The sequence below is a fragment of the Loktanella sp. M215 genome (genome assembly GCF_021735925.1).
Classification (GTDB): domain Bacteria; phylum Pseudomonadota; class Alphaproteobacteria; order Rhodobacterales; family Rhodobacteraceae; genus Loktanella.
Genome location: NZ_WMEA01000001.1, coordinates 628,446 through 680,000, shown reverse-complemented (window position 1 = coordinate 680,000; position 51,555 = coordinate 628,446). Strand labels below are relative to the sequence as shown.

46 protein-coding genes, 1 tRNA gene, 2 rRNA genes, 3 pseudogenes and 1 riboswitch (2 of these 53 running past the window's edge) are annotated in these 51,555 nt (G+C 63.3%); of the genes and pseudogenes, 34 read left to right on the top strand and 18 right to left on the bottom strand.

From position 1 onward, the window contains the following. The 4 genes and pseudogenes from GLR48_RS03320 to GLR48_RS03305 form a co-directional block, all read left to right on the top strand. Window positions 1–1,135 (top strand): 23S ribosomal RNA (locus GLR48_RS03320); it begins 1,698 nt to the left of the window's first position. 222 nt (window positions 1,136–1,357) lie between these two features. After that, window positions 1,358–1,472, top strand: a 5S ribosomal RNA gene (gene rrf, locus GLR48_RS03315). Between the two features lie 71 nt (window positions 1,473–1,543). Next, window positions 1,544–1,620, top strand: a tRNA-Met gene (locus GLR48_RS03310). A 701-nt stretch (window positions 1,621–2,321) separates the two neighbouring features. Further along, a pseudogene (locus GLR48_RS03305) lies at window positions 2,322–3,476 on the top strand (IS3 family transposase). A gap of 37 nt (window positions 3,477–3,513) precedes the next feature. On the opposite strand, the pseudogene GLR48_RS03300 reads toward GLR48_RS03305, so the two are convergent. Continuing rightward, window positions 3,514–3,696, bottom strand: a pseudogene (locus GLR48_RS03300) (integrase core domain-containing protein); the annotation flags it as partial. A gap of 136 nt (window positions 3,697–3,832) precedes the next feature. Here GLR48_RS03300 and GLR48_RS03295 point away from each other — a divergent pair. Then, complete coding sequence (locus GLR48_RS03295; protein WP_237058632.1) at window positions 3,833–5,095, top strand: IS110 family transposase; 1,263 nt, start codon at window positions 3,833–3,835, stop codon at window positions 5,093–5,095. A gap of 234 nt (window positions 5,096–5,329) precedes the next feature. Here the strand turns inward: GLR48_RS03295 and GLR48_RS03290 are convergent. Beyond that, window positions 5,330–6,167, bottom strand: a pseudogene (locus GLR48_RS03290) (transposase); the annotation flags it as partial. 259 nt (window positions 6,168–6,426) lie between these two features. Next, a riboswitch (guanidine-I (ykkC/yxkD leader) is annotated at window positions 6,427–6,530 on the top strand. Between the two features lie 79 nt (window positions 6,531–6,609). On the opposite strand from GLR48_RS03290, the gene GLR48_RS03285 reads away from it, so the two are divergent. The 6 genes from GLR48_RS03285 to GLR48_RS03260 are packed head-to-tail and all read left to right on the top strand — an operon-like array spanning window position 6,610 to window position 11,079. After that, window positions 6,610–7,656 (top strand): putative urea ABC transporter substrate-binding protein, encoded by a 1,047-nt coding sequence (locus tag GLR48_RS03285; RefSeq protein WP_237058630.1) that lies wholly within the window; start codon window positions 6,610–6,612, stop codon window positions 7,654–7,656. A gap of 24 nt (window positions 7,657–7,680) precedes the next feature. Then, window positions 7,681–8,493, top strand: coding sequence for an ABC transporter permease (locus tag GLR48_RS03280; RefSeq protein WP_237058628.1), 813 nt, complete (start codon window positions 7,681–7,683; stop codon window positions 8,491–8,493). Further along, window positions 8,490–9,257, top strand: coding sequence for an ABC transporter ATP-binding protein (locus GLR48_RS03275; protein WP_237058626.1), 768 nt, complete (start codon window positions 8,490–8,492; stop codon window positions 9,255–9,257). Before GLR48_RS03280 ends, GLR48_RS03275 begins: the two co-directional genes overlap by 4 nt. After that, on the top strand, window positions 9,238–10,485 hold the full coding sequence (locus GLR48_RS03270) for an agmatinase family protein (protein WP_237058624.1): 1,248 nt from the start codon (window positions 9,238–9,240) through the stop codon (window positions 10,483–10,485). The genes GLR48_RS03275 and GLR48_RS03270 overlap by 20 nt, the downstream gene beginning before the upstream one ends. After that, entirely contained in the window at window positions 10,472–10,921 is a 450-nt protein-coding gene (locus GLR48_RS03265; RefSeq protein ID WP_237058622.1) for a hypothetical protein, read from the top strand. The genes GLR48_RS03270 and GLR48_RS03265 overlap by 14 nt, the downstream gene beginning before the upstream one ends. Further along, the gene (locus GLR48_RS03260) at window positions 10,918–11,079 is read left to right on the top strand and encodes a hypothetical protein (RefSeq protein ID WP_237058620.1); all 162 of its coding nucleotides are present in this window, start codon (window positions 10,918–10,920) and stop codon (window positions 11,077–11,079) included. The genes GLR48_RS03265 and GLR48_RS03260 overlap by 4 nt, the downstream gene beginning before the upstream one ends. Before the next feature lie 392 nt (window positions 11,080–11,471). On the opposite strand, the gene GLR48_RS03255 is transcribed toward GLR48_RS03260, so the two are convergent. Together GLR48_RS03255 and GLR48_RS03250 are read right to left on the bottom strand one after the other, a co-directional pair. Further along, window positions 11,472–11,930: a GNAT family N-acetyltransferase gene (locus tag GLR48_RS03255; RefSeq protein WP_237058618.1), complete on the bottom strand. Its 459-nt coding sequence runs from the start codon at window positions 11,928–11,930 to the stop codon at window positions 11,472–11,474. Between the two features lie 92 nt (window positions 11,931–12,022). Further along, a complete protein-coding gene (locus tag GLR48_RS03250; RefSeq protein WP_237058616.1) occupies window positions 12,023–12,526 on the bottom strand; it encodes a rhodanese-like domain-containing protein in 504 nt (167 codons plus the stop codon). Window positions 12,527–13,004: 478 nt separating this feature from the next. Here GLR48_RS03250 and GLR48_RS03245 point away from each other — a divergent pair, with 478 nt between their 5' ends. The 3 genes from GLR48_RS03245 (at window position 13,005) to GLR48_RS03235 (ending at window position 15,355) form a co-directional block, all read left to right on the top strand. Continuing rightward, complete coding sequence (locus GLR48_RS03245) at window positions 13,005–13,376, top strand: SHOCT domain-containing protein (RefSeq protein WP_237058614.1); 372 nt, start codon at window positions 13,005–13,007, stop codon at window positions 13,374–13,376. Window positions 13,377–13,526: 150 nt separating this feature from the next. Next, window positions 13,527–14,936, top strand: a complete 1,410-nt coding sequence (locus GLR48_RS03240) for a multicopper oxidase domain-containing protein (RefSeq protein ID WP_237058612.1) — start codon at window positions 13,527–13,529, stop codon at window positions 14,934–14,936. A gap of 242 nt (window positions 14,937–15,178) precedes the next feature. Beyond that, window positions 15,179–15,355 (top strand): hypothetical protein, encoded by a 177-nt coding sequence (locus GLR48_RS03235; protein ID WP_237058610.1) that lies wholly within the window; start codon window positions 15,179–15,181, stop codon window positions 15,353–15,355. On the opposite strand, the gene GLR48_RS03230 is transcribed toward GLR48_RS03235, so the two are convergent. The 4 genes from GLR48_RS03230 to GLR48_RS03215 are packed head-to-tail and all read right to left on the bottom strand — an operon-like array spanning window position 15,350 to window position 18,864. Continuing rightward, window positions 15,350–16,600 (bottom strand): cysteine desulfurase-like protein, encoded by a 1,251-nt coding sequence (locus GLR48_RS03230; RefSeq protein WP_237058608.1) that lies wholly within the window; start codon window positions 16,598–16,600, stop codon window positions 15,350–15,352. The genes GLR48_RS03235 and GLR48_RS03230 overlap by 6 nt on opposite strands. A gap of 14 nt (window positions 16,601–16,614) precedes the next feature. Next, window positions 16,615–17,349: an amino acid ABC transporter ATP-binding protein gene (locus GLR48_RS03225; protein ID WP_237058606.1), complete on the bottom strand. Its 735-nt coding sequence runs from the start codon at window positions 17,347–17,349 to the stop codon at window positions 16,615–16,617. Further along, the gene (locus GLR48_RS03220; protein ID WP_237058605.1) at window positions 17,346–18,020 is read right to left on the bottom strand and encodes an amino acid ABC transporter permease; all 675 of its coding nucleotides are present in this window, start codon (window positions 18,018–18,020) and stop codon (window positions 17,346–17,348) included. The genes GLR48_RS03225 and GLR48_RS03220 overlap by 4 nt, the downstream gene beginning before the upstream one ends. 55 nt (window positions 18,021–18,075) lie before the next feature. Then, the gene (locus GLR48_RS03215) at window positions 18,076–18,864 is read right to left on the bottom strand and encodes a transporter substrate-binding domain-containing protein (protein WP_237058604.1); all 789 of its coding nucleotides are present in this window, start codon (window positions 18,862–18,864) and stop codon (window positions 18,076–18,078) included. A gap of 148 nt (window positions 18,865–19,012) precedes the next feature. Between GLR48_RS03215 and GLR48_RS03210 the strand changes: the two genes are divergently transcribed. Further along, a complete protein-coding gene (locus tag GLR48_RS03210) occupies window positions 19,013–19,729 on the top strand; it encodes a FadR/GntR family transcriptional regulator (RefSeq protein WP_237058603.1) in 717 nt (238 codons plus the stop codon). Here the strand turns inward: GLR48_RS03210 and GLR48_RS03205 are convergent. Genes GLR48_RS03205 through GLR48_RS03175 form a run of 7 tightly spaced genes read right to left on the bottom strand, consistent with a single transcriptional unit; the run spans window position 19,726 to window position 25,684 of the window. Further along, the gene (locus GLR48_RS03205; RefSeq protein WP_237058602.1) at window positions 19,726–20,604 is read right to left on the bottom strand and encodes a polysaccharide deacetylase family protein; all 879 of its coding nucleotides are present in this window, start codon (window positions 20,602–20,604) and stop codon (window positions 19,726–19,728) included. The two genes, GLR48_RS03210 and GLR48_RS03205, sit on opposite strands and share 4 nt — an antisense overlap. Beyond that, complete coding sequence (locus tag GLR48_RS03200) at window positions 20,601–21,017, bottom strand: nuclear transport factor 2 family protein (protein WP_237058601.1); 417 nt, start codon at window positions 21,015–21,017, stop codon at window positions 20,601–20,603. The genes GLR48_RS03205 and GLR48_RS03200 overlap by 4 nt, the downstream gene beginning before the upstream one ends. Further along, window positions 21,014–21,643 carry an aspartate/glutamate racemase family protein gene (locus GLR48_RS03195; protein ID WP_237058600.1) on the bottom strand — a complete coding sequence of 210 codons (630 nt, stop codon included), beginning with the start codon at window positions 21,641–21,643 and terminating at the stop codon, window positions 21,014–21,016. Before GLR48_RS03195 ends, GLR48_RS03200 begins: the two co-directional genes overlap by 4 nt. Continuing rightward, window positions 21,640–22,479: an ABC transporter permease gene (locus GLR48_RS03190; RefSeq protein ID WP_237058599.1), complete on the bottom strand. Its 840-nt coding sequence runs from the start codon at window positions 22,477–22,479 to the stop codon at window positions 21,640–21,642. The genes GLR48_RS03195 and GLR48_RS03190 overlap by 4 nt, the downstream gene beginning before the upstream one ends. Before the next feature lies 1 nt (window position 22,480). Beyond that, window positions 22,481–23,335 carry an ABC transporter permease gene (locus GLR48_RS03185; RefSeq protein WP_237058598.1) on the bottom strand — a complete coding sequence of 285 codons (855 nt, stop codon included), beginning with the start codon at window positions 23,333–23,335 and terminating at the stop codon, window positions 22,481–22,483. A 57-nt stretch (window positions 23,336–23,392) separates the two neighbouring features. Next, complete coding sequence (locus GLR48_RS03180) at window positions 23,393–24,670, bottom strand: ABC transporter substrate-binding protein (protein ID WP_237058596.1); 1,278 nt, start codon at window positions 24,668–24,670, stop codon at window positions 23,393–23,395. Window positions 24,671–24,697: 27 nt separating this feature from the next. Next, the gene (locus tag GLR48_RS03175) at window positions 24,698–25,684 is read right to left on the bottom strand and encodes an ABC transporter ATP-binding protein (protein ID WP_237058594.1); all 987 of its coding nucleotides are present in this window, start codon (window positions 25,682–25,684) and stop codon (window positions 24,698–24,700) included. 238 nt (window positions 25,685–25,922) lie between these two features. Here GLR48_RS03175 and GLR48_RS03170 point away from each other — a divergent pair, with 238 nt between their 5' ends. After that, window positions 25,923–26,633 carry a GntR family transcriptional regulator gene (locus GLR48_RS03170; protein WP_442915743.1) on the top strand — a complete coding sequence of 237 codons (711 nt, stop codon included), beginning with the start codon at window positions 25,923–25,925 and terminating at the stop codon, window positions 26,631–26,633. Window positions 26,634–26,641: 8 nt separating this feature from the next. Here GLR48_RS03170 and GLR48_RS03165 read toward each other — a convergent pair whose 3' ends face one another. Next, on the bottom strand, window positions 26,642–27,307 hold the full coding sequence (locus GLR48_RS03165; RefSeq protein WP_237058590.1) for a GntR family transcriptional regulator: 666 nt from the start codon (window positions 27,305–27,307) through the stop codon (window positions 26,642–26,644). A 161-nt stretch (window positions 27,308–27,468) separates the two neighbouring features. Between GLR48_RS03165 and dctP the strand changes: the two genes are divergently transcribed. From dctP to GLR48_RS03140, 5 genes are all read left to right on the top strand, one after another. After that, complete coding sequence (gene dctP, locus GLR48_RS03160) at window positions 27,469–28,458, top strand: TRAP transporter substrate-binding protein DctP (protein ID WP_237058588.1); 990 nt, start codon at window positions 27,469–27,471, stop codon at window positions 28,456–28,458. Between the two features lie 119 nt (window positions 28,459–28,577). After that, window positions 28,578–29,090, top strand: coding sequence for a TRAP transporter small permease (locus tag GLR48_RS03155; protein ID WP_237064315.1), 513 nt, complete (start codon window positions 28,578–28,580; stop codon window positions 29,088–29,090). Beyond that, complete coding sequence (locus GLR48_RS03150) at window positions 29,090–30,409, top strand: TRAP transporter large permease (RefSeq protein WP_237058586.1); 1,320 nt, start codon at window positions 29,090–29,092, stop codon at window positions 30,407–30,409. Before GLR48_RS03155 ends, GLR48_RS03150 begins: the two co-directional genes overlap by 1 nt. Then, window positions 30,406–31,677 (top strand): malonyl-CoA decarboxylase domain-containing protein, encoded by a 1,272-nt coding sequence (locus tag GLR48_RS03145; RefSeq protein ID WP_237058584.1) that lies wholly within the window; start codon window positions 30,406–30,408, stop codon window positions 31,675–31,677. Before GLR48_RS03150 ends, GLR48_RS03145 begins: the two co-directional genes overlap by 4 nt. Before the next feature lie 11 nt (window positions 31,678–31,688). Beyond that, complete coding sequence (locus tag GLR48_RS03140; RefSeq protein WP_237058582.1) at window positions 31,689–33,212, top strand: malonate--CoA ligase; 1,524 nt, start codon at window positions 31,689–31,691, stop codon at window positions 33,210–33,212. Between the two features lie 18 nt (window positions 33,213–33,230). Here GLR48_RS03140 and GLR48_RS03135 read toward each other — a convergent pair whose 3' ends face one another. Then, a complete protein-coding gene (locus GLR48_RS03135; RefSeq protein ID WP_237058580.1) occupies window positions 33,231–35,084 on the bottom strand; it encodes a sigma-54 interaction domain-containing protein in 1,854 nt (617 codons plus the stop codon). 201 nt (window positions 35,085–35,285) lie between these two features. On the opposite strand from GLR48_RS03135, the gene GLR48_RS03130 reads away from it, so the two are divergent. The 6 genes from GLR48_RS03130 (at window position 35,286) to GLR48_RS03105 (ending at window position 44,267) form a co-directional block, all read left to right on the top strand. Continuing rightward, window positions 35,286–36,668 carry a CmpA/NrtA family ABC transporter substrate-binding protein gene (locus GLR48_RS03130; protein ID WP_237058572.1) on the top strand — a complete coding sequence of 461 codons (1,383 nt, stop codon included), beginning with the start codon at window positions 35,286–35,288 and terminating at the stop codon, window positions 36,666–36,668. A 3-nt stretch (window positions 36,669–36,671) separates the two neighbouring features. Further along, complete coding sequence (gene ntrB, locus GLR48_RS03125) at window positions 36,672–37,505, top strand: nitrate ABC transporter permease (RefSeq protein WP_237058570.1); 834 nt, start codon at window positions 36,672–36,674, stop codon at window positions 37,503–37,505. Between the two features lie 10 nt (window positions 37,506–37,515). Continuing rightward, window positions 37,516–38,418 (top strand): ABC transporter ATP-binding protein, encoded by a 903-nt coding sequence (locus GLR48_RS03120; RefSeq protein WP_237058568.1) that lies wholly within the window; start codon window positions 37,516–37,518, stop codon window positions 38,416–38,418. A 33-nt stretch (window positions 38,419–38,451) separates the two neighbouring features. After that, window positions 38,452–38,904 carry a cyanase gene (gene cynS / locus GLR48_RS03115; RefSeq protein ID WP_237058566.1) on the top strand — a complete coding sequence of 151 codons (453 nt, stop codon included), beginning with the start codon at window positions 38,452–38,454 and terminating at the stop codon, window positions 38,902–38,904. Window positions 38,905–38,939: 35 nt separating this feature from the next. Continuing rightward, complete coding sequence (locus GLR48_RS03110; protein ID WP_237058564.1) at window positions 38,940–39,404, top strand: nuclear transport factor 2 family protein; 465 nt, start codon at window positions 38,940–38,942, stop codon at window positions 39,402–39,404. Between the two features lie 210 nt (window positions 39,405–39,614). Next, complete coding sequence (locus GLR48_RS03105; protein ID WP_237058562.1) at window positions 39,615–44,267, top strand: DUF3320 domain-containing protein; 4,653 nt, start codon at window positions 39,615–39,617, stop codon at window positions 44,265–44,267. A gap of 50 nt (window positions 44,268–44,317) precedes the next feature. Here GLR48_RS03105 and GLR48_RS03100 read toward each other — a convergent pair whose 3' ends face one another. Next, window positions 44,318–45,679: an aminotransferase-like domain-containing protein gene (locus GLR48_RS03100; RefSeq protein ID WP_237058560.1), complete on the bottom strand. Its 1,362-nt coding sequence runs from the start codon at window positions 45,677–45,679 to the stop codon at window positions 44,318–44,320. A 252-nt stretch (window positions 45,680–45,931) separates the two neighbouring features. Here GLR48_RS03100 and GLR48_RS03095 point away from each other — a divergent pair, with 252 nt between their 5' ends. The 7 genes in view from GLR48_RS03095 to GLR48_RS03065 are tightly spaced (at most 54 nt apart) and all read left to right on the top strand, a layout consistent with a single transcriptional unit that may run on beyond the window. Further along, window positions 45,932–46,414, top strand: coding sequence for an MSMEG_0572/Sll0783 family nitrogen starvation response protein (locus GLR48_RS03095; protein ID WP_237058557.1), 483 nt, complete (start codon window positions 45,932–45,934; stop codon window positions 46,412–46,414). Between the two features lie 54 nt (window positions 46,415–46,468). Continuing rightward, complete coding sequence (locus GLR48_RS03090; RefSeq protein WP_237058555.1) at window positions 46,469–47,434, top strand: Nit6803 family nitrilase; 966 nt, start codon at window positions 46,469–46,471, stop codon at window positions 47,432–47,434. A gap of 1 nt (window position 47,435) precedes the next feature. Beyond that, a complete protein-coding gene (locus GLR48_RS03085) occupies window positions 47,436–48,554 on the top strand; it encodes an MSMEG_0568 family radical SAM protein (RefSeq protein WP_237058554.1) in 1,119 nt (372 codons plus the stop codon). Continuing rightward, window positions 48,551–49,093: an MSMEG_0567/Sll0786 family nitrogen starvation N-acetyltransferase gene (locus GLR48_RS03080; protein ID WP_237058552.1), complete on the top strand. Its 543-nt coding sequence runs from the start codon at window positions 48,551–48,553 to the stop codon at window positions 49,091–49,093. Before GLR48_RS03085 ends, GLR48_RS03080 begins: the two co-directional genes overlap by 4 nt. Next, on the top strand, window positions 49,090–50,064 hold the full coding sequence (locus tag GLR48_RS03075; protein ID WP_237058550.1) for a sll0787 family AIR synthase-like protein: 975 nt from the start codon (window positions 49,090–49,092) through the stop codon (window positions 50,062–50,064). The genes GLR48_RS03080 and GLR48_RS03075 overlap by 4 nt, the downstream gene beginning before the upstream one ends. Beyond that, window positions 50,057–50,335 (top strand): MSMEG_0570 family nitrogen starvation response protein, encoded by a 279-nt coding sequence (locus tag GLR48_RS03070; protein WP_237058548.1) that lies wholly within the window; start codon window positions 50,057–50,059, stop codon window positions 50,333–50,335. The genes GLR48_RS03075 and GLR48_RS03070 overlap by 8 nt, the downstream gene beginning before the upstream one ends. Next, a protein-coding gene (locus GLR48_RS03065) for an MSMEG_0569 family flavin-dependent oxidoreductase (protein ID WP_237058546.1) crosses the window boundary here: on the top strand, window positions 50,317–51,555 show its 5' portion. It continues 42 nt past the right edge of the window; 1,239 of the gene's 1,281 nt are visible here — the first part of the coding sequence; its start codon is at window positions 50,317–50,319; its stop codon lies beyond the right edge, outside the window. The genes GLR48_RS03070 and GLR48_RS03065 overlap by 19 nt, the downstream gene beginning before the upstream one ends.

Here is a 51,555-nt window from a genome sequence, read left to right as displayed (position 1 = left end):
TTGGGCGGGGGCACAAACCAGGGGGTGGCGACTGTTTACTAAAAACACAGGGCTCTGCGAAGTCGCAAGACGACGTATAGGGTCTGACGCCTGCCCGGTGCCTGAAGGTTAAAAGGAGGAGTGCAAGCTCCGAATTGAAGCCCAGGTAAACGGCGGCCGTAACTATAACGGTCCTAAGGTAGCGAAATTCCTTGTCGGGTAAGTTCCGACCTGCACGAATGGCGTAACGACTTCCCCGCTGTCTCAAATGTGGACTCAGCGAAATTGAATTGCCTGTCAAGATGCAGGCTACCCGCGGTTAGACGGAAAGACCCCATGCACCTTTACTATAGCTTCACACTGGCATCAGGTACAGCATGCGCAGGATAGGTGGTAGGCTTTGAAGCCGGGACTCTGGTCCTGGTGGAGCCTCCCTTGAGATACCACCCTTGCTCTGCTTGATGTCTAACCGCGGTCCGTTATCCGGATCCGGGACCCTGTGTGGTGGGTAGTTTGACTGGGGCGGTCGCCTCCCAAATTGTAACGGAGGCGCGCGAAGGTTGGCTCAGAGCGGTCGGAAATCGCTCGTTGAGTGCAATGGCAGAAGCCAGCCTGACTGCAAGACTGACAAGTCGAGCAGAGTCGAAAGACGGCCATAGTGATCCGGTGGTCCCGCGTGGAAGGGCCATCGCTCAACGGATAAAAGGTACGCTGGGGATAACAGGCTGATGGTGCCCAAGAGTCCATATCGACGGCACCGTTTGGCACCTCGATGTCGGCTCATCTCATCCCCGGGGCTGGGGCAGGTCCCAAGGGTACGGCTGTTCGCCGTTTAAAGAGGTACGTGAGCTGGGTTTAGAACGTCGTGAGACAGTTCGGTCCCTATCTTCCGTGGGTGTAGGATACTTGAGAGGAGTTGCCCCTAGTACGAGAGGACCGGGGTGAACGATCCACTGGTGGACCTGTTGTCGTGCCAACGGCAGTGCAGGGTAGCTATGATCGGACAGGATAACCGCTGAAGGCATCTAAGCGGGAAGCCCCCTCAAAACAAGGTATCCCTGAGGACCGAGGTAGACCACCTCGTCGATAGGCCAGAGATGTAAGCGCAGCAATGTGTTCAGTTGACTGGTACTAATGGTCCGATAGGCTTGATTTGATCCAGTAGAAGCGAGACTTCGACTGACCCAAATCATAATACATACACAACATTAGCCGTACTTGGCTTGAACGACGGTCCGCGTGAAAACGCAGGCCGCTGATGACAAACATAGGTAGATGCACCGAAGTGTTCTGCTGAGTGGCTGCACATTTGCTTTGCGAACGTGCTCTGCCACCCGGCGGACGCACACGGGTGCGTCCGCCGGTGTTTCTTTCTTGGTGTGGTGATCATAGCGTGAGCAAAACACCCGATCCCATCCCGAACTCGGCCGTTAAGTGCCACAGCGCTGATGGTACTGCGTCTTAAGACGTGGGAGAGTAAGTCATTGCCACACCTAGTAAGAAACACCCGTGGTTGAACCCAAACGTTCAACCTGTATCTCTCAAACGATTTAAAACACCCTGTCGCGGGATGGAGCAGCCCGGTAGCTCGTCAGGCTCATAACCTGAAGGTCGTAGGTTCAAATCCTACTCCCGCAACCAAATTATACCGCTAAATCAGAAGCTTAGAGCCCGACTTAATCAGTCTGGTTTTTGCGTTTTCAGTCTACATCAACGCCACATCAACACCGCAACAGAAAGACAGCACCTGCACGCATAAGCGGGCAGTGGCATGCAGGTGGTTGGCCGTTGCGCGGATTTGGTCAAACTGAAGCTTCATTGAGCTTGCCACACTCACTTTCCTCCCGCGTACCTATCCGGGACCTCTGGCTTTATCCTGCGGCGCAGTGAAAAGATTCTACGCCAAGCCAGTTCGGCAAGGTCAAGGAGGGCAGTGGTACCCGTTTCCTGACGTTCTCCAACTATGCATCTGTGTGCTTGTCAGCTTGCGATTAACCAAAGCTGGGCTTCAATCAGCGCGCATTGCCGAGCACATGGAAACCCGCAGAAACGGTCCGCCGATACGCTGGTATACATCCCCGACTACAGTATCACCCGAGTGGATGATCTCCTGCCATGGAGCTCGTCAAACCACGCGGCCCGATCGGACACTACGAGACAGATAATGGAAGGCAATCTGGGTCAGGCTATTTCGGTTTCAGCCCATCTGATGGACGGGCTGAAAGCTCTTTAAAGGTAGCGTTATTCGGCAGCCAGCTGAATTGAGGTGCCCCCCGAAAACTGGACACTGACGTAAGCTCCGATTTGCTGTCTGTTGATCTTCACCACGAAGGAGATCGAAGATGTCGAAACGAAAGCAGCACGCCCCTGAGTTCAAGGCGAAGGTGGCGCTTGAGGCGCTGAAAGGTGAGGCGACGGTGTCGGAGCTGGCGAGCCGGTTCGGCGTGCATCCGACGATGATCAACCAATGGAAACGTGCGCTGCTGGATGGCGCGTCCGGTGTCTTTGAACGCGGCGGCCGCAAGACGCCGGTCATCGATGAAGACCAGGTCAGGGATCTGCATGCCAAGATCGGGGAGCTGGCGGTGGCCAACTCTTTTTTGGAAAGAAAGCTCAAACCTTGGGGCGGGAAGTGAGGCGCAGCATGGTCGAGCGCGACCATCCGGACCTGTCGATTGGCCAGCAGTGCGCGCTGCTACAGGTTTCTCGGTCGTCGTTTTACTATACGCCGCAGGGTGAGACGGAGCAGAACCTCGCGCTGATGCGGCTGATCGACGTGCAATTCCTGGAGACGCCCTTCTTCGGCGTGCGCCAGATGACGTGGCACCTGCGCAACGAGGGACACGCGGTGAACGAAAAGCGCATCCGTCGGCTTATGCGCCTGATTGGTTTGATTCCAATCTACCAGAAACCCAACACCAGCAAGCCGGCGAAGGGGCACAAGACCTATCCCTACCTCTTGCGCGGGCTGCGCGTAGAGCGGCCCAATCAGGTTTGGTGCGTGGACATCACCTACCTGCCGATGCGCAGAGGGTTTCTCTATCTGGTGGCGATCATGGACTGGCACACCCGAATGGTTCTGGCCTCGGCGGATCTCGAACACGCTGGACGCCGACTTCTGCGTCGACGCGCTGAACGAGGCAATCTATCGGTTCGGGCCACCTGACATCATGAACAGCGATCAGGGATCGCAGTTCACATCGTTTGCTTGGACAGACCGCCTGCGGCGGTCGGGCGTCCGTATATCGATGGATGGCAAGGGCCGCTACTTGGACAACATCTTCATCGAGCGCCTGTGGCGCACGCTGAAATACGAGTGCGTCTATCTGCATGTCTGGGAGACCGGGTCTCAGGCCCGCGCGGGTGTCCGGACATGGATGGGGTTCTACAATCACCGCCGCCCGCACAAAGCCCTTGGCGGCCAACCACCGGCCGTAGTCTACTCGCTGAAAGTCGAAGCAACGCAACCCGATCAGCAGGAGCAGATCAGAGCTTAGAAAGCGCCAGATCCTGTCCAAGGGAAGGGGAGCACCTCAGCGTTCGGCGTGCGTCGGTCAGGCTGTCGAAGATTTCCTCGTTGAGGCATTCGTCGCGCAAGCTGCCGTTGAATGATTCAATGTAACCATTCTGCTGTGGCTTGCCGGGATCGATGTAATGCCACTCGACCTTGTTGTCGTTTGCCCATTTCAGGATCGCTTTGCTGGTGAACTCCGTTCCGTAGCATGTTGGGAATGAAGTGCCGTTCAAGGTTATGGCCGCCTGCGCAGCCTCCAAAATTGCGCAGCAGGCGGCCATAACCGGGTCTCGGGTCTCTATGGTGGTTTTGCGAACCACACCACAGAGGAGACCGGCCATGGCCAAGGTTGAACATACTTCGGATGCCCGCGTTCTGGTAGGCATCGACATTTCCAAACACCGGCACGAGGTGCTGATTGCCGTCCCGGGCAAGACGCGGCGGCGGCGCATGACGATCACCAATTCCACCGACGACTTCATGCGCCTGATCGCGATCTTGCGGGAATATGGCCTGCCGGTCCGGATCGGGTTTGAGGCCACCGGCAACTATCACCGTGTGCTGATGTATCATCTCGGCGTCGCCGGGTTCGACCTGAAGCTGGTATCCTCGGTCGCCCTCGCCCGCACACGCGAGGCGCTGCACAACAGCTGGGACAAGAATGATCCGAAGGATGCGCAAGTCATCTTGCACATGCTGCAAATCGGCGCGGTGCAGATCTTCCAGGACCCGATGGTCGCCGGTACGAATGACATTCAGGAATTGTCCAAGACTCATGATGCGGTGTCGCGGTCCAAGACCGAGCTGTGGCATCGGATTTTGACCCACTATCTGCCACTTTATTTTCCCGAGGCCGACCGCTTCCACCGCAGCTCGCGCACCGACTGGTTCCTGGCCTTCCTCGAGATGTTCCCGTCTCCACACATGATATCTGCCCTGACCAAGGATGAGTTCACCAAGGCGGCCTGGGAAGTGGTTGGACGCAAGGTCGAGAAGACCCTCATGTTGTCAGATATTTACGAGACGGCGAAGACTTCCGCGGGGCTGCCCGTGTCGCCGGATTCTGACGCCATCAGGATGTTCCGCATGATGCTGGCCGAAGGCAGAAGCCTGATCCGCCAACGCAATGCCATCGAAGGCCGTGCCGTCGAACTGCTCGGCGATCGTCCCGATTACCTGCTGCTGCGCACCATTCCCGGCATCGGGCCGATCAACGCCCTGACGATCCCCGCCGAGACCGGTGACCTGCGCCGCTTCCGTCATCACCGGCAGTTTCTGAAGTTTTGCGGCATGGATCTGGCAACCGTCCAGTCCGGCATGTTCCGCGGTCGAAGCAAGATCTCCAAATACGGCAACGCCCGTTTGCGCCGCACTTTGTGGCTTGCAGGGCAGACGGCGGTCATGAAGAAGGCCAACAGCTTCCGCGACAAGTTCGAGCGTTACATTGCGCAAGATCGTCACAACCCGGATTTGCGCCGCAAGGCTTACACAGCCATCGCCGCAAAGATGGCCCGCACCATTCACGCCGTGATCAAATCCGGCGAACCCTATCGTCCCTTCTTCGAGGGGGACGAGCCCGTGCGGAAGGACCCCTCTCTGTAGAGCCGTGGAGGCAGGTTCCTGACCTCGTAGATAATGTTCGGGCCTTCCGCTTGGGATTTAGGATCTCGTCTTAAGGACGGTGAGGGGCGGCATCGTGGCCGACCCTGTATTTGCTATGGGAGAGACCACTTCTTGACGGCGGAGCCCGCCTGGGCAACAATTCAAAAGGTATCCGGTAGCTCGGATGCCATGTGATCTGACGCCCTAAACAGCGTTTTGTTCCCGAGCTAGGACGTTGTCGGAAACGATACAAGCGGGTTTCCCATAGATCCGGACTAGTGCATCCAACTCTCGTGCGACCCTGGCCCCGGAGATGCTGGTGTCGGGGACCAAGCATAGGTTTTCGCGCCAACAATCGTCATCGACCGCCAGGATGCGGAATTTGCGACAGGCCCCGAAAGTGTCGGACAGGAAGTCCAAGGACCAGCGCTGGTTCGGGCGCAATGGCATTGGCATTGGTGTGCGGCTGCCTCGCGCCCGTTTCCGGCCTCTACGGCGGCGCACTGACAGGCCCTCTTCCCGGTAAATCCGATAGAGCTTCTTTTCGTTCATAATCATGCCCACGCGCTCCAGCAGGACGCCAATGCGCCCCTCTCGGCAGATTGCTGCGCAATCGCCTGCCGGGCAGCGGGATAACCGAACCGGCGACGTTTCTCAGCAATCTTGTTCATTTCCAGACGGATCTCCGGGTTATCGGGCGGCCTTTCGCACCGCACGGTTTTCGGTTCGACACCGATCAGGACGCAGACCCGGCGTTGAGAGATCTGATGATCCCGCAGCGCTGCGTCCCGCCGTTGCATCGGCGTCGTCAGGGCTTTCCCAAGAGATCCTTCAGCACAACATTGTCCAGCATGACATCTGCCACCAGGCGTTTCAGCTTCGCGTTCTCATCTTCGAGCTGTTTCAGCCGCTTGGCGTCAGACAAATCCATCCCGCCATACTTGGCCTTCAGCTTGTAGAACGTGGCAGGACCCAAGCCATGCTTCCGGCACAGATCAGCCGTCGGCAAACCAGCCTCCTGCTCTTTGATCATCCCGATTATCTGCGCTTCGGTGAAACAGCTTTTCCTCATCTCGTCTGCTCCTTCAGGTTGGGCAGAAACTACATCAGATCGAGGGAACTTCCGGGCAGCAGGTCACTCGGAACCTCGATTGAGCACACCGATGATGAGCCTGTGAACTGCCCGCCGCGGCGAGCGACTCTCGATTAAAAATGCGTCATGCCGCACTGGAGTGATGAATTTTTCGTCAGTATCACGGCGAAAAGGTGGGCCGGAGCGTGTGATCCGAGGGCGGACTTGACGAATACGGAAGATGCTTCGGAATGTGGGGATGCAGGATGTCTAGGGTTCCGCCGCACAAGGGTCAGGTCCAAGAGATATCGTCGAACCGGCAAATTCCGGTGCGATACACGGCGGGGGAAAATCCCGGGAGGCTACTGCGCCGGTTTGACCCGCGCGCCGCATCCGTTTTCTACGCGGTCATTCCATGAATGCAAACGTGATGGAGACCGATATGAACAAGCTGATCACCACGACCGCCCTCGTCCTGAGCCTTGCCACCGGCGCCCACGCCGAGGCCAAAACCGATTTCAAACTTGCCTGGTCGATCTATGCGGGCTGGATGCCGTGGGGCTATCTGTCCGACAGCGGTATCATGGACAAATGGGCCGAAAAATACGGCATCACGGTCGAGATCACGCAGATCAATGACTACGTCGAATCGATCAACCAATATACGGCCGGTCAGTTTGACGGCGTTTCGGCCACGAATATGGATACCCTCTCGATCCCGGCAGGCAGCGGTGTTGACACGACCGCGCTGATTGTTGGCGACTATTCGAACGGCAACGATGCGGTCATCCTGAAAGGCGAAGGTGATCTGACGACGCTGGCTGGCATGCCCGTCAACCTGGTGGAGCTGTCGGTGTCGCACTACCTGCTGGCACGGGCGCTGGAGTCTGCGGGCCTTGCAGAGGCTGATCTTGCAGGGGTCGTGAATACGTCCGACGCCGATATGGTCGCCGCCTTTGCCACCGACGACGTGCAGGCGGTCGTGACGTGGAACCCGCTGGTGTCGACAATCATGGAAGACCCTGCCGCAAACAAATTGTTCGACAGTTCCAACATCCCCGGAGAGATCATCGACCTGATGGTCGTGAACACCCAGACGCTGGCAGACAACCCCGATTTCGGCAAGGCCGTCGCGGGTGCGTGGTACGAGGTCATGGCGCTGATGGCCGCAGGCGATGAGGGTGCGCTGACGGCGATGGCCGAAGCTTCTGGCACCGATCTGGCAGGCTACACCGCGCAGTTGGATGCCACGCAGATGTTCTACGACCCCGACGCCGCCGTGGCGTTCACCGCAGACGCGGCGCTGCCCGGCACGATGACCAGCGTGGCAGACTTCCTGTTCGACAAGGGCATCCTTGGAGAGGGCGCGCCATCGGCGGATTTCGTCGGTGTGGCCTATCCGGACGGTGCGACCAGCGGCGACGCGAACAACGTCATGTTCCGTTATGACACCACCTATATGCAGATGGCGGCGGACGGCGCGTTGTAATCCGACCCGTCGGGGCGCGCCGTCATGCGGATCATCAACCGGGCACCCAGCCGCCCGACGGTCGTCGTTCTGGCGCTGCTGCCCTTTGTTGCGGTGTTGATCGCCTACGCCGTGGCGTCCGACATCCGCCTGACCGCCAACCCGGCGGACAAGCTGTTGCCAGCCCCCGATACGGTCATGGCGACAGCCGGACGGCTGATCTCGGAACCTGACCGCCGCAGCGGCGACATCCTGTTCTGGCAGGATACAGGGGCCAGCCTGCAACGGCTGCTGCTGGGGGTCGGCATATCGTCGGCCATCGGGCTGATGTTCGGGCTGCTGATCGGGCTGATCCCGATGGCGCGCGCCCTGCTGGCGCAGTTCGTGGCCGTCGTGTCGATGATCCCGCCTCTGGCGCTGCTGCCGATCCTGTTCATCGTCTTCGGGTTGGGGGAATTGTCCAAGGTCGTGCTGATCGTTATCGGCACCTTGCCGTTTCTGATCCGCGACCTGTCCCAGCGGGTGCTGGAGGTGCCGCAGGAACTGATCGTCAAGGCGCAGACCCTTGGCGCCTCGACCTGGGTCATCGCGGTCCGCGTGGCGCTGCCGCAACTGATGCCGCGGCTGATCCAGTCCGTGCGCCTGTCGCTTGGCCCCGCCTGGTTGTTCCTGATCGCGGCAGAGGCGATCGCGGCGGATGCGGGCCTCGGCTATCGCATCTTTCTGGTGCGCCGCTACCTCGCGATGGATGTGATCCTGACCTACGTGATCTGGATCACGCTGCTGGCATTCGTCATGGACTGGGCGCTGCGGGCCCTGTCGCGCAAGGCTTTCCCCTGGGCGGAGGCGGGCCTGTGACCTTTGTTCACGTCGAAAACCTGTTCCAGAGCTATGGCCGCCGCCCGATCATCGAGCGCGTGAACGTCGACGTGGCCGAGGGCGAGTTCATCAGCATCGTTGGCGCGTCGGGCTGTGGCAAATCCACGTTCCTGCGCCTGCTGCTGGCGCAGGAAACGCCGACGCGGGGCCACATCAGCATCAACGGCGCGGCCCCTGCCCGCGAACCGGGGCTGGACCGTGGCATCGTGTTCCAGCGCTATTCAGTCTTTCCCCACCTGACCGTGCGCGAAAATATCGTCGCAGGAGAGAGCTTCCGGCGCGGTTGGGGCCGGTTCTGGGGCGCGGACCGGCGCCGCGCACTGGCGCGGGCAGACGAGACACTGGCCCGCATCGGCCTTGATCATGTCGCGGACCAGTATCCGGCGACCCTGTCGGGCGGCATGCAGCAACGTCTGGCCATTGCGCAGGCGCTGGTGGCCAAGCCATCGGTGCTGCTGCTGGACGAACCTTTCGGCGCGCTGGACCCCGGCACGCGCATCCAGATGCACGATTTCCTGACCGAGTTGCGGGCGCAGACACAGATGACCGTCTTCATGGTCACGCATGATCTGGGCGAGGCGTTCAAGCTGGGCGATCGCGTGCTGGTCTTCGACAAGGTGCGCTGGGATCCGCAGGACCCGAACCTGCACGGGGCGACCATCACCTACGATTTCGACGCCCGCGACGGCGGCATTCCTTTCCAGACCCTCAAGGAGGATATCCATGTTTACCACCCCGCGTGACCGGACCCGGTCGCACCATCCGCGCGACATGGGGCATGACGCCCGCCGCCATCACCACCCGGACCTGAGCCAGCTGCGCGGCTGGAAGGCCATGCAGGAAGAGGCAGACATTCCCGGCTCTGGCTGGGCGCAGGAGAAGAAATGGGCCTTGCGCATGGGCCTGACCGGGGCCGACAGCATCGAGGACAAGTCGATCCCGACCTTCGCCCGGGGCGAGCTGCCCCACTACGCGGGCATCAACACCTTTCTGAAGGCACCCTACGCCGAGGATGTGACCGAGGTCGGCGACTACGACGCGACCGTGCTGGGCATCCCCTTCGACGGTGGCACGACCTACCGCGCGGGCACACGCTTTGGTCCGCAGGGGGTGCGCAAGATCAGCGCACTTTATACGCCCTACAACTATGAAATGGCTGTCGATCTGCGCGAACAGATGACGCTGTGCGATGCGGGCGACGTGTTCACGATCCCCGCCAATATCGAAAAGAGTTTCGACCAGATCAGCCGCGCCGTCAGCCATGTCGCATCGTCGGGGTCCTTGCCCATCATGATCGGCGGCGACCATTCCATCGGCTTTCCCTGCCTGCGCGGTATTGCCCAATGCACGTCCAAGAAGATCGGCATCATCCACTTCGACCGCCACGCCGATATTCAGGAAAAGGATCTGGACGAACGGATGCACACGACGCCGTGGTTCCACGCGACCAACATGCCCAACGTGTCGGCCAAGAACCTCGTGCAGATCGGCATTGGCGGCTGGCAGGTGCCCCGCGACGCGGTCAAGGTCGCGCGCGAGCGCGAGACGAACATCATCACGATGGGCGACATGGAGAAGATGGGCATCGACCGCACCGCCGAAATGGCGCTGGAGATGGCCTGGGACGGCGTCGACATGGTCTATCTGAGTTTTGACATCGACAGCATCGACTGCGGGTTCGTCCCCGGCACCGGCTGGCCCGAACCCGGTGGCTTCCTGCCGCGCGAAGCCTTGGGGCTGGTGTCGAAAGTCGCCGCCGAGGGTATCTGCGGCATGGAGCTTGTCGAGGTCGCACCGCCCTACGACCAGTCCGAGATCACGGCCCTGATGGGCACCCGCGTGATCGTGGATGTGCTGGGATCGCTGGTCGCATCGGGCAAAATGGGCGCTCACAAGCGGCACATGGACAAGCCGGTCGTCATCCCGCATGGCGAATTCGAAGGAAAGCGGTGGTCCAATGCCTCACGATAACGCACCGGATCACCACCACCATCACCACGGCGACAACCACAGCCACGACCCAGCAGACCATCTGCATTCCCATCTGCAAGAGGCGGACGCGGCGGCTGAGTTGCACGTTCTGACGACGCAGTTCATCGATGGCTTTATCGCGGCCAAGGACAAGATGTCCTATCTGCGCATTGCCGGTGTGCCGCTGGAAATCCCGGCCCCCGCGGGTGGACCAACGATGAAACTTGTGGACGTGAAACTGACGACCGAATGGCAGGTCGGCACGGCGTCACCGTCGTTCGGGTCGCGCGAACTCAGCTATTTGCCCTATCCCGGCCCGATGGTGACGGAACGCACGAACATGGGGCTCGTCTATGTCTCGCTTGACGCCAAGCACGTCACCGACCTGCGCAGCTTTCTGCAAAACCACTCTGCCTCCCGAAAGGACCACGCATGAAATACGTATCGACCCTGATTGCCCTCACCGCCGCCAGCCCCGCGCTGGCTCATGGTGATACGCCGATCCACGCGGATTCCCCCGCAGCATTGATCGCCGGTGCTGCGGTTATAGTGGTTGCGGCGACGATCGCGCTGCTGCGTCGGCACGCCGCCTGACGATTTGCACCGGTTCAGTCCCGACCGGGCCGGTGCAAGTTTTTTCTGCGCAGAGGGCTGCCATCCTACCTGCCGGGGTCAGCCAGATCCGGTCGCTCTGCAGCGCGATATGGTTCAGCGCCCGGCCAGGTGGCGCAAGTGTAACGGTCGGCCGGCTATGTAAGGGTTTAGCGCAAGGCCGAAGCCGGGCGACTAACGCACATCCTAGCCCTGCAGTTCACCGAATTCGTTGGATCGCAGCAACGTCCGCCTCTCGCTCTCCTCAATTCATGCTGCATCAGCATCAGTTGAGATTTGCATCGACCGCGAATGGTCGAAAAGTCTCGCTCAGCGGACTTTCGTGCGGGGGCGCGGCAAGTCTGAGCCCAAATATCCATCAGGATCGAGTCGTATTATAGGGGCCTACGCCATTCAAACAGGGCGTCAGGAAGATTTTCTTCGTTCGACGTCCCGTCGGTTTCCTTTACCTTCGTAAATCCATTGCGTTCGTAGAAGCTGATGGCGCGACTGTTCCGCTGAAACACCCAAAGCTGCAAGAGGCCGTGCTTTTCTTTCGCAGTGTTTAAAAGAGTTTCGCCAAGTGTTCTTCCGACGTGCGATGGAAGTAGGTAAAGGTGCTCGACCCAGCCTTCTTTGAAGGCGCAAAATCCGACAACATTCTGATTATCTTCAACAACCCAGACATCGCATGCGACGAATACATTTTTGCGGTAAAATTGCCTGTAGTCATCCATCGGGTGCAAATCTGGCAGATAAGGCAAGAAGTATTTTCGCGACGTCCATGCAATCGATGCGACTGTATTGCTTTCGTCAGAATTCGCCGGTCTCAATTTGATCTTATGAGTTGTCATAACGAGCGGTCTCTAATTTGTCAGCACTGTGCATCGGTTTCGCGTCGGGTCGCGATCCGGCGTATCGGCAATGCCTAAAGGACCAGGCACGGTCACGCGGCCGAAGACTGTGTCGTCAGGCCCAGCACCAGCCAGTCCTGCATGCCGCCGCGGTAATAGTAGATCTTGTCCGGCGGAAAGCCGTTGTCGACCATCGCGTGCATCGCACGCGTACTTTGAGGGCAGGCCGGGCCATTGCAAAACGCGACGACCTTCTTGGCGGCGTCGCAGGTCCAGCCGGACGATGATCGCACACATCCCAACAGGTCCAGACGGTTTGCCACCTCTTCAAATGGAATCGAGATGCTTCCCGGAATCGTGCCCTTCAATCGCCAGTCGGGGTCGCGCATGTCCACCACGACGTAGTCGTCATCCGCCAGGCAGGCCAGAACCTCAAGCTCGCCGACGGGGGTGACACCGGCGATCGGGACCATTGGTTGCAGATAACCGGTAATCAGCTGCATGTCGTTCCGGTGCCGCTCGATTTCAACGGGTCCGCCAGCCAGGTTGACGACCCGTTTCGTCTCGTCCGCCGTTATGTTGAGAAGTTGAACCATTCGTCGATCTCCAGTCCGGTTTTGTTTCATTCAGCAGGCTGCGCCACCCGCACCTTGCGCGTCTCGCGCTGCATCAGGCTCTGGGTGTCGGTCAGGACCAACCGCCAGACACCTAATACGGCGAGCCCCATGACTACAATCGCAGCAAGGGTGTCGATGCCTCATCGCATTTCAGATCGCCTCTACTGCCTTCTCCAGAAGGGCCCAGACTGGCCCGATAGGGCCGTCAGTCCAGCGTTCTTGATCGCCTGCATGGACGCCACCGGGGCGATGAGTTTGCGAGGCACCACTGACATCGGCTTTGCGCACCCAAATCAGATGCGACGGTCCACAAGTCACGCCTGAGTCTCGGTGCATCAACCTATCGTCTCTCAGTCCTGCCGTCGTGATGCAGATCAAGGCCTGCGCTCCGTTTCTATCCTACACTGACACACTCAATAGGCGGCCAACGTTGATGCCGTGCAAAAGGAGTCGCAAGATGGAATTCAAGACTAGGGCGATTGCCCCGATGGTCGCGGGCATACTTTACACAACCTCCACCGCTGCGATGGCACAGGTCGGGGAAATCCCAGAGCGTTTTGGCCAATACAATCATGGACATGACATGATGTGGGGAGGCAACGAGTGGGGCGGCTTCGGTATGGTCCTTGGACCGATCTTCATGATCCTGATTGTCGTCGGGATCGTCGCTGCGATCCTATATCTTTTGCGTCTGTTCGGTGCGGCTGGACCTGCCACCGGCAGTCATGCCGCGCACGACCGTGCCGTGATGCTGTTGAAGGAACGCTATGCCAAAGGTGAAATCGATTCGACCGAGTTCACCGAGCGCAAGAAGCTGCTGGCTGACTAACCTGCTATCTTCGTGTTGGTTCAAGCCTCGCGCGTCATTGGCGTGCGGGGCTTCAGCCTGCTGTTGCCTTGTGACGCGCCGGGTCATACGCCTTAACCACAGAAGTGGCTTGCGATGGCACCGCTTCCAGCCAAGCCTTGAAAGATCAGCATGAAAAGACGCCAATTCCTGACCTCAACCTCCGCAGCAATCATGACTGCGGGTGTTGTGTCACCAATGTTCGGCCAGCGTGCATTTGCGCAAGGCCAACCGGCTTTGATGCGCCTTGCGATGCCGCCGCTTCTGGATACGCGTGCGACGGGGCGGTTGGCGCTGACGGCAAGCACAGGCAGCAGCAGCTTTTTCGGCGGGCCCGGCACACCGACCGCAGGGTTCAATCAGGGGTATCTGGGGCCGACCATCATCATGCAGAACGGCGATCTGGCGGCCGAGGTGCAGAATAACCTTGATGAACCCATCAGCGCGCATTGGCACGGCCTTTTGGTGCCCGGTGAACATGACGGCGGCCCGCATCTTGCGATCGCACCCGGTGCCACATGGCAACCCGAAATGACAATTGCGCAGGATCCGGCAACCGTCTGGTATCATTCTCATATCCATGAACGCACCGCAGAACAGGTCTATTTCGGACTGGCCGGGGTTATCCATGTGACGGACGGGCAGGACGATGCGCGCGGTCTGCCGTCCGCATATGGGATCGACGATCTGACGCTTGTCGTGCAGGATCGTCGGTTCGATGCCGCCGGGCGCATGGTCTACGACCCGTCCATGATGGACGTGATGCACGGGTTTTCCGGGAACAGAATACTGGTCAACGGTCAGGCGGGTGCAACGGCGGTGGTGCCAGAGGGGATCGTGCGTTTGCGCCTGCTGAACGGCTCGAATGCGCGCAGCTACAGATTGTTTTTCGAAGATACGCGGCCGATGCACCTGGTGGCGACGGATGGTGGTTTCCTGCCAGCGCCTGTTGCATTGGATGTGCTGCGCCTTGCACCCGGCGAACGGGCCGAGGTTCTTGTCGATTTCTCGGATGGTGGCGCGCCCGTCCTGATGAGCGATCCTGACCAAGCCTACGGTGTCCTGCAGTTCGCCACCGACAGCACGCTGCCCGCGCGGATCACCCGCCTGCCAGAGCAGTTGGATGGTGCGCCCGAAGATTTGACCGGAGCAGAGGTTGCGACGCGGCAGGTCTCGCTCGACATGGGGATGGGTGGCATGATGATGGGCGGAGGTGGCTTTGCCATCAACGGGCGACCCTACGATATGGACCGGATCGATTTTGAAGTCGCCCTCGGGTCGGTAGAACGCTGGCAGATCCGCAGCACCATGGTCGCGCATCCCTTCCACGTCCATGGCGTACGCTTCCGGGTGGTTACCGAGAACGGCGGCCCCCCGCGGCCCGAGAACACCGGCTGGAAAGACACCGTGTTGGTGACCGGCGAGGCCGAGATCCTCGCTCGGTTCGACCAACCCGCAAGCCGCGACACGCCGTTCATGTTCCATTGCCATATCCTCGAACACGAAGATGCAGGCATGATGGGGCAATTCACCGTCACCTGACGCCCGCGCTGCGAAGAAAGCTTCGGGAGTGTCGATGAGGGTCCCTTCTTGCCCCCGAAGCGCAACTGCGCCTCAACGTGTGTCTCGGTGTTCTGGTGGCGACGGCGCTATGGGACCGCGCAGCACCCCGGCGCAGGCGAGAGATTCCGCGGGCGATCCGCTGGACGAACAATCTGCGCCTCGTGGTGGTTTATACCATTGTGTAGCGATGGCGTTTCCCGATCCTTGCGGTCGGATTGGCCGTGATTGCGCAAGGCCGTGGCTGGCGGCTGTTCAATATCATCGCAGCACCGGAGTGGGTTGCGGTTCTCGTCTCGATCGTCGTCCTCAATCTGGTCATCTATCTGCAGCACGTCATGTTCCGCGCTGTGCCTGCACTGTGCCGCCACGGATCGCCTGATCGTGCGGCGCGCTCATGATGCCATCGCCTGTTTCGACACCACCTCGCCCAATGCGGCGGTCAGTTTGTCGACCTGCGCCAGCGTATTGTAATGGACCATCGAGACGCGCAGCACGCCGCTGTCGTGGGCCTCTTTCAAATCCTCGACCAGACGGCGGGAATGGAAGTCTCCGAAGCGGATCGCGATGCCGTGGGCGTCCATCGCGCGGGCGACCTCGCCCGAGTCGTGGCCATCGAAGCGGAAGGCGATGGTTGGCACGCGGGTGCCGGGCGTGTAGCCGCGCCCGACGATATGGCAGTCGTTGCGCGCACCCAGCCATGACAGCAGACGCTCGGCCAGCAGGTTTTCCTGCGCGGCGATGCCCTCGAAAGCGGCCTCTAGCTTGTCCCGCGTGCTGCCGGTGGCCCCCTGCCGGGTGCCGAGTTCCGCTAGGTACTCGACGACCGCCGTGGTGCTGTAGGCGAGTTCGTAGTTCGGGTTGCCCGGTTCCAGCTTGCCTGGGATTTTGTCCTTGCCGTAGAACCAGTGGTATTGCCCGTCGAGTTCGCCCAGCAGGTCGTATTTGCCGTACATGATCGCGGTGTGGGGGCCGTAGCATTTGTACAGGCTGAAGACGTAGTAATCCGCATCGCAGGCCTGCACGTCGATCGCCCGGTGCGGGGCATAGGCCACCGCATCGACGCAAAGCCGCGCACCTCGGGCATGGATGAAATCGGCGAAGTCGCGGATCGGGTTGATCCAGCCAAGGATGTTGGACGCGTGGTGGACGCAGACCAGTTTGGTCCGGTCGGTCATCAACGGCTCCAGATCCTCCAGCCGCATCGTCAGGCTGCCTTGGTCCAGCGGCCAGTTCTTGATGACGATCCCGAACTCCTCCAGTTCCTTCCACGGGCCGATGTTAGATTCGTGGTCGGCGTGGCTGACGATGATCTCGTCGCCGGGGCTGAATTGCCGGCGCATCGACGCGGCGAGGGTGCGCATCAGTTGCGTGGTGGAGGGGCCGAAGAGGATTTCCTCTGGCCTTGCCGCGTTCACCAGCGTCTGCGCGGCCTTGCGGCCCAGCATCAGCCCTTCGGCGGCAGCCTGCGACACGGCATAGCTGCCGCCGATCTGGACGTTACGGTGGATCAGGAATTCGCTGATCTTGTCCACCACGCCGCCGACGATCTGACTGCCGCCCGCGTTGTCGAAAAAGACCCAAGGGGCGGCAAGGCCGGGAAACTGGCCTTGCACGAAATCCATGTCGAGCGCGTCGTGTGTCATCATCTGTCCTGTCATCAATGGTTCAGCACGGCGCCCAGAAAGTTGCGCGTGCGGGGTTCTGTCGGGTTTTCCAGCAGGGCGGCGGGGGTGCCGGTTTCAATCACCTCTCCACCGTCCATGAAGATCACGCGGTCGGCGACCTGACGGGCAAAGCCCATTTCATGCGTGACCACGATCATCGTGACGCCGGTGTGGGCCAGCGATTTCATCACGTCCAGCACCTCGCCCACCATCTCGGGGTCCAGGGCGGAGGTCGGTTCGTCGAACAGCAGCACCTGCGGTTCCATCGCCAGCGCACGGGCGATGGCGACCCGCTGCTGTTGGCCGCCGGACAGGTGCTGTGGATACTTGTCCGCCTGTTCCGCGATGCCGACGCGGGCCAGCAAACGGTCGGCGAGCTTCGCCGCCTCAAGCCGTGACGTGCCGCGCACCCGGCGGGGGGCGAGCATGACGTTGTCGCGCACGCTGAGGTGGGGGAAGAGGTTGAAGCCCTGAAAGACCATGCCGACCTCGGCCCGCACGCGGGCCAGCGACCGGCCTTTCTCGACGGGGATGCCGTCGACGCGGATCTCGGATTTCGGGTCGAAATCCTCCAGCCGGTTGATGCAGCGGATCAGGGTCGATTTGCCGGACCCGGAGGGGCCGATGATGCAGACGACCTCACCTTTAGCGATGTCGAAGTCGATGCCGCGCAACGCCTCGAACGTGCCGTAGTATTTGCGCAGGTTGCGGATGGAGACAGCGCTCATGCCTGGCGCCCCCCGCTGTAGCGGCGTTCAAGGTAGGACACGAAAAGGACCAGCGGCCAGAGGAAGGCGATGTAGATCAGCGCGGCGCCGATCAGCGGCGAGGGGTTGGCGGTCAGGGCCTGCGCCTGCGTTGCCTGCTTCAGCAGATCGGGCATCGCGACGACAGAGGCGAGGGCGGTGTCCTTGATCACGTTGATCGCGTTGTTGGTCAGCGGCGGGATCACGATGCGCACCGCCTGCGGCAGGATCACGTCCACCATCGTCTGCCGCTGGTTCAGGCCAAGGGCGGCGGACGCCTCGAACTGGCCATGCGGGATCGCCTGAATCCCGGCGCGAAAGATCTCGGCGGTGTAGGCGCCGGACACGAGTGTTAGGGCAGCCATGGCCGAGGCGAAGGACGTCAGCCGCACGCCGACGAAGGGCAGGGCGTAGTAGACGACGATCAGCAGCACCAGCAGCGGGATCGACCGGAAGATGTCGATATAGAGCCGCATCAGGATCCGCACCGGCTTGACTGCATAGAGCCCCAGCAGCGCCACGATCAGGCCGAGGATCAGGCCCGCGACGATGCTGGCGGCCCCCAGTTGCAGGGTCAGCCACAGCCCGTCCAGCAGCATCGGCAGGCTGCGGCGCAGCACCGCCACGTTCAGAAAGGTGTCGAAAACGTCCATGAAAGTCTTTCATTGGTGTGGCACGGCCCGGCATCGGGGGCCGTGCCACGTCCGGTCAGTTCAGGGTCGGCATGTCCATGACGGTCACGGTCGATGTCGTGTCCTCTGGTGCCGCACCAAACCACTTTTCGTGCAAGCCGGCGATGGTGCCGTCTTCCTTCAGCGTGGTCAGCACATCGTTGACCTCTGTCGCCAAGGGCGCGTCCTTGGCGAACATCATGGAATATTTCTCGCCGGTCTCGATCCGCTGGACGACCTTTAGGTCCGGCTTGTCCTTGACGTAGTATTGCAGCGCCGGGATGTCAGAGATGTAGCCGTCGATCCGGCCCGCGGCGAGGTCGAGCATCGCGGGGGCCAGACCTTCGTAGCGGTTGATGGTCGAAAACCCGTATTCGGCCTGATGTTCCGTCGCCCACATGTCGCCGGTCGACCCGGTGTCGACGCCCACGACCTTGTCCTTCATCTCGTCCAGCGATGCGGGGCCGTCGGCGGCCACGGTCAGCGACTGGTCGCTGTCGTAATAAGGCTGGGCGAAGGTCACGGATTGCAGGCGTTCCTGCGTGATGGTGATCGACGACATGGCGATGTCGACGCCGCCCGACTGCACGGCCGAAAACAGGCCCTGGAAGGGGATGTTGACGATCTCGACGCCGCGGCCCAGCTTTTCGGCGACGGCGTTCACCAGATCGACCTCGAAGCCGACATTGGCGCCGGTGTCGTCCTGAAACTCCCACGGCACGTTGCCGATGTTCGCGCCGACCTGAAGGTCCTGCGCGAAGGCCGTGCTGCCAAAGGCTGTGGCCGCCAAGGCCACTGTGGCAATCTTGCTGATCTTTCCAAACATGGTGTCGTTTTCCCTGTCGTTGGTGTGATTATTGCTTCACTATTGGTCTGACCGGTCAGACCGGTCTGACCAATTACAAGCATGCGACACGACGTCTGGCAAGGCTAGGGATTGGGGAAACCGGCCCAACGGCGCGATACGATGAAAAATGCGCCATACCGAAAGTCACGCGATGAACCACATGAGCGGCAAGAGCGTCACCCAGACCGTCGCGGCCACCCTGCAGGACATGATCCGCACAGGAGAGCTGAAGCCCGACGAAAAGATCCCTTCGCAGCGCATCCTGTCGGACCGGTTGCAGGTGTCCCGCGCGTCCCTGCGCGAGGCGCTGCTGACGCTGGAAACGCTGGGCCTTGTGCGCACCTATCCGGCGCGCGGCACCTTCGTCACCGGGGCGCAGGACGCGGGCGGGCCGCAGCCCTGGCGGTTCGACGGTCAGGTGCGGATCGGTGACGTGTTCCAGACCCGCGCGCTGGTCGAGACGGAATTGTGCAGGCTGGCCGCGCCCCATGTCACGCCCGCGATCGCGGATCAGCTGGAACGGGCGACCGCCGCCTTCGAGGACGCCTGGACCGCCGGCGACCTGATTGCCCATGTCGAGGCCGATCTGCGGTTTCACGGGTTGATCGTGGAAACCTGTCCGAATCCGATGCTGCGGGATTTCTATCGCTCGGTCCGCGACCTGATGACCGAGAGCCAGCGCGTGCCGATCCCCAATACCGCTGTCGCCCGGATGCAGGCGTCGATCAGCGAACACCGCGCCATTCTGGACGCCCTGCGCGCGGGCGACGGCGACCGGGCGGCGCAGGCGATGCGGGCGCATATCCGCAACACCGCCGCCTGCGTTGGCGTGGCGCTGGCCTAGGCCGGGTTCCGGTCCGCGAAGGCCTGCGCGATCTCGCCCGCGCGGGCGATCCAGACGGTGTCGCGGTGGTTCGCGATATGCGTGAGCGCCCGGCGCAACTGGCGCAGGCGGAACGGCTGCCCGACGATATAGGGATGCAGGGCGATGCCATAGACCAGCGGTTGCCGCGCGCTCTGCTCCAGCAGCTCGTCGAAGTTGTCGATGATCATGTCGGCGAATTCCGCGGCCCCGGTCTTGCGGCCGACGATGGCGGGAATGTCGTTGATCTCTTGCCCGTAGGGCAGCGACAGGAGGGGACCGGATCGGGTGCGCATCCAGACGGGTTGATCGTCCATGCACCAGTTCATCGTGTAGGTGTAGCCCGCCTCGACGAGCAGATCGGGCGTGAGGTCCGTTTCGGCGATCCACGGGCTGAGCCAGCCCAAGGGCCGCTGGCCCGCGCCTTTGGCGATCACGTCGGAGGATTCCGCGATCATCGCGGCCTCTTCTGCCTCGCTCATGCCGCTCTGGCTTTCGGAGTTCGTGCGGCCGTGGCCCGCGATCTCGTCGCCGCGGTCGCGGTGGGCGGCCATCAGGTCGGGGGCGTAGTCGTACATTTCGCTGTTGGGCAGGACGGTGGCGGGCAGGCAGAGGGCGTCCAGCATTTCGATCAGCCGCCACGCGCCGACCCGGTTGCCATAGTCGCGCCAGGCGTAGTTCAGAACGTCGGGCGCGGGTTCGGCGTTGCCGATCTGGGCGCCCTTTCCTTCGCCGAAGGCGAAGTGTTCGAGGTTCACGCCTAGGTAAACTGCCAGCCGCTTGCCGTCCGGCCAGTCGAAATCGGGGCGGTCGGTGATCGCGCTGTAGGCGTAGCGTCCATGGGTCGGCAGGGTCATAGCGGAGCCTCTGCCAGTCCGGCGCGATCCAGCAGGATTTCCGCGCTGTCGTTCCAGACCTGCGTGGCGACGATCAGCCCGTCGCGCACCGTGAAGATGTCGATGTAGCGGTTGCCGTCGAACAGCGTGCCGTCCGGCCATGCGCCATAAAGGTGGCCGGTGTTGTAGACGTGGACGTCGCCGGTGTCCGGGTCCAGTGCCGCATCGGTGCGGATGAACCGCTTTTTCACCCAGGCGTAGCGTTTGGCGTTGAACGCCGTGGTTTGCGCAGGCGCGGTAAAGGCGCGGCCGCCGGTGAAGGTGATGCTCAGCCCGGCCGCGACGTAGGCGGATGCCCCTTCGGGGTCGGGGATCATGGAGCGTTCGAGGTAGGCTTCGACCACCTGTTTTGCGTGGGTAACCGGGTCTGTCACAGGCGTTTCGTCCTTTCCAGCGCGGCGCGGACGCCGTCGATCAGGGGCACCGGGAAATCCGGGGCCTGTGCCGCGACATCCACCATCCCGGCACAGCCCAGCACGATAGCGCGGATGTCGTCTTCGGCCACTGCGACACGCGCCTCTGCCAGAATGCGGGGGATCGCGGTGGCGGGCGATCTCTCCAGATCCAGCACCGGGACACCGCTGGCGCGGACGCGCGCGCAGCGCGGGGTCAAGCCGAGTGCCGCGATGTTCGATTCCAGCACCGGGACGGAGACGGCCAGCGTCGTGACGACGCTGAACTGTCCCAGACGGGCGGCCTGGGCATAGGCGGCCTCTCCGATGCCGAGGACGATACAATCGGTCATGGCGCGCGCTTCGGCCAGCCCGGTATCGTCAAAGCAGCCGATGATGATGATGCGGGCGCCCGCCTCTTCGGCCTCGGCCACCAAGGTCAGCAGGGGCGGGATGCAGGCAGCGCCGTCTTCTGGCCCTTGGATGGCGGGGGGGCCGTCGTGAGAGGTCCAGCCTTCGATGCGGGCGTCGGGCATCATCCGGCGCGCGGTGGAGAGCATGGTTTCCGTCATGGCGACGGTGCTGTTGGGGTTGATGATGACGATCACAGCACACCCTTGCCCGCGTCGGATGCTGCGCGCGCCCGGCGGCGGTTGCCCAGCAGCGCGATGGTCAGGAAGACGCCGATGATCGCCAGCGAGAACCCTGTCGTCAGCGTGCCCAAGGCGTAGAGCACCGGGGAGGTCACGTTCGTCGTCATGCCGTAGATTTCCAGCGGCAGCGTGTTGTAACTGCCCGCCGTCAGCAGGGTCCGCGCGAATTCGTCGTAGGACAGGGTGAACCCGAACAGGGCCACGCCGATCAGGCTGGGCGCAATGATCGGCAGGACGACGTGGCGGAGGGTCTGCCAGGGGCTGGCGCCAAGGTCGCGGGCGGCTTCCTCGTAGCTTTTGTCGAAGCGGTTGAAGACGGCAAACATGATCAGCAGGCCGAACGGCAGAGTCCATGTCAGCTGTGCGCCAAAGCCGGAGGTTGCCCAGTGGACGGTCAGGTCGGCCTGGCTGAACATCAGGCCGACGCCGAGCGAGATCAGGATCGAGGGGATCACCAGTGCGGTGATGATGAGGTAGAAGAGGATGCCCGACCCCCAGAACCGCTTGCGAAAGGCGAGGCCGCCCATGACCGACACGACGATCGTCGAGACCATGACCATCAGGCCCAGCACGATGCTGCGGCTGAAGCTGCCCCAGATGTCGCCGACCGCCTGCTGTTCGAACAGGTCGCGGAACCAGTAGGTCGACACGCCGCGCATCGGGAATGTCAGGCCGCCGCCTTCGCCCTGAAACGACAGGATGCCGATGGTGATCGTCGGGCCGTAGAGGAACAGCAGGAATAGCGCAAAGAAGGCGGTGAGGATATAGAAGGAGCGGGGGCGGGGTTCCATGTCAGAGCTCCTTCCGGATATCGACGAAGCGCAGCAGGATGCCGATCACGATCAGCACGGTGGCCAGCAGCACGATCGCCGTGGCCGAGGCGCTGGGATATTGCAGCAGGGCGATGTCGTTGGAAATCAGGCGTCCGACATTGGCGGACTGGCTGCCGCTCATGAAGCGCACGGTGATGAAGTCGCCCATGACCAGCGTCACGACAAAAATAGTGCCGATCATGATGCCCGGCTTGGTCAGCGGCAGGATCACGTTCCACAGGATTTGCGGCCCCGTGGCGCCGGCGTCGCGGGCCGCCTCGATCAGGGATTTGTCGATCCGCATCATGGTGTTGAAAATCGGGACGACCATGAAGAGCGTGTAGAGGTGCACGAAGGCGAGGATCACGGCGAAGTCGCTGAACAGCAGCCACTCGACGGGTTCGTCAATCACGCCCCATGACAGCAGCGCGGAATTGGCGATGCCGTTGCGGCCCAGAAACGGGATCCACGAGATCATGCGGATGATGTTGCTGGTCCAGAACGGGATCGTGCACAGCAGGAACATTGCGATCTGCCAGGTCTGTGTGCGGATGTGGAAAGCGAGGTAATAGGCGACGGTGAAGCCGATCAGGAACGTCAGCGCCCAGACGATGGCCGCGTATTTGAAGGTGTTCAGGAAGACCCGGTAGGTGACGGACGAGCCAAAGAGGAAATCGTAATTTTCCCACGAGAAGGCGGGGACGATGCTGAATTCCGTCGCGGTCCAGAAGCTGACGACGGCGATCAGGATGATCGGCATCAAAAGGAAGACCGCCAGCACGAAGGCCAGCGGCGAGACCATCAGCCAGCCGGTCAGGTTGGGTCTTGCTTGCATCACGGACACTTTCAAAAGGGTGCGGCGCGCGGCAGGGCGCGCGCCGCCTTGCGTTCATCAGGCGGCGATGAACTCGTTCCACTTGCGGACCATGTACTGGTTTTCGTCCATGACGGAATTCCAGCAGGCGACCGAGCCCATCCGTTCCTCGAACGACCCGCCGTCGCGCACGTCGCCCGCCTGCGCCAGCGGATCGCCCGTGGGGGACGTGATGACGTCGGCGGCCGCCTTGCCTTCGAACCAATAGCCCCACTCGTTTTCGGACATGAAGGCCTTGGACGTTTCCGGCACGGCGGAATAATAGCCCTGCCGCATCAGGTAACCGCCGACCCAGCCGTCCAGATACCAGTTGATGTATTCATAGGCGGCGTCGCGCTCCAGCCCGCTCAGGGCCTTGGACAGGCCGATGCCGCCACCCCAGCTGCGATAGCCTTCTTCCAGCGGCTGATAGACGCAATCGATGCCGCGCGCCTTGACGGCGGTGATGGCGGGCGACCACATCGACTGGATCACGACCTCGCCGGAGGCCATCAGGTTCACGCTTTCGTCGAAGGATTTCCAGAACGCGCGGAACTGGCCGTTGCGCTTGGCCTCGGTAAAGATGCCGAGGGTCATGTCGATCTCTTCCTTCGTCATGTTGCCCTTGTCGGGGTATTTGTACTCGCCCATGGATTCCACGACCATTGCCATGTCCATGATCCCGATGGAGGAAATGTCGAGGATCGACGCCTTGCCCTTGAACTCCGGGTTCAGCAGTTCCGACCATTTGCTGATCGGTCGCCCGATCAGGTCGGGGCGGATGCCCAGCGTGTCGGCGTTGTAGATCGTCGGGATCAGGGTCATCCAGCCGGATTCCTCCTGCACGAAGTCCGTGCCATCCTCGCCAGAGGTGAATCCCACCTTATGCGGTGCGGTCCCCTGCGCGATCACGCTGTCGGCGTTCAGCTTGCCGTTGCGGAAGATGCCGACGATCTTGTCGTAATTCTTGATCTTGGACGTATCCATGCCCTGCAGGTTGCCGGTCGGCCAGACCTTCTTGCAGATCCAGTATTCGATGTCGGCAATGTCAAAACTGCCGGGCTGCGTCGCTGCGCGCTGCGTCACGCTGTCGGAATCCAGCGCCGTCATTTCGAGGGTGAAGCCGAGGTCTTCTTTCACTTTCATCGCCACGTCGTTCAGGTTCGACACGCCGGTGCCGAACTGACGCAGGGTGATATCCTTGATGTTCTGCGCCCAGATCATCGGCGCACCCAGCGTGGTGCCGGCGGCAAAGGCGGCGGTGGCGGTCGCGCCCTTCAGGACGCTGCGGCGGGATAGTTTGGTCGTTTCGGTCATGGCTCTCTCCGTGTTGAATGCGGCGGTTCACGCCGTCAGTTTGTGAAGGTTGCGGTCGTCCCAGGTCAGGCCGATGCGGTCGCCGGGCTGGTGCGGGGATTCAAAAAAGGCGGCGTCGGGGACCAGCGCCGTGACCTCCTGATCACCGGCAACGCGGGACAGGACGCTGACGTGGGTGCCCTGGTATTCGATGGCGGTGACATGGCCCTCCATCTGGCCGGCACCCTGCGGCGTGACCTGCACCGCGTCGGACCGGATCGCAAAGTGGCCCTGCGGCAGGGCGATCACGTTGTGGCCGCCCATGAACTGCGCGACGAACCGGGTGCGCGGCGCGTTGAAGACATCGCGCGCGGGGCCGGCCTGTTCGATGACGGCGTTGTTCATCACCACGATTTCGTCCGCCAGTGCCAGCGCTTCGTCTTGGCCGTGGGTGACATGCACGAAACTGATGCCAAGTTCCTTTTGCAGGTTGCGCAGCTCTGTCCGCATCCGCACGCGCAGGAAGGGGTCGAGCGCCGAGAGCGGTTCGTCCAGCAGCAGCACCTGCGGGCGGGTGATCAGCGCGCGGGCGAGGGCGACGCGCTGCTGCTGGCCGCCGGACAGTTGCGCAGGCAGGCGGTCGGCCAGCGCCGTCAGATCGACCAGCTCCAGCATCTCGCCGGCCTTGGCGCGACGGTCCTTGAGGTCCACGCCCTTCATCTTGAGGCTGAAGGCCACGTTGTCGGCGACGCTTAGGTGCGGAAACAGGGCGTAGCTTTGGAACATCATCGCTGTGCCGCGCTTGGCGGGCGGCAGATGAGAGATGTCGCGGTGCGCCAGCAGGATCGAGCCGTCGCTGATGCTTTCGTGCCCGGCAATCATACGCAGGGTCGAGGATTTGCCGCAGCCCGAGGGGCCGAGGAGGCAGGTGTAGCTTGATGGCCGGAAATGATGGCTGACCCGGTCCACGGCGACCGTAGTGCCGTAGCGCTTGGTCACGTTGACCAGTTCCAGATCCTGAATGACTGTGCTCATGCGCCCCCCGTGCTGTCGCGCTCAGCAGAGGTGGTGGACCATCAGGCGGCAATCATTTGCGTGCGGTCGGGGCGGGCCAGACACAATGGCGCTGCAATTTTCGGCAGAACCGGGGGTGTCTGACTACAATTTAGCAGCAAAATTGTATACGATACGGCGGGGGATTGTGTCCATCATCGCCAGTTGGTTGCATGCAGGGGTTGCAGCGCCCCCACCATGGATTCGGCAGTTAATCCGTATGACCTCTGGACCTTCCCCCGTGTCTTCGCCCGACCGCGGTGCTGCAGCGACCGATATCGCACAGGACCTGTCCGCCGCGATCCTGTCGCACCGGCTGTGCCCCGGTCAGAAGTTGGGAGAGGACGATCTGGGCGTGATCTACGGCGTGTCTCGGACCATCGTGCGCAGCGCCCTGCAGGGGCTTGCGCATCACAAGCTGGTCGAGATCCGGCGCAATCGCGGGGCCTATGTCGCCAGTCCGACACCGCGCGAGGCGCATGAGGTGTTCGAGGCGCGTAGGCTTGTCGAACCGCATGTGGCGGAATCGGCAGCCCGCAAAGCCACACCGCAGGATATCGCGATATTGAAACAGCATGTTGCAGAAGAACACGCGGCCATGACTGAGGGCAAACCCGGAGAGGCGCTGGCGATGTCGGGACAATTCCACGTCGCGATCGCGCGCATCGCCGACCAGGCCATCCTTGCCGATATGGTCAGGTCCCTTGTCGAACGCTCCAGCCTTATCATCGCGCTTTACTGGCGCAAGCAAAGCAGTCTTTGCGAAACCGGGGCCCATCACGATCTGCTGGCCGCGATTGCGGCGGGCGACGTCAGCCTGTCGCGGGATGTGATGGAGCGCCACCTTGACGACCTGCATGACGGTCTTGATCTGCGACCACCGGATCAATCGACCGTCAGCCTGAAGGATGCCCTGTTTTCACGGGACTGAACCGGGTGTCAGGCCGCGCTGTGGGGCTGGTTGCGTTGCAGGGTCGCGATCATGTCGGTGAACTGGTCGTTCTGGATCGCGATATGGGTCCGCATCGCCTCTGCGGCATCGCCGGGCTGGGCGGCCTTTATCGCTTGCAGGATATCGGCGTGTTCCCGCAAAGACGCGCCAACGCGCGCCCTCGCACGCAGTTGCAGGCGCCGAAAGGCCTGCAATTGCTTTTGCAGGCGGCCGATTTCGAGGTGCAGGAAGCCGTTGCCGCCGATTAGGCGGATGGCTTCGTGAAAGGCCTCGTTGGCGTAGTAATAGGTGTCACTGTCGCCAGCCTCTGCTGCAATGCAACAGGCGTCGTGACAATCGTCGAGGCTCTGAAGGTCGGCCTGCGTCGCCCGGCGGGCGGCGTTGCGCGCGCAAAGCGCCTCAAGTTCGGCCATGACCTCGAACATCTCGCGCAGGCGAACGGGCCCGGTGTCGATGACGAAGGCGCCGCGTCTGGGAAAGTGTTCGACAAGTCCGGTCGCCGCCAGATGAAACAGCGCCTGACGGATCGGCGTCCGGGATACGCCGAATTCTTCGGCCAATGATGCCTCGTCGAGCCGGGTGCCCGGGCGCAAGGCGCCGGTCAGGATGCGGTCTTCGATCGCATCGCGCAGGTTGGAGGTGTCAGTCGTCACCGCGTCGCCTTTCCGATCTTCACTACCATGAATACCAGATATCGCATCTTGTATACAATAATTGTTGCGTGACGTCGATTTGTTGTTAACGTGACGGCAAGGCGCCGGACCCGTCTTGGAGGAGACCCCGGCAAACCGTTATCTATTGGGGAGGAAAACCAATGAAATTTGCAACTTTGGGCGCCGTTGCGGCGCTTGCGACTGCCACCTTCGGTTCTGCCGCGTTCGCGGAGACCTTGAAGCTGAGCCATCAGTGGGCCGAAGGCGACGTGCGCCATCAGGTCGCCCAGATGGTCGCCGACGACGTGAAGGCCGCCGGTGTCGATCTGGATATCCAGATCTTTCCGAACCAGACCCTGTTCAAAGCGCGCGAGCAGTATACGCCGCTGTCGCGCGGCCAGCTGGATATGACGATCCTGCCGCTGTCCTACGCCGGCGGCCAGCAGCCGGCCTACAACCTGACCCTGATGCCGGGACTGGTGAAAAACCACGACCACGCCGCCCGCCTGTCCGCGTCCCCCTTCATGGCCGAGATCGAGAAGATCATGGCCGAGGACGACGTGATCACGCTGGTGCACGGCTACCTTGCTGGCGGCTTCGGGTCCAACAAGGGGTGCATCGTGAAGCCCGAGGACGTCAAGGGCGTCAGCATCCGCGCTGCCGGCAAGTCGTTCGAGGAAATGCTGGCGGGCGCCGGGGCGTCGATTTCGTCGATGGCATCGTCGGAAATCTATCCGGCACTGCAGACCGGCGTGCTGGACGCGACCAACACTTCGTCCGAAAGCTTTGTCAGCTACCGTTTGTACGAACAGCTGTCCTGCTACACGCCCGCCGGCGAATACGCGCTTTGGTTCATGTATCAGCCGCTGATGATGAACAAGACCACCTTCGACGGGCTGACGCCGGAACAGCAGACGGCCCTGACCGACGCCGGCAAGAAGGCCGAGGCCTTCTATCTGGAGCAGGCCAAGCTGGGCGATCAGGTCGCGACCGATGCCTTCACGAAGGCCGGGGTCGAGATCGCGCAGATGAACGAGGCGGACTTCAACGCCTGGCTGGAACTGGCCAAGACCACGTCCTACCCGGCCTTCGTCGCTGAAATGCCCGACGGTGGTCAGAACCTTCTCGACATGGCTTTGGCCGTCGAGTGATGCGTTCCGGGCGGTGGGGTGACCTGCCGCCCGTCTTTTTCTCTCAGAGGTGATCCGTCGTGACCGACCTGACTGGCGCTGACCGCGTCCGAACACTGCCGCTTCCCATCCGCCTGATCATGGGCGTTTCCGGCCTCTGCGGCGTCGTCGCGGCCCTGATGATGCTGGCTGCCGTCATCATCACCTGCCAGATGATCTTTGTGCGCAACGTGCTGAACCAGTCCACCGTCTGGCAGACCGAGGTCGTCATCTACCTGATGATCGCGGCCACGCTGATCGGGCTGCCTTACGTGCAGAAGCTGCGGGGGCATGTGGGCGTCGATCTGCTGCCGACGCTGCTGCCGCAGGCGATGCGGCGCGGTCTGGCGATCGGCACGCTGGTCGTCACCGCCGCGATGATCGCGATCATGCTCTATTACGGCTATGACATGTGGCACTTTGCCTATGTCCGCGGGTGGAAGTCCGAGACGGTCCTGTCCGCGCCCTTGTGGATACCCTACCTCGCGATTCCCGTGGGTTTTGCGTTGTTCCTGCTGCAACTGCTGGCCGACCTGTGGCTGTCGGTCACGGCCTTTCCGATGGACGCCAAGGGCCTGCCCGCCATCGGCCCCGAAATGAGCGAGGATTACTGATGGACCCGCTATCCCTTGGCGGCCTTGTCGCGCTGTTCACCGTCGTCATCCTGTTTTCCGGCATCCCCGTCGCCGTCGGCCTGCTGATGGTCGCGACAGGGTTCCTGTTCGTCTTCGATGGTCCCCGCAGCCTGCAGGCCCTGCCAGAGCTGTTCTACGGCGACCTCAATTCATTCGCCCTGCTGTCGATCCCGATGTTCATCATCATGGGGGCCGCGATTTCATCGACCCGCGCGGGGCCTGACCTGTATGAAGCGCTGGAGCGTTGGCTGACGAAGGTGCCAGGCGGCCTGCTGGTGTCGAACCTTGGCGCATGTGCGCTGTTCGCCGCGATGTCCGGGTCCAGTCCCGCGACCTGTGCGGCCATCGGCAAGATGGGCATCCCCGAGATGCGCAAGCGCGGCTATCCGGACGAGGTCGCCGCCGGGTCCATTGCCGCGGGCGGCACGCTGGGCATCCTGATCCCGCCGTCGGTCACGATGATCGTCTACGGGATCGCCACGGAAACCAGCATCGGGCGGCTATTCCTTGCGGGTGTCCTGCCCGGCATCCTGCTGGTCACGCTGTTCATCGCATGGGCGATTTTTGATACCTGGCGGCGGGGGGCTGCTGGCGTGGCGCTGTCCGGCGTGACCTATTCGTGGAAAGAGAAGTTCGAGATCCTGCCCCGCGTGATCCCCTTCATCGTGATCATCGCAGGCGTGCTTTATGCGCTCTACGGCGGCATCGCGACGCCATCCGAGACGGCCGCCGTCGGTGCGCTGCTATGCTTCATCGTGGCGGTCGTCGTCTACCGCATGGTGCAGCCCGCAGCCCTGTGGGCCGTGTTGCGCGACAGCACGCGGGAATCCGTGATGATCCTGTTCATCATCGGTGCGGCGGGCGTGTTCAGCTTCATGCTGTCGTCGCTGTTCGTCACGCAATCCATCGCCGCATGGATCGCCGATCTGGAGGTGAACCGCTGGGTCCTGATGGGCGTCATCAACGTATTTCTGCTGGTCGCGGGTTTCTTTCTGCCGCCCGTCGCCGTCATCCTGATGAGCGCGCCGATCCTGCTGCCGATCATCACCGCCGCGGGCTTCGATCCCTACTGGTTCGCCGTCATCGTCACCATCAACATGGAGATCGGCCTGATCACACCACCCGTGGGTCTGAACCTTTACGTCATCAACGGGATAGCACCCGACATCAGCCTCAAGAAGATCCTGGTCGGGTCGATGCCCTTCGTGCTGTGCATGGTGCTGGCCATCGTGTTCCTGTCGGCCTTCCCGTCCATCGTGACATGGTTGCCCGACGTACTGATGGGGCCAGAGCAGTGATCCGCGCGACGACCGTCTTCAACGATCTGGTCGGCCGGGTCGCCGACCGGGGGCGCAGCCTGATGGGCACGACCGCGCCACGTTCAGTCGTCCAGATGTGCGACACCCTGCTGACGGGCAAGGGAGAGGCGACGGGCCTCGCCCTCGCCCGCGCGATCTTTGACCGTTACGACGGCATGGACTGGGCGGCCAAGCATGACTTTTTCACCATGCTGCGCGACCGGTTCGGCGTCGATCGGGAGCGGACGGAAACCGCGCTGCGACACTGGCAGGAGGGGGACGAGACCGCGCTGCGCGATCTGCATATCGCCTCCGAGCCGCGCTCTCAGGAATTGATCCGCCGCCTGAACCGCGCGCCCGGCGGCACCCGCAGGCTGGTCGCCATGCGCAATGACCTGCTGCACCTGATGGGAGAGGACTCGGCGCTGGCGTTGCTTGATGCGGATTTCCGGCATCTGTTCGGGTCGTGGTTCAACCGCGGCTTTCTGGAATTGCAGCGGATCGACTGGCAGACGCCCGCCAACGTGCTGGAAAAGATAATTCAGTACGAAGCGGTGCACGAAATCAGCGGCTGGGACGATCTGCGTCGCCGGGTCGCGGCGCCCGACCGCAGGCTCTATGCCTTCTTTCATCCCGCGCTGGGCGACGATCCCCTGATCTTTGTCGAGGTCGCGCTGACCGCCGGTATCCCCGGCGATATCGGTGCGATCCTTGCCGCTGACCGTCAGATGACGGACCCGGCCCGCGCCCAGACGGCAGTGTTCTATTCCATCTCGAACTGCCAGACGGGGTTGCGCGGGATTTCCTTCGGCAATTTCCTGATCAAGCAGGTGGTGGAGGAGTTGGGCCGCGAATGGCCGAACCTGACAACCTTTGTCACGCTGTCGCCGGTGCCGGGCCTGCGCAAGTGGGCGCTGGCGCATCGGGACGACCTGCCGACCTATCTGGCCGACACGGTCACCGCCGCCGAAGACGGCAAGCGCCCCATCACCCTGTCGGATCTGACCGCGCATTACATGCTGACAGCCCGCCATTCGCGCGGCGGTGCCACCGACCCGGTCGCCCGCTTTCACCTTGGCAACGGGGCGCGGCTGGAGCGGATCAACCGAGACGCCGACGCCAGCGCCAACGGGCAAAAGGCGTCGTGGGGCGTGATGGTCAATTACCTTTACGATCTGGACACGATCGAGCGAAACCACGAAGCCTATTCTGGCCAAGGCGAGATCATTGCGGCCCCGCCGGTGCGCCGCCTGCTGAAGACACGATAAGGACGGACCCAATGTATAGTGAGAATCACCTGGCCCACGCCCTGCGCGCTGCCTCTGTCGGCCGCGAGGAAGCGACCTTTGCCACGGATGCGACCAGCGGGGCGGTGACGACCTATGACGACCTGTGGTCACAGGCCGAGGCGATGGCGGGGGCACTGGTGGCCCTTGGCGTCGCCCCCGGCGACCGGGTCGCCGTGCAGATCGAGAAGTCGATCAACGGGCTGGCCTGCTATCTTGGCACGGTGCTGGCGGGCGCGATCCACCTGCCACTGAACACGGGCTATCCCGCGGCAGAGGTGTCGTATTTCCTGACCGACGCCGCCCCGCGCGTCTTTGTCTGCGACCCGGCGAAGCTGGACACGCTGACGCCCGTGGCGGAACAGGCGGGCGTGACCCACGTTCTGACGCTGGACGCCGCGGGGCAGGGGGCGCTGACCGACGCTGCCCAGGGTGCCACGCCGTTGCGCGATGCGGTGGCGCGGGACGCGGACGATCTGGCGGCGTTCCTCTATACCTCTGGCACGACGGGGCGCAGCAAGGGCGCGATGCTGACGCATGGCAACCTCGCCTCCAACGCAGAGACGCTGCGCGATCACTGGCAGTTCACTGATGGTGACGTGCTGATCCACGCGCTGCCGGTCTTCCATACGCACGGGCTGTTCGTTGCGATCAACGTCACCCTGATGGCCGGGGGGGCGATCATCCTGCACCGCAATTTCGATGCCGCAGCGATCCTGGCCGACTTCGCCCGTGCGACGTCGCTGATGGGCGTGCCGACATTCTATACCCGGCTGCTGGACCAGCCCGGTTTGACGCAGGCGGCTTGCGCTGACATGCGGCTGTTCGTGTCTGGCTCTGCCCCGATGCTGCTGGATACCCACCTGAAATGGCAGGATCGCACCGGGCATACGGTGCTGGAACGCTACGGCATGACCGAGACCTGCATGAATACCTCGAACCCTTATGACGGCACGCGCAAGCCCGGCACCGTCGGCCTGCCGCTGCCGGGGGTCGAACTGCGACTGGCCGACGCAGACGGCAATCCGACGCCCAAAGGCGAGCCCGGCGGGATCGAGGTGCGGGGCCCGAACCTGTTCAAGGGCTACTGGCAGATGCCGGAAAAGACCGCCGCGGACATGCGCGCCGATGGCTGGTTCATCACTGGCGACATCGGGCAGATCGACGACGACGGCTATGTCTCGATCGTCGGGCGGTCCAAGGACCTGATCATCTCTGGCGGGTACAACATCTATCCCAAGGAAATCGAGGCCCTGATCGACGATATCGACGGCGTGGTCGAAAGTGCGGCCTTCGGTCTGCCGGACGCTGATTTCGGTGAAAGCGTCGCGGTCGCTGTCGTGCTGGAGCGGGGTGCTGCCGTCACGCCGGAGACGATCAGCGCGGCAATCGCGCCGCAACTGGCGCGGTACAAGCATCCCCGCGCTATTCACGTCATCGACGCCCTGCCGCGCAACACGATGGGCAAGGTCCAGAAGAACCAGTTGCGCGACACCTATGCGGTCCCGGTTGCCTAGGCAGATCGCGGCCGGGCGTCAGTCCCGCGACGTGAGCCCCAGTTTATGGATCCGCGAATAAAGCGTTGTCGGCCTGACTCCGAGCAGGGCCGCGGCACCACGCGGGCCTGATACGCGGCCGCCGGCCTCTTTCAGGCAGGCGATGGTGTTGGCGATCCGGATCTGTTCGACCTCGGCTTCGGTCAGCAGGGCCGTGGCACCGCGCACGCTGGGCTGCGAGGGCGTGCGGATGTCGACCACCAGCTTGCCGCCGTGGGACACGATCGCGCTGCGTTCGATGACGTTCGCCAGTTCGCGCACGTTGCCGGGCCAGTCATAGCGCTGCAACTGGCGCATGATGCCTTCGGTCACGACGGGCTGGCTGCGCCCCAGACGCTTGCAGGCGAGTTTCAGTAGGTGCGAGGCCAGCGGCGGGATGTCTTCGGGGCGGTCCCGCAGCGGCGTGCAGTGGATCGGAAAGACGTTCAGGAACAGCACGAGGTCCTGTCGCATGCGGCCCGCCTGCACCTCTCGGTCCAGATTGCGGCCTGTCGCGGCGATGACGCGCAGGTCGAGCGCGCGTTCGCGATCCTCGCCCAGCCGCGTCACCGACCGGCGTTGCAGGGTTTCCAGCAGCTTGCCCTGCTGGTCGAAGGGGATGTCGCCCAGCTCGTCGATGAACAATGTGCCGCCGTGGGCTAGTTCCAGCTTGCCGGGCTTGTCCCGCAGGGCACCGCCAAAGGCGCCGCGGACATGGCCGAACAGCTCGCTTTCGATGGCATCGGGCGACACGGCCCCGCCCTTGAGGTGAATCATGGGGCGACGGCTGCGGGGGCTTTCGTTGTGGATCGCAGAGGCGACCAGCGACTTGCCGGTGCCGTTTTCGCCGGTGATGAGGACATTGGTGTCGGTGCGGGCGACAAGGTCGATCTGCGCGATGACCTGACGCACGGCGTCTGAATGGCCGATGATGTCGTGGTGGGCACGCTCGATGTTGATTGCTTCCTGCAGGTAGGCGTTTTCCTGCATCAGGCTGTCGCGTAATGCGCCGACCTCCTCCATCGCCTCGCGCAGGCGGCGTTCGTTTTCCCACCGTTCGGTGATGTCGCGAAAGATCACGACGGCGCCGACCAGCACCTGACCTTCGTAGATCGGGGTCGAGACATATTCGACGCGGATCGGCTTGCCGTCCTTGCGCCAGAAGACCTCGTCCTCGATCCGGTTGACCTGTTCGAACCGGAAGGACCGGTAGATCGGACAGTGCTGGGACGGATAGACATCGCCGTTCAGGTGGTGGTGGTGGATCATGTTGTGGATGTCGCGGCCCAGCAGGTCGTCGCTGGTCCAGCCCAGCATTTCCTGTGCGGCGCGGTTCACGAAGGTCGTCTTGCCGTCGGCATTGACGCCATAGATGCCTTCGCCCGCGGCGTTCAGGATCAACTGGTTCTGGCGTTCGAGTTCGGAAAAGAACGCCTGCGCGCGCTGCCATTCCAGCAGGCCGCCGCCATACATCCGTGCCGCCTCCGCGCGTTCCGTCCGGTCGTTCAGCGCGGCAAGGTCGATGATGTTCAGCAGGATGATCCCGTCGCCGACCTGCGGCATGACACGGCCCCGCACCTCGCAGGTCAGGTGCTCTGCTGCGGTGGTCTGAAAGACGACGCGGCGTGTCCATGCCTCCAGGCGATGAAAGACCTCGTCGATGAAGACGATCATTTGGGTGAAATCGGTGGCAATGCGGGGCGAGAGGCGCGATCCCGCCAGTGCCGGGTCCTGAAACAGCTGGGCGGCTTCGGGGGAGGTGGCAAGGATGCGGTCCGACCGCAGGTCGATCAGAAGGGTCGGCCCGAAGGCGCCGGCAAGATGGGAATCGTAGTCAGACAAAGCTTGGGTCATGCGTGATCTGAACCCGTCAGGATCATGTCGCGCAATACGAAAAATCGTAATTCACGAAAAATCGTAACGATGCGGAGTCGTGGAATCCGCCTAACTTACCGATAAGTATAGGAAATACGAATTTCAGCAAAAGTGTCCTTGACCCTTCTGAACCGGCGCACGCTCCATCACGATAATTGCAAATCAGCAATGGAGCGACAGATGACCTTCAAGAGCCTCGGGAACCCATTTTCGTCCAAGACCGATCTGCGGCACGGGGGCGACTGCGGCTGCGGCTCTTGCGTCACCGCCGCCGTGGCGCGGGATGACCGGATCGACCTGACCACGTCCGACGGCATCATGGAGCGTGCGGTGGAAAGCGCGATCGTCCGGTCCGTCTTTGGCCAGAGCGATGTCGGGCGGCGGTCCTTCATGGGGATGATGGGTGGTTCGACGATGGCCGCGGCGCTGGCGTCGGTCTTTCCGCTGAACGAGGCGAAGGCCGCGATCATGGACAAGCTCGGGGCGCCAGAGAAGACCGACCTGAACATCGGCTTCGTGCCGATCACCTGTGCGACGCCGATCATCATGGCGGAACCGCTGGGGTTCTACAGCCGCTACGGGCTGAACGCATCCGTCATCAAGACCGCAGGCTGGGCCGTGGCGCGCGACAAGTCGCTGGCGGGTGAATACGATGCCAGCCACATGCTGACGCCGATGCCGCTGGCGATGACGCTGGGTGCCGGGTCCGTGGCCGAACCCTACATCATGCCGGCGGTGGAGAACATCAACGGTCAGGCGATCGTGCTGTCGAACGAGCATCTGGACAAGCGCGACCCCAAGATGTGGAAGGGCATGACCTTTGGCGTGCCGTTCGAGTATTCGATGCACAACTTCCTGCTGCGCTACTACGTGGCGGAATTCGGCCTCGATCCCGATGTCGACATCCAGATCCGCGTCGTGCCGCCGCCCGAGATGGTCGCGAACCTGCGGGCCGGGAACCTCGACGGCTATCTCTCGCCCGACCCGTTCAACCAGCGCGCGGTCTACGAAGGCATCGGGTTCATCCACATCCTGACCAAGGAAATCTGGGAAGGGCATCCGTGCTGCGCCTTTGCTGCCCCGCTCTCCTTTGCCACGGAACTGCCGAACACCTACGGCGCCCTGCTGAAATCCATCGTGGACGCGACGCAATACGCGTCGAAGGCCGAAAACCGCAAGGAAATCTCGGAGGCGATCGCACCGACCAATTACCTTAACCAGCCCGTGACCGTGATCGAACAGGTGCTGACCGGCACCTATGCCGACGGTCTGGGCGAGGTGAAGCAGGTCCCTGACCGCATCGATTTCGACCCGTTCCCCTGGCAGTCGATGGGCGTCTGGATCCTGACCCAGATGAAGCGCTGGGGCTATATCGAGGGCGACGTCGACTACAAGGGCGTGGCGGAGCAGGTCTATCTGGCCGCCGACTGCAAGAAGGTCATGGAAGATTTGGGCTACGAGGCCCCGGCCGAGACCTACAAATCCCACATGATCATGGGCAAGACCTTCGATCCGGCCGAGCCCGCCGCCTATGTCGACAGCTTCGCGATCAAGAAGGCCTAGGGGATGAACCGCCTCTCCCTCAATGCCCGCGCGGCGCTGCTGTCGGTCCTGATCCTGTTCGTTGGCCTGCTGGTCTGGGAACTTGCGATCCCGGCCCAGCAGGCCGCAGGAGAGCTGACCGAATACGAAAAGCTGACAGGGGTGGGTGCTGCCCGCGCGGGCGTGCCGCCGCCCAGTCAGGTGATCGTCAAGGCGTGGGAGGAGCTGAGCAATCCGTTCTACGACGCCGGTCCCAACGACAAGGGGATCGGTATCCAGATCGGTTACTCGATCTACCGCGTGCTGACCGGGTACGTGCTGGCGGCGATCATCGCGATCCCGCTGGGGTTCCTGATCGGCATGTCGCCGGTGGCCTACAAGGCGCTGAACCCCTTCATTCAGGTGCTGCGACCGATTTCTCCGCTCGCGTGGATGCCGCTGGCGCTGTTCATCATCCAAGATTCAGAAGCGTCCGCGATCTTCGTGATCTTCATCTGCTCGATCTGGCCAATGCTGCTGAACACCGCCTTCGGTGTGGCGGGGGTGCGCAAGGACTGGGTGAATGTGGCCAAGACGCATGAGCTGAGCGCCCTGAAGACCGCCTTTACCGTGATCCTGCCCGCCGCCGCACCGACCATCGTGACGGGGATGCGGATTTCCATCGGGATCGCCTGGCTGGTCATCGTCGCGGCAGAGATGCTCGTGGGGGGCACCGGCATCGGGTATTACGTCTGGAACGAGTGGAACAACCTCGACCTGACCTCTGTCATCTTCTCAATCCTCATGATCGGCATCGTCGGCATGCTGCTGGACGCGATGTTCGGCCTGCTGCAACGCCGCGTCGCCTACGTCGAATAAGGGAAAACCCATGAAACCGTTTCTGAGTATCGAGAAACTGACCCAGCGGTTCCCTGACGGACAGGGCGGGCAGCTGACGGTCTTCGAGGACGCGACCTTTGGCGTCGAAAAAGGCGAGTTCGTCGTGATCCTGGGCCATTCTGGCTGCGGCAAGTCCACGATCATGAACATCCTGGCCGGCTTGGCCGATCCGACCTCTGGCGTTGTCGTCATGGACGGGCAAGAGGTGCGCGGCCCCAGCTTGGACCGTGGGGTTGTGTTCCAGAACTATTCCCTGCTGCCGTGGCTCTCGACTTTGAAGAACGTGACCTTCGGCGTCGCCGCCCGGCACCCGGAATGGACCAAGGCGCAGGTAACGGAACATGCGGTCAAATACCTTGGCATGGTCGGACTTGAGGGCGACGTCATCCACCGCAAGCCCAGCCAGTTGTCGGGCGGCATGCGACAGCGGGTGTCCATCGCCCGCGCCTTTGCCAATCATCCCAAGCTGCTGTTGCTGGACGAACCCTTTGGTGCGCTGGACGCGCTGACGCGGGGCACCATTCAGGACGAGTTGCTGAAGATCTGGGGCGGCACGGAACAGACCGTCTTCATGATCACCCACGACATCGACGAGGCGATCCTGCTGGCCGACCGCATCCTGCTGATGACGAACGGCCCCTTTGCCCGCGTCGCCGAAAGCGTCGAGATCACGATTCCCAGGCCCCGCAGCCGGACCGAGATCGTGGAGCATCCGAACTATTACGCGATCCGCAACCATCTGGTGCAGTTTCTGGGCCGCCGGTCCAGGGAACTGGCCGGCCAGCAGTCCGGTGGCGACACCAACCGCCCGGACACGGTGCGCATCGACAAGACCACACCCACCGATGACCCCGAGGACCGCCGACCGGCCTTGCGGGCCGTCACCAACTAAGACCGAGAGGAGCAACCAGTGAAAGACTTTGCCATGACCGAGACGATGACCAAGGAAGACGTGACCGCCATGATCCTGTCGGCCAAGAAGCAGGCCGGGATGACGTGGGAACAGATCGCCGACAAGATCGGCATGTCCCCCGTCTGGACCCATTCCGCCGCGATGGGCATGAACGCCTTTCCTGCTGACAAGGCGAAACTGATGGTCGCCACGATGGGCCTGCCGCAAGAGGCGGAAAGCCTGTTGTCCGAGAGCCCGACAAAGATCTGGACGCAGGCGGTGCCGACCGACCCCTGCATCTATCGCTTTTACGAAATCGTCGGCGTCTATGGCCCGACGTTGAAGGCGCTGATTCAGGAAAAGTTCGGCGACGGCATCATGTCGGCCATCGACTTTAACATGTCCGTCACGCGCGAGGAAAACCCCAAGGGCGACCGGGTCAAGGTCGAGATGTCGGGCAAGTATCTGGGCTACAACAACTGGTAAGCGACCGACCGTCCTGTGACCCAAAGGAAACCACGATGACCCGCATGCCCGTGCCACCCTTTACCCACGCAGACGCGGTCCGGAAGGTGCGTCTGGCGGAAAATGCGTGGAACGTTCGGGATCCGGAGGTGGTGGCGCTGGCCTATACGCCGGACACGCGGTGGCGCAACCGGTCGACCTTTCTGACCGGGCGCGCCGCCGTCGTGGGTTTCCTGACGCGGAAATGGGCGGTCGAACACGACTACCGCCTGATCAAGGAAATCTGGGCGCATGGCGACGACCGCATCGCGGTTCGCTTCTGCTATGAATACCACGACGATGCCGGCCAATGGTTCCGCGCCCACGGCAATGAAAACTGGGCGTTTGATGCGGGCGGCTACATGGCCGAGCGTCATGCCTCGATCAACGACGTGCCGATGGCCGAGGCTGACCGTCTGTTTCACTGGCCACAGGGGCCGCGCCCGGACGACCACCCGGGATTGAGCGCGTTGGGCCTTTAGGCCGCCAGACCAGCAGCATTTGGCCGCACATGGCGTCACCGGTGGCGCGCCAGGATAGCCTGCTGCGCGACTGCGCGCCCCATCACATCAACCCAAGGTCGGTGATGCCTTGGCCAGCAGGCCGTACCTTGACACCCGGTGCCGCTTGGCGCCCAAATGCGCCAAGGCGCAACCGGGACGCATGTGATGTTTGAAACTAAAGAGAAAAATGTGTCCAAAGTGCTCGACGCCGCGCGCCGCAGGCTTCTGGATACGGGCACGCGGAACCGGCTGGTTCACGTGAACCGCGGCAATGCCCGCGCCAATTGCCTGAACGTCATCAACGAACAGGCCGATGCGGTCTTTGACATTCTGCGCAGTCATGGCCGCAGGATGCGGTTCAGGGCGATGGGCAAGGACAAGGCTGGCGACGGGCAGGAGATGCTGCTTGCCCTGCCGGAGGCTGACCTGCCCGCGGATTCCGACCGGCTGACCGACAGCAATCTTGAAACGCCGCTGGGCCCCGAGGCCCTGGCCCGCCGCCTGCTGCGTCTGGCGACGGATGCGCGCACGGCGGAAGAGGAGCAGGGTCTGAACATCCTGTATCTGGCCATCGGGTTCCTGCGCTGGCGCGAAAGCCCGTCGTCAGAGGTGCAGCGCGAGGCGCCCCTGATGCTGCTGCCGGTCCAGTTGGTCCGCAACGCGCGCACGTCGACGTTCGACATCATCGCCCGTGACGATGACATGTCGACCAATCTGCCCTTGCAGGAACGGTTGCGGCAGGATTTCGGCATCCAGTTGCCAGACATTGAAGAGGCCGAGGACTGGGCACCGTCCGATTATTTCGCGCAGGTGCAGGAGGCCGTGGCGGGCCAGCCCGGTTGGTCGATCGACGGCAACGGGATGCAACTGGGCTTTTTCTCGTTTGCGAAACTTCTCATGCACCGCGACCTCGACCCTGCCTCATGGCCGGTCAATGCCTTTGCGGACAGTGACTTGCTGCGCGGGCTTCTGGCCGACGGGTTCGAAGAGGATACGCCGATCTCTGGCCCCGAGGACAAGCTGGACGATCTTCTGGACCCCGCGCAGATCATACAGGTCATCGACGCCGACGCATCGCAGACCAAGGTGATTGAGGAAGTGCGCCGTGGCGCGAGCCTTGTGGTGCAGGGCCCGCCGGGCACCGGGAAAAGCCAGACGATCACCAACCTGATCGCGGCAGCCGCGCATGACGGCAAGTCGGTGCTGTTCGTGGCCGAAAAGATGGCGGCGCTGTCGGTGGTCCATGATCGGCTGGTGCGCGCGGGACTGCGGGACATCTGCCTCGAACTGCATTCCCGCACCGCCAACAAGAAGGCGCTGGCGCAGGAATTGGGCCGGACCTTGATGGCCAGTGCGAAGGCTCTGCCGGGCGCGGCGGACCCCGCCCGCCTGCGTGCCACACGCGATCAGTTGAACGAGATCACGGCCTTGCTGCATGATCCGCTGCCGCCGACGGGCGACACGCCGTTCCGGGCCGTGTCAGAGATCGTCGGCCATATCGGCAAGGGTGCGCCGCCCCCCACGGTCCCGCTGGACGGGCTGGCAACACTGGACCGTGCGGCGCGCGATCGCGCGCTCGGGGCCATCGCAGGCTTTGTCGCGGCGCTGGGCCGTGTCGGTCCGCCAGAGGATCATCCGTTCCGCGGCACCGGCGCGCTGGATCTGCAGCCGACCGATCTGGCCCGGCTGGACACCGAACTGGCGGCCGGGCTGTCCGGGATCGACGCGCTTGCGGCCGATCTGGGGCGCATTGCGCAGATCGTTGGATCGCCGGCCCCGGTGTCCCTGTCCGAGGCTGAAGTCCTGACCACGGCGCTTCGGTCGCTGGCGACGCAACCGCCGGGTGCCGCGCCGCTGATTGCGGTCCTGTTCGATCATGCGGCGCAACCGCGGCTGGCAGAGGGTCTGGCCGCAGGGGCCGACTGGGCCACGGCGCATGGGGCCGCGCAGGCGCGCTTTGCAGCACCCGCATGGACGGCAGACGTGACAGCGTTGCGCACGGCGCTGGTGCGCGGGCAGGCATCGTTCTTTGCGCGTCTTTTTGGCGGCTATCGCCGCGCCTCGGCCGAACTGGCGAGCCTTCTGACAGGGGCCTTGCCCAAGGCCCCCGGTGCGCGCGTGGCATTGGTCGATGAACTGGCCGCGGTGCAGGCCCTGCGTCTGCGGCTGGCCGAGGAGGAGGGCTGGCTGCAATCCGTCCTTGGCGCAGCATGGCGCGGCGAACGCACGCCCTTTGCCGAGGTGCAGGGCGTGGCGCGCTGGCTGTCCGACATCCGGCGGGCGGGGGTGTTTGCATCGGCTGCACAGCTGGTGGCGGCACGGGACCCCCTGCCTGACCCGGGCACAGAGGCCGCGGCCCTGACGGCGCGGATTGCCACGTGCCGGGACCGTGTCGCGGCGCCGCTGGCCCGCCTGCGGCTTGATCTGGCGCAGGCGGGACTTGGCACCGATCTGGATACGGCACCGCTGTCAAAGGTGCGCGCCCTTCTGGGGGACATGGCGACGGATACGGCCCGCTATGGCGAATGGGCCAGCCTTGCGGGGGCCATCGGCGCGGCCGTCGCGGCCGGGGCTGGCCGCATCGTGGATGCGGTGTCGGACGGGCGGGTGGACCCCGCGCGCGCCGCAGAGGAATTCGCCTATGCCTGCGCCGAGGCGCGCTGGACCGCCGCCCGTTTGGCCCGGCCCGACCTTGACCGGTTGCCGCAACTGGCCCGGCACGATCTGGTCAGCCTGTTCCGCGATCTGGAAAAGGACCGGATCGAGGCGGCCAAGACGCTGATCTTGTCGCGCCACTTCGACCAGATGCCGCGCGGCACCGTGGGCGAGATGGGCGTGATCTGGGGTGAGATCGGGCGCAAGAAGGGTCACAAGCCGATCCGCTGGGTGATGAAGACTGCAGGATCCATGGTGCAGCGGATCAAGCCGGTCATGCTGATGAGCCCGATTTCGGTCGCGCAGTTCCTGCCGCCGGGGGGTGTGACCTTTGATCTGCTGGTGATCGACGAGGCCTCTCAGATCCGGCCGGAGGATGCACTGGGCGTCATCGCGCGCGCGCGGCAGATCGTGGTGGTGGGCTACCAGAAGCAGTTGCCGCCCACGTCCTTTTTCGACCGGCTGGTCGACGATATTGAGGAGAGCGACGCGGACGACGAGGCCCCGGTGGGGGCGACCGCCGCCGACATGGAAAGCATCCTGTCGCTGTGCGAGGCGCGGGGGCTGCGTCAGCGGATGCTGGAATGGCATTACCGGTCGCGCGATCCCTCGTTGATCCGCGTGTCGAACGCAGAGTTCTATGGCGACGGTCTGGTGCTGCCGCCGTCACCCCTGCAGCTTGATCCCGATTACGGCCTGAAATTCCGCCGGGTGCCTGGCGTCTATGCCCGCGGCGGCAGTGGTCTGGGGCGGCAGGGCACCAACCGGATCGAGGCCGAGGCGGTCGTCACGGCGATGGCCGCGCATGCCCGCGCTTGGCCCGACATGTCCTTGGGGGTCGTGGCGTTTTCCAAGGCACAGGCCGATATGCTGACCGAGGTGCTGGAACTGCACCGCCGCCGCGACCCGGTGCTGGATGCCTTTCTGCGCGAAGGCAAATCCGAGGACGTCTTTGTCAAGAACATCGAGAATGTGCAGGGCGACGAGCGGGACGTGATCCTGATCTCGGTGGGCTACGGCCCGCAGGAGCCGAACGGGCGGTTGCCGGCCATGAGCTTTGGCCCCGTGAACGGCGAGGGCGGCGAGCGGCGGCTGAACGTCCTGTTTTCGCGCGCGCGAGCGCGGTGCGAGGTTTTCGCGTCTTTCGATCCCGGCGATATCGACCCGTCGCGGGTCAAGCGTGACGGACCACGGGTGCTGAAGCGGTTTCTCGACTATGCCAAGACCGGAATCATGGATGTGCGCACGCCGACTGGCCTAGAGGCGGACAGTCCGTTCGAGGAGGACGTCGCCGCGGTCATCACGTCGCTTGGCTTTCTGGCCGATGCGCAGGTTGGCAGCGACGGCTTTCGCATCGACATCGGTGTGCGGCACCCGGACCGGCCGGGACAATACCTTGTCGCCGTCGAATGCGATGGTGCCGCCTATCACAGCGCGCTTTGGGCGCGAGAACGGGACCGGCTGCGGCAGGATATCCTTGAAAATCTTGGCTGGCAGTTTCACCGCATCTGGAGCACGGACTGGTTCCACCACCGCAAGCGCGAGATCGCGCGGCTGAAGGCGGCGCTGGCGCTTGCGCGGGACCAGCTTGAGACCGGCATCAGGGTGAGCGGCGCCAATGCCTCGGGCGGCGGCCCTGCGCCGGCCTCGTCCGCGCCCGAGGCCATCGACATCGGTCATCTGGACCTGAAGATGCCCGTTTATGTGCGGGCCGATCTGTCCGTGCGATCAAACGTCGAGCCGCACGAGGCGCCGGTCGGCCAACTGGCGGACCTTGTGTCGCAGATCGTGGGGATCGAGGGGCCGATTCACATCGACGAGGTGGCCCGCCGGATCACGACCGCCTTCGGCAAGGCCAAGGCCGGCAGCCGGATCGTTGAGGCGACCAGCGGGGCAGTCCGTCAGGCCCTGCGGCAGGATCCGATGCTGACGCAGGACGGCCCGTTTCTGATGACGCAGGCGCAAGCCGCCGCACCCCCTGTGCGCGACCGCGCCGCCGAGACGGGCCATCTGCTGAAGGCCGCCTTCATTTCCCCCGCCGAGATCGCGGCGGCTGCGGCCCTTGTGCGACTGGAAAACGGTGATGTGTCCGGTGACGACCTGATCCGCGCCATCGCCCGTCTCTTGGGCTTTCAACGGGTGGGCAAGGATCTGACAGCGGTGATTGCCGACGCCTTGGTCAGTTGAGGTGCGGCCCGCGGATGCGGTTGCTGCGGGGGACGGCCCGTCCTTGCCGCTTAGATCGGTGTGGACATCATGTAGGCCAGCAGTCCCATCGCATCGCGCAACTGGCTGCGCGTGATGCGGCCCCCGAGGCAGACGCGGATGGACTCGGCAGGCTCTCCCGCGACGGTGAAGGCGTCCGACGGCATCATCCCGATCCCGGTCCCGGCCATGCGGCCGATGATGTCCGCGCGGGTCACGCCACCTGGCAGGTGCAGCCAGACGTTGAAGGCATGCTGCGCCGATTCGTACCGGAAAGGGGCAAGCGCCTGAGCGGCGATTGCCTGCCTGGCCTGCGTTTCCTCTCGGATGAAGCGGCGGATGCCGTCGGCGGTGCCATCGGTGATCCAGCGGGTGGCCAGCGCCATCATCAGCGGTGACGGCATGACCGAGATGACCTTGAGTTGATGCGCCAGATCGCGGGCGGCGTGGCTGTCCGGGGCCACGGTATAGGCCAGCCGCAGTCCGGCACCGATGCATTTCGCCAGCCCGCCGATGTGCCAGACCAGATCGGGGGCGAAGCTGGCCAGCGGGGCGGGCGGATGCGCGGGGATGAAGCCATAGGCGTCATCCTCGATCAGGGGCAGATGATGCTTGAGGATCACGTCGGCGATCGCCTGTCTGCGGTCCAGCGTGATCGTGCGGGTCGTGGGATTGTTGAGCGTCGGGTTGAGGTAAAGGGCCTTGGGCCGGTGCTGAACGATGGCCCGGTCCAAGGCCTCGGCGTCGATGCCTTCGGCGTCGCCGGGCAGACCGATCAGGCGCAGGCCCAGCCGCGCGCAAATACCCCGGACGCCCGCATAGGTGATGTCTTCGCACAGCACGATATCGCCGGGGGTCGTCAGGCGCATCAGGATGGCAAGGATCGTCGGATGCGCGCCCGGCGTCACCGCGATCCGGTCGAGTGACGGCACGAGGCCGCGCAGCGACAGCCAGGTGGACGCCGCCTCCTTGTCGATCTGACCGCCGGTGGAGGATTGGTAGCGCAGCAGGTCGATCAGGTTCGCGGACACGGTTTGCAATCCCGCCTCCATCCGGCCCAGCAGGACGGGATCGTCTGTTTCCGGTGGCAGGTTCATGGTCAGGTCGATGTCGGCGTGACGTCGCAGATCCTGTTCCGGCGGGACGGGCTTGCGCCCGATGACGAAGGTGCCGCGCCCGACGTGGCTGGCGGTCAACCCGCGCTCGCGCGCCTCGGCATAGCCGCGGGACACGGTCGTGAAGTCGATGCCCAGACGCTCTGCCAGAATGCGCTGCGGCGGCAGGCGAGCGCCGTCGCGCAGGGTGCCGTCGGCAATGCCCGCGGCGATTGCATCGGCGAGTTGCAGGTAACGGGCGGCACCGTCGCTGCGCAGAATCGGTTTCCAGTCTCTCATGCGATCTGTCTGGCGCAGATTCCGGCGACATTGAAGCAGATTGTATGGATCACGGCCTGAAAACAGCGGAACACATTCGCGCTGCGATGCCGAATTGGGCGGATATGGCGAATTATTGGCGGTTCCTGCCGTCGGCGCCGCTAAATTGTATGGAGTATTGATAGATTTATTGATCGGATTTCGGTCTTTGGTCCATCGTGATCCCACACCACACGGCCACCACCGGCCCGATACCTCAAGGGAGCGTTCACGATGCCAGCAGTCACCCAGGAAAAGCACAAGGACGGCGACTTCTTCGTCGATTACGAAGACAAGGTCTTTGAGGATGTGAAGGCGGAACCGGGCCAGAAGGCGCTGGTCACCTTCCACACCGTCGCCTTCGAGGGGTCCATCGGCCTGGTCAACATGCTCAACGCGATCCGTCTGGCCCGCAAGGGGTTCGAGACGTCGATCCTGCTTTATGGCCCCGGCGTCACGCTGGGCATCCAGCGCGGGTTTCCGACGCTGGGCGACGCGGCCTTTCCGGGGCACCAGAACTTTGCCGACAACCTCAAGAAATTCATGGCCGAGGGCAGCAAGATCTATGCCTGCCGCTTTGCGCTGCAGGCGCTTTATGGCCACGGCGAGGCGGCGCTGCTGCCGGGCATCATCCCGATCGCCCCGCAGGACGTGCTGGATCTGAAGCTGCTGCACGTGCGCGATAATTCCGTGATCATCGACACCTGGACGCTGTAGGCGCCCACCGCCGGGGCCAGTGCTGGCCCCGGCATCCCGTTTCGGAGAGTTCCCATGTCCCGCATCGTCAAGGCCGCCGCCGTCCAGATCGCACCCGATCTGACCAGCCGTGAGAAGACCATGGCCCGCGTGCTGGATGCCATCGACGAGGCGGCGGGCAACGGTGCAGACCTGATCGTGTTTCCCGAAACCTTCGTGCCGTTCTATCCCTACTTCTCCTTTGTGCTGCCGCCGTGTCAGCAGGGCAAGCCGCATCTGCACCTGTACGAACAGGCCGTCACCGTTCCGTCAGACGACACCCGCCGCGTGGCCGAACGCTGTGCCCACCACGGCGTTGTCGTCGTGCTGGGCGTGAACGAACGCGACCACGGATCGCTGTATAACGCGCAACTGATCTTTGACGCGGACGGCACGCTGTTACTGAAGCGCCGCAAGATCACGCCGACTTACCACGAGCGGATGGTCTGGGGTCAGGGCGACGGCGCGGGGCTGAAGGTTGTGGGCACCCGCGTCGGGCGCGTGGGTGCATTGGCTTGTTGGGAGCACTACAACCCGCTGGCCCGCTACGCGCTGATGACCCAACACGAGGAAATTCACGTGGCGCAATTCCCCGGCAGCCTTGTCGGGCCGATCTTTGCCGAACAGATCGAGGTCACGATGCGGCATCACGCGTTGGAATCCGGCTGCTTTGTCGTCAATGCGACCGGCTGGCTGACGGATGACCAGATCGAGAGCATCACGCCCGACACGACCCTGCAGAAGGCGCTGCGCGACGGTTGCATGACCTGCATCGTGACACCCGAAGGGCGTCACGTCGTGCCGCCGCTGACCAGCGGCGAAGGCATCCTTTACGGCGACCTCGACATGGCGCTGGTAACGAAACGCAAGCGGATGATGGATTCCGTCGGCCACTATGCCCGGCCGGAACTGCTGTCGCTGAACCACAACACCGACCTGACGCCCGCGCGGCACACCACCGCGTCAGGCCCCGAATTCCAGCCGATCCCCTTGGAGGACTGACATGCAGACCGGCGACATCATCAACGACCTGCAGACCCGCGGCATGCGCCTTGTCGATCCGCGCGCGGGGGCCGACAGCAGGCGGGGCGGGGCGGGGCCCACGGACCACAAGGCGGTCACCATCGGTGGCCTGACGGTCATGATCCCGGTCCACACCGCGACGGCGTTCGAGTCGCCCTATCTGGTCGAGGCCCCCGATGCAGAGGGTCATGCGCGTGTCATGAAAGATGGTGCGTTCTTTGCCGACGTGCAGTTTCCGCAGCGGGCCAAGTTCCTCGATCTGTCCACCGCCGACGGCGTGCCTTACGGCCATATCGCGCAGCTGCACGCCAAGGACGTGCTGGCGACGACCGTGCTGCAGACCTGCATCCGCTATGAAAGCCGCAAGAAAACCTGCAAGTTCTGCGCCATCGGCCAAAGCCTTGCCGCCGGTCGCACCATTGCCCACAAAAGCCCCGCGCAACTGGCCGAAGTCGCCCGTGCCGCCGTCCTGCTGGACGGGGTCAAGCACATGGTCATGACGACCGGCACGCCTGCGGGCAAGGACCGGGGCGCGAAGGTGCTGGCCGAGAGTGCCGTAGCGATCCGCGCCGCCGTCGATCTGCCGCTGCAGGCGCAATGCGAACCGCCCGAAGACGACGCCTGGCATCGCCGCATGAAGGATGCAGGCATCGACACCTTGGGCATGCATTTGGAAGTCGTGACGCCGGAACTGCGCCAGCAGATCATGCCGGGCAAGGCGCAGGTGTCGTTGGAGAAATACTTCGACAGCTTCGGTGCCGCGGTCGAGGTGTTCGGCTGGGGGCAGGTCTCGACCTACATCCTCGCGGGGCTTGGCGATACCGAGGAGGCGATCCTTGCGATGTGCAAGCGCCTGACCGCGATCGGCGTCTATCCCTTCGTCGTGCCCTTCGTGCCCGTCACCGGCACGCCGCTGGAAAGCCACCCCGCGCCAACCTCTGCCTTCATGCACCGCGTCCTGTCCCCCCTGTCGCAGATGATCGTCGATCAGGGGATGCGGGCCGAGGATATCAAGGCGGGCTGCGGCCGCTGCGGGGCCTGTTCGGCGCTGTCGGCCTTCGAGAAGTTCAAGCGACCCGCGCTGGAGACTGCGTCATGATCATCGAACGCCCCGAAGCCTTCGTCACGCCAGAGTTTCTGATCCGGCAGGCGACGCAGGCGTGGGAGATTGGCGGGGCGGCGTCCTTGCGGCACCGCACCTTCGTGACCGAACAGGGCATCTTTACGGATCATGACCGCGACGCCATCGACCGCACCGCGCTGCCGCTGGTCGCCCTGTCCACCATGGCGTCAGAGGCGGACGAGGTCGTCGGCACCGTGCGCATCCACGAGGAATCGCCCGGGGTCTGGTGGGGCGGGCGTCTGGCCGTCGCCCCGGCCTACCGCCGTGTCGGCAGACTGGGGGCGGAACTGATCCGGCTGGCCGTCGGCACCGCCCATGCGCGGGGTTGTGAAACATTCCTTGCCCATGTCCAGATGCAGAACGTGGCCCTGTTCGAGAAACTGAACTGGCAGCCCTTGGGCCAGCAGGACCTGCATGGCCATCCGCACATGAAGATGCAGGCGGACCTTGCGTCCTATCCCGCCGTCATCGACCCCGCGCGGGGCTGGATGGCGCTGACCCGGCGCGCCGCATGAGCGACGTGGCCGCCCTTGCCGCGCGTCTGGCCGCACATCCCCATGTGACGGGCAAACGCGACATCGATCTGGCCTGTGCGGCGCTGGGCCTGACGCAGGACAGTCCCGGCCGCCCCGGCGACGACGCCGCCGCGATCCCCGACGGTGACGGCTGGCAGCTGATGGCGACCGAAGGGTTCATGAACGACTTCGTGGCCTCTGCCCCGTGGTTCGCGGGCTGGTGCGCGGTCATGGTGAACATGAGCGATATCCTTGCCATGGGTGGCAGGCCCACTGCTGTCACAAACGCGCTCTGGGCCCCCGACGCCGCGACCGCCGCCGAGATCCTGCGCGGTATGAAGGAGGCGTCGGCAGCCTACGGTATCCCCATCGTTGGCGGTCATACGAACCTGCGCACGGCGCAGCCGCAACTTGCCGCCGCGATCTGGGGGCGGGCCCGCGCGCTGATCACCAGTTTCGATGCCAAGCCCGGCGATGTTCTGATCGCAAGCGCCGACCTGCGCGGTGCCTATGCGGGCGAGAGCAGCAATTTTCCCGCCTTCCTGAACGCGCCCCACGCCCGCCTGCGCGGTGACATGGAAATTCTGCCGTTGCTGGCAGAGGACGGGCTTGTCACCGCGGGCAAGGATATCAGTCAGGGCGGGATCGCGGGCACGGCCGTCATGCTGGCGGAATGTTCCGGTGTGGGCATTGCCATCGACCCCGCGCAGATCACCCCGCCCGACGGCGACCTGACCCGCTGGATGACGGCCTTTCCCAGCTTCGGCTTTCTGCTGACGGCGACACCGGACAACGCAGCCGCCGTGCTGCGCCGCTTTCGCGACCGCGATATCGGAGCTGGGATCATCGGCACCGTGACCTCTTGCAGTGCCGTCACGCTGACCGAGGGGGGCATGCAGCACACGATCTGGGACCATGGAAAGCAACCCTATCTTGGCCTTGCCCCGCAGAAGGAGCCTGCCGATGCCTGAAGCCACATTCCGCATCCGCTGGCCCGACGGGACAGAGGAGTCCTGCTATTCGCCCTCCACCGTCATCTTCGATCATCTGAAGGCGGGCGAGGCCTACCGCGTCGACGATTTCCACGTGCGCACCCGCACAGCACTCGACCTTGCCGCGCGGCGGGTCGAGGCGAAATTCGGGTTCCGCTGCACCTCCGCCGACGCGCAGGCGGCAAGGATCGCCGCTGCCGTCGCCCGCTATGACCCAGAGGAGACCGTCACATGCCTGTCCATCCACTGAAACCAGCCGCCCGCACCCATGTCACGACCGTCATCGTGGGGGCGGGGCAGGCGGGGATGTCGGCGTCCTATTACCTGTGTCAGGCCGGTGTCGATCACGTGGTGCTGGAACGCCACCAGCGGTTCCATGCATGGAAGGCAGACCGCTGGGACAGCTTCTGCCTCGTGACGCCGAACTGGCAATGCAAGCTGCCGGACTGGCCCTATCGCGGCGACGATCCCACCGGGTTCATGCTGAAGGATCAGATCGTCGAATACGTGGAAGGGTTCTGCGAGAGCTTCGACGCGCCGTTGCACGAAGGCGTCACCGTGATCCGCGTCGAAAAGGTGGGCGCGGGGTTCGAGGTCGACACCGATCAGGGCCTGTGGTCCTGCGATCACGTCATCATCGCATCCGGTGGTTATGACACACCCATCACGCCGCCCTTCGCCCACAAGCTGGACCCGGCGATCACCCAGATCCATTCGAAATCCTACCGCCGCCCGTCGGACATTCCGGACGGCACCTGCCTTGTCGTCGGCACCGGCCAGTCCGGTGTGCAGATGATGGAGGATCTGACCATCGCCGGGCGTGACGTGCGCTTGGCCGTCGGTCCCGCGCCGCGCAGCCCGCGCTGGTATCGCGGGCGGGACGCGACCGACTGGCTGCATCAGCTGGGGTATTACGAGACGACGATCGCGCAGCAACCGGACCCCAAGACGACCGAGGCGAAGACCAACCACTACATGTCGGGCCGCGACGGCGGTCATGAAATCGACCTGCGGCGCTTTGCGCTGGACGGGTTGCAGATGTATGGCTCTGTCGCGGATATGGACGGCACGACGATCCGGTTTCAGCCGGATCTGGAGGCCAATCTGGATGCCGCCGACAAGAGTTATGTCAGCATCAGGCAGATGATCGACGCCTATATCGCGCGGGAAGGGATCGACGCGCCGGTGGAGCCGCCGTTCGAGAAGGTCTGGCGGCCCGGCGTCGAAGTGACGGAGATCGATGCAGCGGGCGAAGGGATCACCTCGATCCTGTGGTGTATCGGGTTCCGGCCAAATTACGATTGGCTGCAGGTCGATTGCCTCGACCCGCGTGGTCGGCCGGTTCACAAGCGTGGGATTTGCGAGGTGGACGGGGTCTACTTTCTGGGCCTCGGCTGGCTGCACACCTGGGGGTCCGGTCGCTTTCTGGGCGTGGCAGAAGATGCGGCCTATGTGGCCCGTGCGATTGCC

Coding starts and splice junctions, on each gene's coding strand:
- GLR48_RS03180 (WP_237058596.1), bottom strand. CDS start 24,670: ATGACCGAAACGACCAAACTATCCCGCCGCAGCGTCCTGAAGGGCGCG.
- GLR48_RS03255 (WP_237058618.1), bottom strand. CDS start 11,930: ATGACAACTCATAAGATCAAATTGAGACCGGCGAATTCTGACGAAAGC.
- GLR48_RS03230 (WP_237058608.1), bottom strand. CDS start 16,600: ATGACACACGACGCGCTCGACATGGATTTCGTGCAAGGCCAGTTTCCC.
- GLR48_RS03220 (WP_237058605.1), bottom strand. CDS start 18,020: ATGGACGTTTTCGACACCTTTCTGAACGTGGCGGTGCTGCGCCGCAGC.
- GLR48_RS03175 (WP_237058594.1), bottom strand. CDS start 25,684: ATGAGCACAGTCATTCAGGATCTGGAACTGGTCAACGTGACCAAGCGC.
- GLR48_RS03285 (WP_237058630.1), top strand. CDS start 6,610: ATGAACAAGCTGATCACCACGACCGCCCTCGTCCTGAGCCTTGCCACC.
- GLR48_RS03130 (WP_237058572.1), top strand. CDS start 35,286: ATGACCTTCAAGAGCCTCGGGAACCCATTTTCGTCCAAGACCGATCTG.
- GLR48_RS03100 (WP_237058560.1), bottom strand. CDS start 45,679: ATGAGAGACTGGAAACCGATTCTGCGCAGCGACGGTGCCGCCCGTTAC.
- GLR48_RS03170 (WP_442915743.1), top strand. CDS start 25,923: ATGACCTCTGGACCTTCCCCCGTGTCTTCGCCCGACCGCGGTGCTGCA.
- GLR48_RS03150 (WP_237058586.1), top strand. CDS start 29,090: ATGGACCCGCTATCCCTTGGCGGCCTTGTCGCGCTGTTCACCGTCGTC.
- GLR48_RS03075 (WP_237058550.1), top strand. CDS start 49,090: ATGAGCGACGTGGCCGCCCTTGCCGCGCGTCTGGCCGCACATCCCCAT.
- GLR48_RS03205 (WP_237058602.1), bottom strand. CDS start 20,604: ATGACCCTGCCGACCCATGGACGCTACGCCTACAGCGCGATCACCGAC.
- GLR48_RS03185 (WP_237058598.1), bottom strand. CDS start 23,335: ATGCAAGCAAGACCCAACCTGACCGGCTGGCTGATGGTCTCGCCGCTG.
- GLR48_RS03080 (WP_237058552.1), top strand. CDS start 48,551: ATGATCATCGAACGCCCCGAAGCCTTCGTCACGCCAGAGTTTCTGATC.
- GLR48_RS03090 (WP_237058555.1), top strand. CDS start 46,469: ATGTCCCGCATCGTCAAGGCCGCCGCCGTCCAGATCGCACCCGATCTG.
- GLR48_RS03240 (WP_237058612.1), top strand. CDS start 13,527: ATGAAAAGACGCCAATTCCTGACCTCAACCTCCGCAGCAATCATGACT.
- cynS (WP_237058566.1), top strand. CDS start 38,452: ATGACCGAGACGATGACCAAGGAAGACGTGACCGCCATGATCCTGTCG.
- GLR48_RS03190 (WP_237058599.1), bottom strand. CDS start 22,479: ATGGAACCCCGCCCCCGCTCCTTCTATATCCTCACCGCCTTCTTTGCG.
- dctP (WP_237058588.1), top strand. CDS start 27,469: ATGAAATTTGCAACTTTGGGCGCCGTTGCGGCGCTTGCGACTGCCACC.
- GLR48_RS03135 (WP_237058580.1), bottom strand. CDS start 35,084: ATGACCCAAGCTTTGTCTGACTACGATTCCCATCTTGCCGGCGCCTTC.
- GLR48_RS03070 (WP_237058548.1), top strand. CDS start 50,057: ATGCCTGAAGCCACATTCCGCATCCGCTGGCCCGACGGGACAGAGGAG.
- GLR48_RS03260 (WP_237058620.1), top strand. CDS start 10,918: ATGAAATACGTATCGACCCTGATTGCCCTCACCGCCGCCAGCCCCGCG.
- GLR48_RS03215 (WP_237058604.1), bottom strand. CDS start 18,864: ATGTTTGGAAAGATCAGCAAGATTGCCACAGTGGCCTTGGCGGCCACA.
- GLR48_RS03295 (WP_237058632.1), top strand. CDS start 3,833: ATGGCCAAGGTTGAACATACTTCGGATGCCCGCGTTCTGGTAGGCATC.
- ntrB (WP_237058570.1), top strand. CDS start 36,672: ATGAACCGCCTCTCCCTCAATGCCCGCGCGGCGCTGCTGTCGGTCCTG.
- GLR48_RS03120 (WP_237058568.1), top strand. CDS start 37,516: ATGAAACCGTTTCTGAGTATCGAGAAACTGACCCAGCGGTTCCCTGAC.
- GLR48_RS03210 (WP_237058603.1), top strand. CDS start 19,013: ATGCGCCATACCGAAAGTCACGCGATGAACCACATGAGCGGCAAGAGC.
- GLR48_RS03225 (WP_237058606.1), bottom strand. CDS start 17,349: ATGAGCGCTGTCTCCATCCGCAACCTGCGCAAATACTACGGCACGTTC.
- GLR48_RS03140 (WP_237058582.1), top strand. CDS start 31,689: ATGTATAGTGAGAATCACCTGGCCCACGCCCTGCGCGCTGCCTCTGTC.
- GLR48_RS03155 (WP_237064315.1), top strand. CDS start 28,578: ATGGGCGTTTCCGGCCTCTGCGGCGTCGTCGCGGCCCTGATGATGCTG.
- GLR48_RS03270 (WP_237058624.1), top strand. CDS start 9,238: ATGTTTACCACCCCGCGTGACCGGACCCGGTCGCACCATCCGCGCGAC.
- GLR48_RS03245 (WP_237058614.1), top strand. CDS start 13,005: ATGGAATTCAAGACTAGGGCGATTGCCCCGATGGTCGCGGGCATACTT.
- GLR48_RS03265 (WP_237058622.1), top strand. CDS start 10,472: ATGCCTCACGATAACGCACCGGATCACCACCACCATCACCACGGCGAC.
- GLR48_RS03250 (WP_237058616.1), bottom strand. CDS start 12,526: ATGGTTCAACTTCTCAACATAACGGCGGACGAGACGAAACGGGTCGTC.
- GLR48_RS03085 (WP_237058554.1), top strand. CDS start 47,436: ATGCAGACCGGCGACATCATCAACGACCTGCAGACCCGCGGCATGCGC.
- GLR48_RS03280 (WP_237058628.1), top strand. CDS start 7,681: ATGCGGATCATCAACCGGGCACCCAGCCGCCCGACGGTCGTCGTTCTG.
- GLR48_RS03095 (WP_237058557.1), top strand. CDS start 45,932: ATGCCAGCAGTCACCCAGGAAAAGCACAAGGACGGCGACTTCTTCGTC.
- GLR48_RS03110 (WP_237058564.1), top strand. CDS start 38,940: ATGACCCGCATGCCCGTGCCACCCTTTACCCACGCAGACGCGGTCCGG.